Origin of the sequence: Streptomyces sp. NPDC005863 (assembly GCF_042871345.1) — a bacterium.
Taxonomy (GTDB): domain Bacteria; phylum Actinomycetota; class Actinomycetes; order Streptomycetales; family Streptomycetaceae; genus Streptomyces.
This window is the reverse complement of the sequence record NZ_JBIAII010000005.1, coordinates 519,045-576,715: the sequence shown is the minus strand read 5'-3', so window position 1 is coordinate 576,715 and position 57,671 is coordinate 519,045. Positions and strand designations below refer to the sequence as shown.

Genomic DNA, 57,671 nt, shown 5'->3' with positions numbered 1-57,671 from the left:
TGCCGGCGAGCAGCGGGACCGCGCCCGGCACGACCGTCAGGTCCTCGTGGACGGCCGGCATGCGGGCGGAGCCGTACCGTCCGGGGGCCGACTCGACCTGGACGCGGGCGAAGCGCTGGCGGGCGGAGGGCAGGCCCGTGGAGGCGCGGACCTCCAGTTCCGTCTCGTCGTCGGTGGCGAGGAGCAGGAAGGCCGCGTCGCCGTCGAGCATGTCGCGGGCCCGCTCGACGGTGCGCTGGAGCAGGCCGTCGAGGTCGTCGGGGGCGGGGGAGCCGATGAACACCTCGAAGGGGTCCGTGGCGTGCGGCTCGGTGCGCGAGCCCGGCTCGGGGGGCGCGCCGCGCAGCGGGGTCTGCAGCACCGCGCGTTCGTCGTCGCGTACGAGCAGGCAGACCGTGGAGGGTTCGCCGTCGGCGTCGCGGACGCGCAGGTGCGAGGCGTAGACCGGGATCACGCAGCCGTCGGCGCCGCGGACGCCGTAGCTGCCCTCCCAGCGGGAGAGCTGCAGGGCCTCGGCGATGCCGGTGCTGGTGCCCGGGGTGTGCGGCCAGGCCGCGAGGTCGCTGAGCGGCTTGCCCATGACCTGCTCGGAGCCGTAGCCGAAGAGTTCCTCGGCGTCTTCGTTCCAGGCGGAGATGGCGCCCGGGCGGTCGATCTGGATGACGGCGACGCGGACTCTGCCGTCGGCGATGGGCAGCAGCGCGGCCGGGAGCGAGGGGCCGGCGGAGCGGGTGCCCACGGGGCGGTGGGGGAGGTCGAGCTGGAACCAGACCTGCTTGTGGGTGGGCGTGTAGTCGACGCCCCAGCGGGATGCGAGGGCCGCGCAGAGCTGGAGGCCGCGGCCGCCCTCGCGGTCGGGGCTGCCCATGTTCACCGAGGACTGCTGAAGCGGGATCTCGCGCTCCGGATAGCGGTCGGAGACCTCGATGCGTACGGCGTCCTCGCTGCGCAGACACTCGACGTCGGCGGCCGTCCCGGCGTGCACCACGGCGTTGGTGACCAGCTCGCTGGTGAGGACCACGGCGTCGTCGACGATGTCCGAGAAACCCCAGCCCTGCAGGGTGTCGCGCACGAAGGAGCGGGCCGTCGCGACGGAACGTCCGACGGGGTCGAAGGTGGCAGCCGCGCGCGCGGTGATCACAGCACTCCTCGTACGAGTATCGACGACGTCGACAGTGGCGACTGTCTCGACGCCCAGTTCTCCCGAACCCATGGTGACGGCCGCCCCTCCGATGCCCGCTTGTTCGTGTACCACCGCCCTGGTTGGGCAGGACCGGGGTGGTTGGACAGCCGGATGCAAGGTTACTTACCTTCGCCGTCCATGCTGATGCCGGTCGTCAGTGTTTCCGCCCGGAGGGTGTGCGGACGGTGTGCGAAGCTGCCGAACTGTTATGGCCTGGTTCGGCCATGGTGAAACACTGGGCAAGCTTCATGGAGACAGCCCAGAAATACCCGAGCAGTACCGGTCGACCCTTGCGGGAGGGACACAGTGGAGTCTGGCGCAGCGACGCGGGGTTCTAAAACGCGCGCGAAAGACGGACAGTCCCTGAACAAACAGCGCAAACCGCGCAACGGGACGACGGCTTCAGTGGACGCTGCGGCTCTGAACAGGCTGCTCGCAGCCCTGGTGGCGATGCGGGACGGCAACTTCCGTAAGCGGCTCACGGTCTCCGGCGACGACGTGATGTCCGAGATCGCCGCCGTCTTCAACGAGGTGGCTGACCGAAATCTGCACCTCACCGGTGAGCTTTCGCGGGTGCGGCGCATGGTCGGACGTGAGGGAAAACTCACGGAACGACTTGAGGCCGGGGCGAGCGAGGGCTCGTGGGCGGCCGCGATCGACGCCTCGAACGCGCTCGTCGACGATCTCGTACGTCCCGTCTCCGAGGTCGGCCGGGTGCTGTCCGCGGTCGCGGAGGGCGACCTGGAGCAGCGCATGGAGCTGCGGGCCCAGGGGGTCGACGGGGCCGCGCATCCGCTGCGCGGCGAGTTCCTGAAGGTCGGGCGGACGGTCAACAACCTCGTCGACCAGCTCTCCACCTTCACGGACGAGGTCACGCGCGTGGCCAGCGAGGTCGGCACCGAGGGCAAGCTCGGCGGGCAGGCCAGGGTGCGCGGGATGTCCGGTTCGTGGAAGGACCTCACGGACTCCGTGAACACCATGGCGTACCGCCTGACCGCCCAGGTGCGGGACATCGCGCTGGTGACGACGGCCGTGGCGAAGGGTGATCTGTCCCGCAAGGTCACGGTTCATGTCGCGGGCGAGATGCTGGAGTTGAAGAACACCGTCAACACGATGGTGGACCAGCTCTCGTCGTTCTCCTCCGAGGTGACGCGGGTGGCCCGCGAGGTCGGTACGGAGGGCGAGCTCGGCGGCCAGGCGCAGGTGCCGGGTGTGGCGGGCGTGTGGAAGGACCTCACCGATTCGGTGAACCTGATGGCCGGCAACCTCACCGCCCAGGTGCGGGGGATCGCCCAGGTCACGACGGCGGTCGCGAACGGCGATCTGTCCCAGAAGGTGACGGTGAGCGCGCGCGGCGAGGTCGCCCAGCTCGCCGAGACGATCAACCAGATGACCGAGACGCTGCGGACGTTCGCGGACGAGGTCACCCGCGTGGCCAACGAGGTCGGCGCGGAGGGGCAGCTCGGCGGCCAGGCCAACGTGCCGGGCGCGGCCGGTACGTGGAAGGACCTGACCGACTCGGTCAACACGGTCTTCCGGAACCTCACGACGCAGGTGCGCGACATCGCGCAGGTGACGACGGCGGTCGCCAACGGTGACCTGTCGCAGAAGGTCACCGTGGACGTCGCGGGCGAGATGCTCGAATTGAAGAACACCACGAACACGATGGTCGACCAGCTCTCCGCCTTCGGCTCCGAAGTGACGCGCGTGGCGCGGGAGATCGGCGTCGAGGGCGAGCTCGGCGGTCAGGCGCAGGTGCAGGGCGCGGCCGGTACGTGGAAGGACCTCACCGACTCGGTGAACACCGCGTTCCGCAACCTCACGGGGCAGGTCCGCAACATCGCCCAGGTGACGACGGCGGTCGCCAACGGTGACCTGTCGCAGAAGGTCACCGTGGACGTCTCCGGCGAGATGCTCCAGCTGAAGAACACCGTGAACACGATGGTGGACCAGCTGTCGTCCTTCGCCGACCAGGTCACGCGGATGGCGCGGGACGTGGGCACCGAGGGCCGGCTCGGCGGCCAGGCGCGTGTGGACGGCGTGAGCGGTACGTGGAAGGACCTCACGGACTCCGTCAACTTCATGGCGGGCAACCTGACGTCGCAGGTCCGCCAGATCGCGCAGGTCACCACGGCGGTGGCGCGCGGCGACCTGTCGCAGAAGATCGAGGTCGACGCGCGGGGCGAGATCCTCGAACTCAAGAACACCATCAACACGATGGTCGACCAGCTGTCCGCCTTCGCGGACCAGGTGACCCGGGTGGCCCGCGAGGTGGGCACCGAGGGGCGCCTGGGCGGTCAGGCGCAGGTGCCCGGTGTGGCCGGCGTGTGGCGTGATCTGACGGACTCCGTGAACGGCATGGCCGGCAACCTCACCGCGCAGGTGCGCAACATCGCGCAGGTGGCGACGGCGGTGGCGCGCGGTGACCTGTCGCAGAAGATCGACGTGGACGCGCGCGGCGAGATCCTGGAGCTGAAGAACACCCTGAACACGATGGTGGACCAGCTGTCCGCCTTCGCCGAGCAGGTCACGCGGGTCTCCCGCGAGGTGGGTACGGACGGCATCCTGGGCGGCCAGGCCGAGGTGCAGGGTGTCTCCGGCACCTGGAAGGACCTCACGCAGTCCGTGAACGGCATGGCGAACAACCTCACCCTGCAGGTGCGCAACATCGCCGAGGTCACCACCGCCGTCGCCATGGGCGACCTCTCCAAGAAGATCACCGTCGACGCGAAGGGCGAGATCCTCGAACTCGTCACGACCGTCAACACCATGGTCGACCAGCTGTCGTCGTTCGCCGAGCAGGTGACCCGGGTGGCCCGCGAGGTGGGCACCGAGGGCCAGTTGGGCGGCCAGGCGCGGGTGCCGGGCGTCACCGGCATCTGGAAGGACCTGAGCGACAACGTCAACCTGATGGCCAACAATCTGACCAGCCAGGTGCGCAACATCTCCCAGGTCTCGGCGGCGGTCGCCAACGGCGACCTCACCAAGAAGGTGACGGTGGAGGCGCGCGGCGAGGTCGCGCAGCTCGCCGACACGGTCAACACCATGGTGACGACGCTGAGTTCGTTCGCCGACGAGGTCACGCGTGTGGCCCGTGAGGTGGGCACCGACGGCATCCTGGGCGGCCAGGCGCGGGTGCCGGGCGTCTCCGGTACGTGGAAGGACCTCACCGAGTCCGTGAACTCGATGGCGTCCAACCTGACCGGTCAGGTCCGCAACATCGCGATGGTCACCACGGCGATCGCCAAGGGTGATCTGACCAAGAAGATCGACATCGACGCCCGGGGCGAGATCCTGGAGCTGAAGACCACCATCAACACGATGGTCGACCAGCTGTCGTCCTTCGCCGAGCAGGTCACCCGGGTCGCCCGCGAGGTGGGTACGGAGGGCCAGCTGGGCGGTCAGGCACGCGTGCGTGACGTCGACGGCACGTGGCGGGACCTCACCGAGTCCGTGAACGAGATGGCCGGAAACCTCACCCGTCAGGTGCGCGCCATCGCCAAGGTCGCCACCGCGGTGACCCGGGGCGACCTCAACCTCAAGATCGAGGTCGACGCCGCCGGCGAGATCCAGGTGCTGCAGGACAACATCAACACGATGATCGCCAACCTGCGCGACACCACCCTCGCCAACAAGGAACAGGACTGGCTCAAGGGCAACCTGGCGCGGATCTCCGGTCTGATGCAGGGCCGCCGCGACCTGGACGACGTCGCCTCGCTGATCATGAGCGAGCTGACGCCGGTGGTCTCGGCGCAGCACGGCGCGTTCTTCCTCGCGATGCCGACGGACGACGCACAGGACCTCGGGGGCGACCACGAGGACGCGTACGAGCTGCGGATGCTCGGCAGTTACGGGTACTCCATGGGGTCCATGCCGACGTCCTTCCGGCCCGGCGAGACGCTCATCGGGACGGCCGCCAAGGAGCGGCGCACGATCCTCGTGGAGAACGCGCCGTCCGGCTATCTGCGGATCGCGTCCGGGCTCGGCGAGGCGCCGCCCGCGCAGGTCATCGTGCTCCCGGTGCTCTTCGAGGGGACGGTCCTCGGCGTGATCGAGCTGGCCTCCTTCCAGCCCTTCACGCAGATCCAGAAGGACTTCCTCAGCCAGATCGCCGAGATGATCGCGACGAGCGTCAACACCATCAGCGTCAACACCAAGACCGAGGTGCTGCTGAAGCAGTCGCAGGAGCTGACCGAGCAACTGCGGGAGCGTTCGGCCGAGTTGGAGAACCGGCAGAAGGCGCTTCAGGACTCCAACGCGGAGCTGGAGGAGAAGGCCGAGCTGCTCGCCCAGCAGAACCGTGACATCGAGGTCAAGAACACCGAGATCGAGGAGGCCAGGCAGGTCCTGGAGGAGCGGGCCGAGCAGCTCGCGGTCTCGATGCGCTACAAGTCCGAGTTCCTCGCGAACATGTCGCACGAGCTGCGCACGCCGCTCAACTCCCTGCTGATCCTGGCCAAGTTGCTCGCCGACAATGCCGACGCGAACCTCACGCCCAAGCAGGTCGAGTTCGCCGAGACGATCCACGGCGCGGGCTCGGACCTGCTGCAGCTGATCAACGACATCCTCGACCTGTCGAAGGTCGAGGCCGGCAAGATGGACGTCTCCCCGACGCGCATCGCGCTGGTCCAACTCGTCGACTACGTAGAGGCCACTTTCCGGCCGCTGACCGCGGAGAAGGGGCTCGACTTCTCCGTACGGGTCTCCCCGGAACTGCCCGCCACGCTGCACACGGACGAACAGCGCCTCCTCCAGGTGCTGCGCAACCTCTTGTCGAACGCGGTGAAGTTCACCGACTCCGGAGCGGTCGAGCTGGTGATCCGGCACGCCAACAACGACGTGCCCAACGCCATCCGCGAGCAGCTCCTGGAGGCGGGCTCGCTGCGCGACGCGGACGCCGACCTGATCGCCTTCTCGGTGACGGACACCGGCATCGGCATCGCGGCCAGCAAGATGCGGGTCATCTTCGAGGCGTTCAAGCAGGCCGACGGCACGACGAGCAGGAAGTACGGCGGCACCGGCCTCGGTCTCTCCATCAGCCGGGAGATCGCGCGGCTGCTCGGCGGCGAGATCCACGCGCAGAGCGAGCCGGGCCGCGGCTCGACGTTCACGCTCTATTTGCCGCTGCACCCGAGCGAACTGCCGCCCCAGGGCTACACGCAGCTGGCGCCCGCGCCCCAGCCGCGCGAACTGCCCGCCCTGGAGGAGGCCCCCTCGACCGAGGGCACGGCCCGGCCCGAGGCCGCCCCGGCGCGCCAGGAGGCGCCCACGGGCCCCGCGGCGCTCTTCCGCAGGCGGCGCCGTCCCGCGCCCGCGCAGGAGCCCTCGGCGCTGCCGGGGCAGTCGGCTCCCGGCGGACAGGAGCAGCGGCCCCAGGAGCAGCGCCCGCAGGATCAGTGGCCTTCGGTGCAGGAGACCCCGGCCCCTGCCGCGGCCCGGCCCGGCATCCACTTCGGCGGTGAGAAGGTCCTCATCGTCGACGACGACATCCGCAACGTCTTCGCGCTCACCAGCGTCCTGGAGCAGCACGGCCTCGCGGTGCTGTACGCGGAGAACGGCCGGGAGGGCATCGAAGTGCTGGAGCAGCACGACGATGTGGCGGTTGTTCTGATGGACATCATGATGCCCGAGATGGACGGGTACGCGACGACGACGGCGATCCGCAGGATGCCGCAGTTCGCGGGCCTCCCGATCATCGCGCTCACCGCCAAGGCGATGAAGGGCGACCGGGAGAAGGCCATCGACTCCGGAGCTTCCGATTACGTCACGAAGCCGGTCGACCCGGATCATCTGTTGTCGGTGATGGAGCAGTGGATGCGCGCTGAGTGACCGAGAACCGGCTTCGTCACACGCAGTTGCTGACAGAGTGTGGCGGAGGTCGTGTAGAACCGCGGTGTGCGGGGAACCTTCTGGTCTCCCACCGCGTTTCTGCTACGTGCACAGTGACATCGCGGTGACAGGGTGTGGCGACAGGCGGGGTGCGGCTACCATGACCGGCACAAGGACGGGCGGCGCAAGGGAGTCGTCCTCTGGGGCGGCGCCCGGTGTACCGCCGGGGCGAGGAGGGCGGGCCATGGTGCAGAAGGCCAAGATCCTCCTGGTCGATGACCGGCCGGAGAATCTGCTGGCGCTGGAGGCCATCCTCTCTGCGCTCGATCAGACACTGGTGCGGGCATCGTCCGGGGAGGAAGCGCTCAAAGCACTACTCACGGACGACTTCGCGGTCATTTTGCTGGACGTCCAGATGCCGGGAATGGACGGCTTCGAAACCGCCGCGCACATCAAACGGCGGGAGCGGACGCGGGACATCCCGATCATCTTCCTCACCGCCATCAACCACGGACCGCATCACACCTTCCGTGGCTATGCGGCGGGCGCGGTGGACTACATCTCCAAGCCGTTCGACCCGTGGGTGCTGCGCGCGAAGGTCTCGGTCTTCGTCGAGCTGTACATGAAGAACTGCCAACTGCGGGAGCAGGCGGCGCTGCTGCGGCTCCAGCTGGAGGGCAGCGGCAAGGCCGTGGCCGGCGACGCCAAGGAGCCCGCGGGGCTGCTCGCCGAGCTGTCGGCGCGGCTCGCCGCGGTCGAGGAGCAGGCCGAGGCGCTGTCCAAACAGCTGGACGACGAGTCGGCGGATGCCGCGGCGGTCGCCACCGCCGCCCATCTCGAACGCAAACTCACCGGCCTCCGCCGGGCGCTTGACGCCCTGGAGCCGGGCACCGGCAGCGGCGCGCCCTCGGTCCCCTCGCAGAACTGACGTGGCACGGAGCCTCCCTGACGAGGTTTCGTGCCGCGTGAGCGCGGTGAAGCGCCGTCAGTTCTCCGCCACCGCAAGGGCGACACAAACGGGTGAAGCAGTGGGCACACGTGTCCGCAGTGGTCGACACCGGTAACCTCACACCCATGGCCTCACGTCAGTCCGCAGCCAAGAAGACGCCCGCGAAGAAGGCGGCCGCGCCGACGAAGGCTCCGGCGAAGAAGGCCGCTGCCAGACCGCCCGCGAAGAAGATCGCGGCAAAGAAGGTGCCCGCCAGGAAGGCGCCGGCCAAGAAGGTCGCGGCGAAGAAGCCCGCGCCCAGGCCGGTGCCCAGCCCCACCGGGGGCGTGTACCGGCTGGCGCGCGCCGTCTGGCTGGGCATCGCGCACGGAGTCGGCGCCATGTTCCGCGGCATAGGGCGGGGCGCCAAGGGGCTCGATCCGGCGCACCGCAAGGACGGCCTCGCGCTGCTCCTGCTCGGCATCGCGCTGATCGTCGCCGCGGGCACCTGGTCGAACCTGCGCGGCCCGGTCGGCGACCTCGTGGAGGTCCTGGTGACCGGTGCGTTCGGCCGCCTCGACCTGCTGGTGCCGCTGCTGTTCGGCACCATCGCCGTACGCCTCATCCGGCACCCGGAGAAGCCCGAGGCCAACGGCCGCATCGTGATCGGCCTGTCCGCCCTGGTCATCGGCATCCTCGGGCAGGTCCACATCGCGTGCGGCTCGCCCGCGCGCAGCTCCGGGATGCAGGCGATAAGGGATGCCGGCGGTCTGATCGGCTGGGGCTCCTCCACGCCGCTGATCTTCACCATGGGCGAGATCCTCGCGGTGCCGCTCCTGGTGCTGCTCACCGTCTTCGGGCTGCTCGTCGTCACGGCGACGCCCGTCAACGCCATCCCGCAGCGGCTGCGGCTGCTCGGCACCAAGCTCGGCGTGGTCCAGCCCGAGCCGGAGGCCGAGGTCTACTTCGACGACGACGAGCGGTACGAGGACCAGTGGCGCGAGGCGCTGCCCGCCCGCCCCTCGCGCCGGCGCACCCCCGCCCCCGACGGGTACGACCCGGACGGCTACGGTCCCGACCGGGCCGAGGAGGACGCCCTCTCCAAGCGGCGCAGGCCGCGCAGGACCCCCGTACAGCCGGACATGGACCGGCCGATGGACGCCGTGGACGTGGCGGCCGCCGCTGCCGCCGCCCTGGACGGTGCCGTGCTGCACGGCATGCCGCCGTCGCCGTTGGTCGCCGATCTGACCCAGGGCGTCTCCGGGGAGCGGGAGGACCGCGAACACAGCGAGGAGCGGGAGCCCGCGGCCCCCGTGCCGACCGCGCGCGCCACCGACGCCCCGGTGCCCGGCAAGCTCAAGAAGAAGCCGCAGGCGCCCGCTCAGAGCGCCGTACAGGACCTCACCAAGCCCGCGCCCGAGCCCCCGCGCGAACTGCCGCCCCGCGCCGAGCAGCTCCAGCTGTCCGGCGACATCACCTACGCGCTGCCCTCGCTCGACCTCCTGGAGCGCGGCGGCCCCGGCAAGACCCGCAGCGCCGCCAACGACGCGGTCGTGGACTCGCTGACGAACGTCTTCACCGAGTTCAAGGTTGACGCGCGCGTCACCGGCTTCACGCGCGGGCCGACGGTCACGCGGTACGAGATCGAGCTGGGCCCCGCCGTGAAGGTCGAGAAGATCACGGCGCTGGCCAAGAACATCGCGTACGCGGTCGCCTCGCCCGACGTCCGGATCATCTCGCCGATCCCCGGCAAGTCCGCGGTCGGCATCGAGATCCCGAACACCGACCGCGAGATGGTCAACGTCGGCGACGTGCTGCGCCTGGCCGACGCGGCCGAGGACGACCACCCCATGCTCGTCGCGCTCGGCAAGGACGTCGAGGGCGGCTATGTGATGGCCAACATGGCGAAGATGCCGCACATCCTGGTGGCCGGTGCCACCGGCTCCGGCAAGTCGTCGTGCATCAACTGCCTGATCACTTCGATCATGATAAGAGCGACGCCCGAGGACGTCCGGATGGTCCTCGTCGACCCCAAGCGGGTCGAGCTCACCGCGTACGAGGGCATCCCGCACCTGATCACGCCGATCATCACCAACCCCAAGCGGGCCGCCGAGGCCCTCCAGTGGGTCGTGCGCGAGATGGACCTGCGCTACGACGACCTCGCCGCCTTCGGCTACCGGCACATCGACGACTTCAACCAGGCCGTGCGCGAGGGCAAGCTCAAGACGCCCGAGGGCAGCGAGCGGGAGCTCCAGGCGTACCCGTACCTCCTGGTGATCGTCGACGAGCTCGCCGACCTGATGATGGTCGCCCCGCGCGACGTCGAGGACTCGATCGTGCGCATCACCCAGCTCGCGCGCGCGGCCGGCATCCACCTGGTGCTCGCCACCCAGCGGCCCTCGGTCGACGTCGTGACCGGCCTGATCAAGGCGAACGTGCCCTCCCGCCTCGCCTTCGCGACCTCCTCGCTCGCCGACAGCCGCGTCATCCTCGACCAGCCCGGCGCGGAGAAGCTCATCGGCAAGGGCGACGGTCTCTTCCTGCCGATGGGCGCCAACAAGCCCACCCGTATGCAGGGCGCCTTCGTCACCGAGGACGAGATCCACGCGGTGGTCCAGCACTGCAAGGACCAGATGGCGCCGGTCTTCCGGGACGACGTCACCGTCGGCACCAAGCAGAAGAAGGAGATCGACGAGGACATCGGCGACGACCTCGATCTGCTCTGCCAGGCCGCCGAGCTGGTGGTCTCCACCCAGTTCGGGTCCACGTCCATGCTGCAGCGCAAGCTGCGCGTCGGCTTCGCGAAGGCCGGCCGGCTGATGGACCTGATGGAGTCGCGCTCCATCGTCGGGCCCAGCGAGGGATCCAAGGCACGTGACGTTCTTGTGAAACCTGACGAGCTGGACGGCGTGCTCGCGGTGATCCGCGGGGAGGCTAGCCCATAAGGCCGGGCCAGGCTCACCCGTAAGGGATCAGCAGGCAACCGTTTCCCTTCGGCGCACGTCAAGTTGAGGGAGATAAGAGCACGATGTCCCACCATCAGGATGTCCGGCCATTCTGATGGCGTACAAAGTCCGTCCGTCCGGTTGCCCCACCCTTTCAGGACCCGCCTAAACTGAACCTCCGGCAGGTGGCTACACGCTCGAAAGGCGCCCCCGTGTCCATCGGCAACTCCCCTGAAGACGACCGTCCTTCAGACGACCGCCTCGACCGCCCCGACCGCGCCGCAGACGAGAGCGCGGCAGACGGGACGCAGGCCGCCGACCGCCAGGCCGACGACCGGCTCCCGATCGGCCGTGTCCTGCGGCAGGCCCGTATCGACGCGGGTCTGACCGTCGACGAGATCAGCACCTCCACGCGCGTGCGCATCCCGATCGTGCACGCGATCGAACAGGACGACTTCTCCCGCTGCGGCGGCGACGTGTACGCCCGCGGCCACATCAGAACGCTGGCGCGCGCCGTCGGCGTCGACCCGGCCCCGCTGCTCGCCCAGTACGACGAGGGGCACGGCGGCCGCCCGCCCGCGCCCACCCCCGCGGCGCCCCTCTTCGAGGCCGAACGCATCCGCTCCGAGCCGCGCCGGCCGAACTGGACGGCCGCCATGGTCGCCGCGATCGTCGCGGTGATCGGCTTCGTCGGCTTCACCGCGTTCGGCGGCGGCGACGACAAGGACAGCTCGAAGTCGCTCGCCGAGGGCCCCACGCCCGCGGCCTCCCAGCCGGTGAAGAAGCCGAAGCCCGCCAAGCCCGCCGACCCCAAGCCCGACCCGTCGGACAGCGCCATCGCCGGTGTCCCGCGCGACAAGGTCACGGTGAAGGTCGTCGCCCCCGAGGGCCGCAGCTGGATCTCGGCCAAGGACCACAGCGGTCGGACCCTCTTCGACGGCGTCCTTGAGCAGGGTCAGGACAAGACCTTCCAGGACAAGCAGAAGATCGATCTCGTCCTCGGCGACGCGGGCGCGATCAAGCTGTACGTGAACGGCAAGCAGGTCGACAACGAATTCGAGCCCGGCCAGGTCGAGCGCCTCACGTACACCAAGGGCGACCCGCAGGCGGGCTGACCGCGGCCCGCGAGGGCGTCTGACCAGCGACGCTCCGCGGGGTGCGGGACCGGCCCGGTGGCGCGCCGCCGACCTGGGGCGGACCGGCGGGTAACCCTGGCGGGAGGTGCCGGGGCGGGGACGAAGTAGTCTTGAGACCATGCCCGAACGCCGCACCGTCGCCCTTGTCACTCTTGGCTGCGCCCGTAACGAGGTGGACTCGGAGGAGCTCGCAGGCCGCTTGGAGGCGGATGGCTGGCAGCTCGTCGAGGACGCCGAGGACGCGGACGTCGCCGTCGTCAACACCTGCGGCTTCGTCGAAGCCGCCAAGAAGGACTCCGTCGACGCCCTCCTCGAAGCCAATGATCTGAAGGGTCACGGCAAGACCCAGGCCGTCGTCGCGGTCGGCTGCATGGCCGAGCGGTACGGCAAGGAGCTCGCCGAGGCGCTGCCCGAGGCCGACGGGGTGCTCGGTTTCGACGACTACGCCGACATCTCCGGCCGGCTGCAGACCATCCTCAGCGGTGGCAGCGTCGAGGCCCACACCCCGCGCGACCGGCGCAAGCTCCTGCCGATCAGCCCCGCCGAGCGGCAGAACGCCCAGGGCGCCGTAGCGCTGCCGGGCCATGCGCCCGTCGAGCCCGCGCTGATCCCGCAGGACCTGCCCGAGGGCGTCGCGCCCGCCTCCGGCCCGCGCGCGCCGCTCCGCCGCCGCCTGGGCTCCAGCCCCGTCGCCTCCGTGAAGCTGGCCTCCGGCTGCGACCGGCGCTGCTCGTTCTGCGCCATCCCCTCCTTCCGCGGCTCGTTCATCTCGCGCCGCCCCTCCGACGTCCTCGGCGAGACCCGCTGGCTCGCCGAGCAGGGCGTCAAGGAGGTCATGCTCGTCTCCGAGAACAACACCTCGTACGGCAAGGACCTCGGCGACATCCGCCTCCTGGAGACGCTGCTCCCGGAGCTCGCCGCCGTCGACGGGATCGAGCGGGTGCGCGTCAGCTACCTGCAGCCCGCCGAGATGCGCCCCGGCCTCATCGACGTCCTCACCTCGACGGAGAAGGTCGCCCCCTACTTCGATCTGTCCTTCCAGCACTCCGCGCCCGGCGTGCTGCGCGCCATGCGGCGCTTCGGTGACACCGACCGCTTCCTGGAGCTCCTGGACACCATCCGCTCCAAGGCCCCGCAGGCCGGCGTGCGCTCCAACTTCATCGTGGGCTTCCCCGGCGAGAGCGAGGCGGATGTCGCTGAGCTCGAGCGGTTCCTGACCGGCGCCCGCCTGGACGCCATCGGCGTCTTCGGGTACTCCGACGAGGAGGGCACCGAGGCGGCCACGTACGACGAGAAGCTCGACCAGGACGTCGTCGACGAGCGGCTCGCCCGCATCGCGCGGCTTGCCGAGGAGCTCACCTCACAGCGCGCCGATGAGCGGCTCGGCGAGACCGTGGAGGTGCTCGTGGAGTCCCTCGACGAGGAAGAGGGCCCGCTCGGCCGTGCCGCGCACCAGGCTCCGGAGACGGACGGCCAGATCCGGCTGACCGGCACCACCGGTGCGGGCGGCCCCCAGGTCGGCCGTATGGTCGTGGCAAAGGTCGTCGGCACGGAGGGCGTGGACTTGGTGGCCGAGTGTCTGCAGGAGGCCGGCAGATGACAGGAGTCCCGGCACCCGCGGGTGGTTCCGGTGCGCCGGGCGCGCCGGGGACGAAGCCGGTCCGGGGCGGGAAGCTGGGCGCCGCGGCGGTCAATCAGGCCAGCCTGTGGAACGTCGCGAACCTGCTGACCATGGTCCGGCTGCTGCTCGTGCCCGGCTTCGTGATGCTGCTGCTCGGCAACGGCGGGTACGACCCGGCCTGGCGCTCGTTCGCCTGGGCCGCTTTCGCCGTCGCCATGATCACCGACCTCTTCGACGGCCACCTGGCCCGCACGTACAACCTGGTCACGGACTTCGGGAAGATCGCCGACCCGATCGCCGACAAGGCGATCATGGGCGCCGCGCTGATCTGTCTCTCCTGGCTCGGTGACCTGCCCTGGTGGGTGACCGGGGTGATTCTCGGGCGGGAGCTCGGGATCACGCTGCTGCGCTTCTGGGTGATCCGCTACGGCGTCATTCCGGCCAGCCGCGGCGGGAAGATGAAGACGCTCGCGCAGGGCACGGCGGTCGGGATGTACGTTCTGGCCCTGACCGGACCGCTCGCCACACTGCGGTTCTGGGTGATGGGGCTCGCCGTGGTGCTGACCGTGGTGACCGGACTCGACTATGTGAAGCAGGCCGTCGTGTTGCGCAGGCAGGGCAGGGCCGAGGCGCGTGCGGCGGCGGACGAAACCGCCCGGGAGGCGGCGAAGTGACATCCCCCGGGCACTCGGCGTCCGAGGCGCCGGCGCGCACGCTGCTGCGGCTCCTGGCCGCACGCGGCGAGACGCTGGCCGTCGCCGAGTCGCTGACCGGGGGCCTGGTGGCCGCCGAGATCACGTCGACGCCCGGGGCCTCGAAGGTCTTCCGCGGCTCCGTGACGGCGTACGCCACGGAGCTGAAGCGGGACGTGCTCGGCGTCGACGGCACTCTGCTGGACCAGCGCGGGGCGGTGGATCCGGAGGTCGCGCGGCAGATGGCGGCGGGCGTGCGGACGGCCCTCGGCGCGGACTGGGGGATCGCCACCACCGGGGTCGCGGGCCCCGAGGCGCAGGACGGACAGCCGGTCGGGACCGTGTACGTGGCGGTCGCCGCTCCGGCGCGGGACGCGGGCCGGGAAGCGGCTTCCGGTACGAAAACCGAGAACATGCGCGGTTACGCCGATGGCGGAGCCCAGGTAAAAGTGGCCGCCCTGCGGTTGAACGGGGGGCGTGCGGAAATCCGTAGGGAAAGCGTACGGAGCGTCCTCACGCTGCTCATCGAACAGCTGTCCGGCGAACCTCCGGGGAACGGGCGGGCACAGGATACGGAACAGAACGGGGGGAATTGATGTTTGCAGCCCTGAGTGAACACGACATCGCTCCCCGCACGGCCGCCGTGCAAGGCGGTACGGTGGGGCGTGAAGGATGCGGCTACGCGGTCCGAGGAGGGAGCCACCGATGATTCTGCTCCGTCGCCTGCTGGGTGACGTGCTGCGTCGGCAGCGCCAGCGCCAGGGCCGTACTCTGCGCGAAGTCTCCTCGTCCGCCCGAGTCTCGCTCGGCTATCTCTCCGAGGTGGAGCGGGGGCAGAAGGAGGCTTCCTCCGAGCTGCTTTCCGCGATCTGCGACGCGCTTGACGTACGGATGTCCGAGCTCATGCGTGAAGTGAGCGACGAGCTGTCGCTCGCCGAGCTGGCTGAGTCTGCAGCAGTCCCGGAGCCGGTGCGCGCACCGGTTCGTTCGATGCTGAATTCCGTCTCCGTGGCCGGCGTGCCACCGGAACGGGTCACGATCAAGGCACCTGCGGAGGCGGTCGACGTCGTCGCGGCGTGACGTTCCGAGAAGTGTGTGGAAGCCCCGGCCGGGTACCCGGTCGGGGCTTCTGTTTGTCCGAGGTGCACCCCACGTGACCTGGGATTCATGAATCGACCTATTTGGCGGTTTTATGACATGGTTGGTGGGGATTTACCTCATTCGATCGTGAGTTGGAGGAGACAGATGTACGTCGTGAAGAGCCCGCTGTCCGATGCGGATCTGAAGACGGTCTCGGAGGCCCTGCAGGGCGCGCTGGTGGACCTGGTCGACCTGTCCCTGGTGGCCAAGCAGATTCACTGGAATGTGGTCGGCCCGCGCTTCCGTTCCGTGCATCTGCAGCTGGACGAGGTCGTCGACACGGCCCGGCAGCACTCCGACACGGTGGCGGAGCGTGCCTCCACGCTCGGCGTCTCGCCCGACGGGCGCGCGGCCACGGTGGCGCAGAGCAGCGGCATCGGCAAGACGCCCGAGGGCTGGGTCAAGGACGTGGACGCCGTGGGCGCCCTCGTGGACGCGCTCGGCGCGGTGATCACCCGAATGCGGGAGCGGGTCGACGCGACGGGCGAGGCCGACCCGGTCAGCCAGGACATCTTCATCGGGATCACGGCGGACCTGGAGAAGCACCACTGGATGTTCCAGGCGGAGAACGGCTGAGCGCGCTGCGGCGGCTGATTCGCCGGGTGGCTGATGTAGGTGGGCGGTCCGGTCCCTTGGGGGGCCGGGCCGCTCTGGCGTTTCTGTGCCCGGCGGCCTCGGTCGGCGCTCCGGTCGGCTCCGGCTCGTGCGCCGGGGTGCGGGTGGGTGAGCGCCCCTGATCCTGGGGCGCTTTGACCGGGTCGGTGCCATCATCGGTTGCACCGTGGTTCTTTCCGGTGACGACGACGCGCCCTCTCGTGGGAGGTGGCTTCTGTGGCTGCGGTGAGCGGTGACGGAGCGGCGATATCCAGGCGCGCCGCGCGGTGGGTGCCTGCCCTCGCGTTCGGCGCGCTGTGGTGGTGGGGCGTGCTGAGGGTCGCTTTCGTGCCCGACGCGGGGGTGCTCGAAGGGGCCGTGGCGGCCGGCGGGTGGGGGCTGAGCGTGCTGCCGGTGCACTGTGTGTCCAAGGCGCGGGCGGCTGGTGTGGCGGACGGGGGCGGCGACGACGGTGGGGTTGAGGTCGAGGGTGAGGGATCTGCTCGGCGTTCTGGCGGCTTGCTGGTGCGGCTGAGGGGGCGGGCCCTGGGCGTGCGGGAGCGGGCAGGGGAGCGGGTGCGGGACGGGGTCACCAAGGCATGGCAACGCCGCCGTTCGGGCGGAGGATCTGGCCCGTCGTAAAGGACGCGGCGTCGGAGGCCAGGTGCAGTACGGCGTGCGCGATGTCCTCCGGTTCGCCGACGCGGCCCAGGGGTGACATGCGGGCCATGATCTTCTCGGTGTGGAGCGGGGGCTGGAGCTGGGACTGGGGCTGAGTCCGGGTTTGCGGCTGGGCTTGGGTCGGGGCCTCGGTGTCGTGCCGCGTCGTCATGGGGGTGCGGATCCAGCCCGGCGCGACGGCGTTGACGCGGATGCCGTGCGGGCCGACCTCCATGGCCAGGGTCTTGGTGAGCTGGACGACGGCCGCCTTGGCCGCGCCGTAGCAGAGAAGCCCGGGGCCGCCGGTGTCGACGGCGCCGGAGGCCATCGTGATGATGCTGCCGCCCGAACCCGAGTCGATCATCGTGCGGGCCGCTGCCTGGCACGCGTACAGGACGCCCTTGAAGTTGATGTTCAGGACCCGGTCGAGGTCCTCGTCACGGGTCTCCAGGACCGAGCTGCTGTGCATCACGCCGGCGATGGCGGCCATGATGTCGAGGCGGGGGGTGTCGCCGGGGGTGAGCGGGGCCGTGGCGGAGCCTGCGGGTGCGGGTGGGCCTGCGGGCGTGGTTGTGCCTGCGGGTGCGGCCGGGGTCGCCGGTGTGGTCGCGGCCGTCGTCACGGCTCGGTCCACGTGGGTGCGGTCCGCGACGTCGAGGACGTACGTGTACGGGGCGCCCCCGGCCGTCTTGATGAGGGCGGCGGTCTCGTGGAGCCCCTGCTCGTCGCGGTCGGCGCAGTGGACGGTGGCGCCCGCCTCCGCGAGGAGCAGCGCGGTGGCGCGGCCGATGCCGCTGGCGGCGCCGGTGACGAAGGCGGTGCGTCTGGTGAGGTCGTACGCCGTGACGGGCATGACGGGACGGTACGGCTATGCCTGACGGGGCGTCAACTGGTACGCAGGGGTGGCGGATTGCCGCTTCGGGGAGAGGGTGGCGGGCCAGGGATTACGGTGTCGGGCCCGACTGGCAGGTCGGGCACCAGTAGGTGGGGCGGCTGCGCGAACCGTCGCCCTGTTCGCCGACGCGGATCGCGGTGCGGCAGCGCATGCAGGGGCGCGGCGCACGTCCGTAGACGAAGAGGCGCTGGCCGTCGCGGTCACGGCCCGTGGTGGTGCGGGATGACCGGTCGCGGTTGGCTTCCAGGAGCTTCTTGCAGAGGGCGGGGAGGCGGGCGGACTTCTCCTTGGGGAGTTCGCCGATGGGGAGCCAGGGGGTGACGCCCAGGATGAAGCAGATCTCGCTCTTGAAGACGTTGCCAACGCCCGCGAGATTGCGCTGGTCCAGGAGGGCCTCGCCGAGGGGGCGGTCGGGCGCGGCGAGGAGGTTGCCCAGCGCGCGGTCCGGGTCCCAGTCGGGGCCGAGGAGGTCGGGGCCCAGATGGCCGACGGCCTTGTACTCGTCGGTGGTGCGGAGCAGTTCGAGGACGGGCAGGCGGTAGCCGACGGCCGTCCGTTCGGCGTTGCCGAGGATGGCCCGGATCTGGTGTCCGGGTCCGCCGCGCCAGCGCTCGTCCGGCGCGTACACCCGCCAGGAGCCGTCCATCCGCAGGTGGGAGTGGAGGGTGAGGCCGCCCTCGATGCGGGTGAGGAGATGCTTTCCGCGCGGGGTGACGTCCAGGACGGTGCGGCCGGTGAGGTCGACGGTGGCGAGCTTGGGCACGCGCAGGTCGGAGCGCGTCAGGGTGTGCCCGGCCAGGGCGGTGTGCAGACGCCGGGCCGCTTGGAGGACGGTGTCACCTTCGGGCATGAGATCAAGGGTGGCATGGCGGGGGCGGGGCGGGGCGGTTATGGGGTGCCCGTAGGGGGTGCCCGTCGCGCAGGCGTCCTGCCTTCGCCTACGGGCACGCCTCGCCTACGGACGGGCACGCCCTTCCTTTCGGGCACGCCACCGCCCACCGCCGCGTGCCGTCACGCTCGCAGGCGCAGCCCGCGCGGGGTGGCGTGGAAACCGGCTCCTTCCAGGAGGGGGGCGAACGGTGAGGTCAGGGCGGCCACGCCGTTGACCCGCTCCACGGTGACCGTGCCGAGGGATCCCGCCCGTGCCGCCCCGGCGAGCGCTTCGGCGGCCGCGTGCAGGCGCGGGTCGTCGCCGAGCGGGTCCTCCGGAGAGGCGGGCCAGGCCAGCAGCGTCTTGCCGCCCCGCTCCATGTAGAGCGTCAGCTCGCCGTCGACCAGGACGACGAGGGAGCCCGCCTTGCGGCCCGGCTTGTGGGTGGTGTCCTTCGGCGGCTCGGGCCAGGGGAGCGCGGCCCCGTACGCGTTGGCGGGGTCGGCCGCGGCGAGCACCACGGCGGCCTGGGCGTCGGAGGGGCGCGCACCGTCCGTACGCTCCCGCGCGTTCGCCGTGGCGCGCAGCCGGTCCACTGCTCCGTCCATCGCGAACTGTGCCGCGCCTAGCCCCTCGACCACGTAGCCACGGCGCGCCTGGCCGCTGTCCTCGAACGCCGACAGGACGCGGTACGTGGCGGAGAAGCCGCCCTCGACCCCCTCGGCCGCCACCGCGCCGCGGGTCACCACGCCGTGCCGGTCCAGCAGGGCGCGGGCCAGGGCGTGCGCGCGCAGGGTCGGGTCCGTCTCGCGGTCGGGGAGCAGCGACCAGCGGCCCGCGACCGTCGGCGGGCCGGTGCGTGAGGTGGGGCGGGCGGCCCCGGTCAGGCTGCCGTACCGCCCGCGCGGGACGTTGCGTTTGGCGCGGTGGGCGGTGGCTCCCGCGGTGCGGCCCGAACCGAGGAGCGAGCGCATCGGGCCGAGGGTGTCGTTGGTCAGCCGGCCCGACCAGGCCAGCTCCCAGATGGCGTCGGCCAGTTGGGGATCGAGCACTCCGGGGTGGGTGGTGGCGCGGACCTGGTCGGCGATCTGGCGGAAGAAGAGGCCGTACCCCCCGGAGAGGGTGTTCAGGACCGCCTCGTGCAGGGCGGTGAGCTCCAGTGGGTGCGGGGGAGGCAGGAGCAGGGGCGCGGTGTCGGCGAGGTACAGGGAGACCCAGCCGTCCTTGCCCGGCAGGGATCCGACGCCGGCCCAGATCACCTCGCCGGCCGCGGTCAGCTCGTCGAGCATGGCCGGGTTGTAGCCCGTGACGCGGGAGGGCAGGACGAGCTTCTCGAGGGCGGAGGCGGGGACGGTGGCCCCTTGCAGTTGCTCGACGGCGCGCACCAGGCCGTCGATGCCCCGCAGGCCGTGCCCGCCGAGGTTCTGCCACTGGGGCAGGAACTGGGCGAGCGCGGCCGGGGGAACCGGCTCCAACTCGTGCCGCAGGGCCGCGAGGGAGCGGCGGCGCAGGCGGCGCAGGACGGCGGCGTCGCACCACTCCTGGCCGATGCCCGCCGGATGGAACTCTCCCTGCACCACGCGGCCGTTCGCGGCGAGGCGTTGCAGCGCCCCGTCGGTGACCGCAGCTCCGAGGCCGAAGCGGGCGGCGGCGGTGGCGGACGTGAAGGGGCCGTGCGTACGCGCGAAACGGGCCAGGAGGTCGCCGAGCGGGTCCTTGACCGGCTCCATGAAGGCCTCGGGCACGCCGACCGGCAGGGCCGTGCCGAGGGCATCGCGCAGCCGGCCCGCGTCCTCGATCGCCGCCCAGTGCTCGGCGCCCGCGATGCGGACCCGGATCGCGCGGCGGGCGGACGCCAGCTCCTCGGGCCACTGCGGCTCGGCGCCGCGCTCCACCAACTCGGCCGTGGTGAGCGGTCCGAGGAGCCGCAGCAGGTCGGCGACGCCTTCGGAGTCCTTGATGCGGCGGTCCTCCGTACGCCACTGGAGCTCCTGCTCCAGCTCCGCCAGGACGTCGGCGTCGAGGAGCTCGCGCAGCTCCGCCTGGCCGAGCAGCTCGGCGAGCAGTCGCGAGTCCAGGGAGAGTGCTGCCGCGCGGCGTTCGGCCAGGGGGGAGTCGCCCTCGTACAGGAACTGGGCGACGTACCCGAACAGGAGGGAGCGGGCGAACGGGGAGGGTTCGTTCGTCGTGACCTCGACGAGGCGGACGCGGCGGGACTCGATGTCGCCCATCAGCTCGGTGAGCCCCGGCACGTCGAAGACGTCCTGGAGGCACTCCCTGATCGCCTCCAGGACGATGGGGAAGGACCCGAACTCGCTGGCCACCTGGAGCAGCTGGGAGGCGCGCTGACGCTGCTGCCACAGCGGGGTGCGCTTGCCGGGGCTGCGGCGCGGCAGCAGCAGCGCGCGGGCGGCACATTCGCGGAACCGTGAGGCGAACAGAGCCGAGCCGCCTACCTCGTCGGTGACGATCTGGTTGACCTCGCCCTTGTCGAAGACCACGTCACCGGCGCCGACCGGGGCCTTCTCGGCGTCGTACTCCACGGGGGGAGCGGTGGGCTCCTGGTCCAGCAGGTCGAGGCTCATCAGATCGGCGTCGGGCAGCCGCAGGACCAGGCCGTCGTCGGCGTGCATGACCTGGGCGTCCATGCCGTACCGCTCGGTGAGGCGGGCGCCGAGGGCGAGGGCCCAGGGGGCGTGCACCTGCGCTCCGAAGGGGGAGTGCACGACGACCCGCCAATCGCCCAGCTCGTCGCGGAACCGCTCGACCACGATCGTGCGGTCGTCCGGGATGTGCCCGCAGGCCTCGCGCTGTTCGGCGAGGTAGGACAGGACGTTGTCGGCGGCCCAGGCGTCCAGGCCGGTGGCGAGCAGGCGCCCGCGCGCGTCATCCCGCGAGAGCGCGCCGACCTCCCGGAGGAACGCGCCGAGCGCACGGCCCAGTTCGAGCGGCCGGCCCAGCTGGTCGCCCTTCCAGAAGGGGAGGCGGCCCGGGACGCCGGGCGCGGGGGAGACGAGGACGCGGTCGCGCGTGATGTCCTCGATGCGCCAGGAGCTGGTGCCCAGCGTGAAGACGTCACCCACCCGGGACTCGTACACCATCTCCTCGTCGAGCTCCCCGACGCGGCCGCCGCCCTTCTTGGGGTCGACGCCCGCGAGGAAGACACCGAAGAGGCCGCGGTCGGGAATCGTGCCCCCTGAAGTGACCGCAAGGCGCTGGGCGCCCGGCCGGCCCGTGACGGTGCCCGCGACGCGGTCCCAGACCACGCGCGGGCGCAGCTCCGCGAAGGCGTCGGAGGGATAGCGGCCGGCGAGCATGTCCAGGACGGCCGTGAACGCCGACTCCGGGAGGGAGGCGAAGGAGGCCGCCCGGCGGACCACCGTCAGGAGGTCGTCGACCTGCCAGGTGTCGAGGGCGACCATCGCCACCAGCTGCTGGGCCAGCACGTCCAGCGGGTTGGCCGGGATACGCAGCGACTCGATGGAGCCGGTCTGCATCCGCTCCGTGACGACGGCGGCCTGCACCAGGTCTCCCCGGTACTTCGGGAACACGACGCCCGTGGAGACGGCGCCCACCTGGTGGCCCGCGCGGCCCACGCGCTGCAGCCCGGAGGCCACGGACGGCGGCGACTCCACCTGCACCACCAGGTCGACCGCGCCCATGTCGATGCCCAGCTCCAGGCTGGACGTGGCGACGACGGCCGGCAGCCGGCCCGCCTTGAGGTCCTCCTCGACCTGCGCGCGCTGCTCCTTGGAGACCGAGCCGTGGTGGGCCCGGGCCAGCACCGGCGGAGCGCCCTTGGCGGCGCCCGACTCAGCCATCAGCTCCGCCGGGGAGTGGTCCTCGGGGAGGGGCTCACCGGTCGCTCTCTCGTACGCGATCTCGTTGAGGCGGTTGCACAGGCGCTCGGCGAGACGGCGTGAGTTGGCGAACACGATGGTGGAGCGGTGCGCCTGGACGAGGTCGGTGATGCGCTCCTCGACGTGCGGCCAGATCGAGGGACGCTCCGCCTCGGCGCCCGGACCGTCGGCCGCGTCGGTGGCCGGGGATCCGCCCAGCTCCCCGAGGTCCTCCACCGGGACGACCACGGACAGGTCGAACTCCTTGCCGGACGGCGGCTGGACGATCTCGACCTTGCGCTTGGGGGAGAGATAGCGCGCCACCTCGTCCACCGGGCGGACCGTCGCCGACAGGCCGATGCGGCGGGCGGGCTTCGGCAGCAGCTCGTCGAGGCGCTCCAGGGAGAGGGCGAGATGGGCGCCGCGCTTGGTGCTCGCGACGGCGTGCACCTCGTCGAGGATCACCGTCTCGATGCCGGTGAGCGCTTCCCGCGTCGCGGAGGTGAGCATCAGGAACAGCGATTCGGGGGTGGTGATCAGGATGTCCGGCGGGCGGGTCGACAGGGCCCGGCGCTCGGCGGCCGGTGTGTCACCCGACCGGATGCCGACCCGCACCTCCGGCTCGGGCAGGCCGAGGCGCACCGATTCCTGGCGGATGCCGGTCAGGGGGCTGCGCAGATTGCGCTCCACGTCTACCGCGAGCGCCTTCAGCGGGGACACGTACAGCACCCGGCAGCGCTTCTTCGGGTCGGCGGGCGGAGGCGTCGACGCCAGCTGGTCGAGGGCGGCGAGGAAGGCGGCCAGGGTCTTGCCGGAACCGGTGGGCGCGACGACCAGCACGTCGGACCCCTCCGAGATGGCCTGCCACGCCCCGGCCTGGGCGGAGGTGGGCGCGGAGAAGGCCCCCGTGAACCAGCCGCGGGTCGCGGGGGAGAATCCGTCAAGGGCGCTGCGGGCGCCGTCGGCACGGGACGCGGAGCTGACCATGCCCCCATCGTGCACCCCGCCACTGACAACGGCGCCGACCTGCGGATCAGAGGGTCGAACACGTCGCGCAGGTCGCGGTACGGGGCGCGGCCGACGGGGTGATCGAATGGGTCGTGCGCGAGAGCCTGACTCCGTCAGCCGATGGGCCGCCCGTACGCCCGGAGCGTGCGCAGCGCCTCGATGGTGACGATCGGGCGCGACTCCAGGGCCGTGCCCGGCGCCCACTGCCGCCAGCGGACGGGCCAGCCGCCGTCCTCCTGCTGCTCCCGGGCCAGGAAGTCGAGCGAACGTTCCATCTCCGCATCGGTGAACCATGAGCGGGCGAGCGATTCCGGGGTCCTCGCGAAGTCGTGCGGGAAGTGGTGCTCTCCCGGTGCGTAACCGGGCGCCACCGGGTACGCGTCCAGGTCCGCGGGGTCCAGCGCCGCGAGCCGCTGCCGTCGCACGAGGCGGCCGAGCCGGTCGGCGGCGGCCCGCGCGCGGGAGCGGTCGGGCACGCCGTCCAGGAAGGCGACCGCCGCGTGGATCTCGTACGGGTGTGACTTCTCGAGCGACTCGACGGCCGCCCAGCAGAAGTCCGTGGCCCGGAAGAGCCAGGCGTGCCACACGTCGTTGCGGTGCAGCAGACCCACCACCGGGCCGGTGGCGAGCAGCTCGCCGGGCGGGTCCTCCACGACGGGGACGAACGGCGCCGAGGGGTAGCCGCGCTGGCTGGGATGGATCGCGGGCAGGGCCCCCGCGGGCGTCGACACCGACGTGAGATACCGGCACACGCGCTCCACCCGCTGCCCGCCGCAGCGGTGGATCGAGTCCAGTACGCGCAGCGCGTGCCCGACGTGCAGGGGCTGGCCGACGGGGCCGCGCAGATCGGGTTCGAGCGCGTAGCCGTACCCGCCGTCAGCGGTGGCGTACGAGGTCAGAGCGGTCTCGACCGCGTCCGCGGCCGGGGCCCCGCCCGCGCCGTCGAGGAAGTGGTACGCGAACCTCCGCTGCTCGAGGACGCGCGCGGTGAGCCACACGAAGCGCTCGGCGCGGGCGACCGGGGAGGGCGCCGCGTCGGGGGAGTGCACTGCGTCGGGGGAAGCTCCGGTTTCGGCCATGTTCCGACGGTAGGGCGGAAAGCGTTCTCGGCAAGCCCCCTGTACCGGGCTGCACTCTCAGGGGCGCGATACTGGAGGCATGCGGTTGACGGTCTTCTGGCAGCGGATGGCTGCTCACTTCGGTGCGGGGTACGCCGACTCCTTCGCGCGCGATCACGTGATGTCGGAGCTGGGCGGCCGCACGGTCAACGAGGCGCTGGACGCGGGCTGGGAGGCCAAGGACGTCTGGCGCGCGGTGTGCACGGCGATGGGCGTGCCGGACGACAGGCGCTGACCTTGGTCGGCCGGAGCGCGGACGGGCTGCACGCGCGCGTGCGTCCGCCCAGCTCGTTCACGGAAGCGTCCCAAGATGTGAGGGTGGCGGTCGATTGTCGGCGGCGTGGGCGAGACTGGCTCCGTGGCACCGACAGATGAGACCGCGCAGGTCACCAAGGACACCGCTCCCCTCGGCACGACGCCGCCCGCAGAGCCCCCCGCCGGGGCCGGGGCCGAGGCAGGGCCGGCCGCCCGCATGCCGCGGTGGCTGCCGCGCGCCATGGTGCTCGCCCTCGCGCTCATCGCCTGTTTCCAGCTGGGCAGTTGGGCGTTCCATCAGCTGACCGGGCTGCTGATCAACATTCTGATCGCGTTCTTCCTCGCGCTGGCGGTCGAGCCCGCGGTGAGCTGGATGGCCGCGCGCGGGCTGCGCAGAGGCTTCGCCACCTTCCTGGTCTTCTTGAGCGTCGTGATCGCCGGTGCGGGCTTCATCACGTTGATGGGGTCCATGCTCGCGGGCCAGATCGTCGACATGGTGGAGGATTTCCCGGACTACCTCGACAAGGTCATCAGCTGGATCAACCAGACCTTCCACACGGACCTCTCCCGCGTCGAGGTGCAGGACAGCCTGGTCCACTCCGACTGGCTCCAGAAGTACGTGCAGAACAGCGCCAGCGGCGTCCTGGACGTCTCCGCGCAGGTCCTTGGCGGGCTGTTCCAGCTCCTGACGATCCTGCTGTTCTCGTTCTACTTCGCGGCCGACGGCCCGCGGCTGCGGCGCGCGCTGTGCTCGGTGCTGCCGCCCGCGCGGCAGGCCGAGGTGCTGCGCGCCTGGGAGATCGCGGTCGACAAGACCGGCGGCTACCTCTACTCGCGCGGCCTGATGGCGCTGATCTCCGGGATCGCGCACTACGTCCTGCTGCAGGTGCTCAGCGTCCCCTACGCGCCCGTGCTCGGCGTGTGGGTGGGCCTCGTGTCCCAGTTCATCCCGACCATCGGCACGTACCTGGCGGGCGCACTGCCGATGCTGATCGCCTTCACGGTCGATCCCTGGTACGCGCTCTGGGTGCTGGTCTTCGTGGTCGTCTACCAGCAGTTCGAGAACTACGTGCTGCAGCCCAAGCTGACCGCCAAGAGCGTGGACATCCACCCCGCGGTCGCCTTCGGCTCGGTCATCGCCGGCACCGCGCTCCTCGGCGCGGTCGGTGCGCTCATCGCCATCCCCGCGGTCGCGACGCTGCAGGCCTTCCTGGGGGCGTACGTAAAGAGGTACGACGTCACGGACGACCCCCGGGTGCACGGCCACCGGGGCCGGGTGGGAGCGCCGCTCCTCGCCGGCGTGCGGCGCGGACTGCGCGGGCCGAACCATCCGGAGGCGCCCCCCGCCTCCGCCGAGGAGCAGCCGAAGCCGGACCCGGGGGAGTAGGAGAACGCCTCCCGGGGCCGGGCCGGCCGGCGCCCATACGGAACCGTCCCGGGGGATCTCCGTACCGCCCCTGACAACGCCGCCGGCTGCGGCGTGCCACGCTTGACACTGAAATCGAACATCCATTCTTATGGGGTGTCCGGCGGCGATTTTCCGGGGCTGAGCGGAGGTTTCCCGGGACGCTCCAGAGGATGTGACGAGGAGCCGGCCAGGGGCCGGAGCCTCGAGTTATCCACAGGCTGGACGGGCGTCGGGGCGGATTGTCAGTGGCAGGCGTTAGCGTCTTTGACGTGAAGCGATCGACTCAAGCAAATCGGGTGGAACCCATGGCAGGAACCGACCGCGAGAAGGCGCTCGACGCCGCGCTCGCACAGATTGAACGGCAATTCGGCAAGGGCGCAGTGATGCGCATGGGCGAGCGGCCGAACGAGCCCATCGAGGTCATCCCCACCGGGTCGACCGCGCTCGACGTCGCGCTCGGCGTCGGCGGCATCCCGCGCGGCCGTGTGGTGGAGGTGTACGGACCGGAGTCCTCCGGTAAGACGACGCTGACGCTGCACGCAGTCGCGAACGCGCAGAAGGCCGGCGGCTCGGTGGCCTTCATCGACGCCGAGCACGCCCTCGACCCCGAGTACGCGAAGAAGCTCGGCGTCGACATCGACAACCTCATCCTGTCCCAGCCGGACAACGGCGAGCAGGCCCTCGAGATCGTCGACATGCTGGTCCGCTCCGGCGCCCTCGACCTGATCGTCATCGACTCCGTCGCCGCCCTGGTGCCGCGCGCGGAGATCGAGGGCGAGATGGGCGACTCGCACGTGGGCCTCCAGGCCCGTCTGATGAGCCAGGCGCTCCGGAAGATCACCAGCGCGCTCAACCAGTCCAAGACCACCGCGATCTTCATCAACCAGCTCCGCGAGAAGATCGGCGTGATGTTCGGCTCGCCCGAGACCACGACCGGTGGCCGCGCGCTGAAGTTCTACGCCTCGGTGCGCATGGACATCCGCCGCATCGAGACCCTCAAGGACGGCACGGACGCGGTCGGCAACCGCACCCGCGTCAAGGTCGTCAAGAACAAGGTCGCGCCGCCCTTCAAGCAGGCCGAGTTCGACATCCTCTACGGCCAGGGCATCAGCCGCGAGGGCGGCCTGATCGACATGGGCGTGGAGCACGGCTTCGTCCGCAAGGCCGGCGCCTGGTACACGTACGAGGGCGACCAGCTCGGCCAGGGCAAGGAGAACGCCCGCAACTTCCTCAAGGACAACCCCGACCTCGCCAACGAGATCGAGCGGAAGATCAAGGAGAAGCTGGGCGTCGGTGTGAAGCCCGAGGCCCCTGCCGCCGAGGAGCCGGTGGTGGACGCGGCGGCACCCGCTGCCGTGGCCGACGACGCCAAGACGGTGCCCGCGCCAGCGGTCAAGGCCACCAAGAAGACCGCGGCGGCCAAGAGCTAGCCCGTGACGCGACGAACCGACTGGGCGGACCACACCGCCCCCGAGAAACGCCCCGGCCCCGCCGGGCGGGGCCACGGGGACGGTGCGGAGCAGGACGGCACGGGCTGGCCCGGCAGCCGGCGCGGCGGCTCGGAAGCCATCGGGGGTGACGCCATCGGGGGTGACGCCCTCGGTGGTGACGACTTCGGCGGCGGCTTCGGCGGTGACGGCCTCCGGGAGGACGGCCGTCGGGACGGTGACGGCCGGGGGCGCGGACGCCGCCGGCGGCGCGGTGGCTCCGACGGCCATCAGGACGGCGGGCCCCCTTCCTCGTCGAGGGCCGAGAAGGGGGAGCCGCAGGATCCGGCCGAGCGGGCGCGGGCGATCTGTCTGCGCCTGCTCACCGGCACGGCGCGGACGCGCAAGCAGCTCGCGGACGCGTTGCGCAAGCGGGAGATCCCCGACGAGGTGGCGGAGGAAGTCCTCTCCCGCTTCGAAGAGGTCGGTCTGATCAACGACAGTGCCTTCGCGGACGCGTGGGTGGAGTCCCGCCACCACGGCCGGGGCCTGGCCCGCCGCGCGCTCGCGCGGGAGCTGCGCACCAAGGGCGTGGACTCCACGCTGATCGACGAAGCCGTGGGGCAGCTCGACCCGGAGCAGGAGGAGGCCACCGCGCGCGAGCTGGTCGCCCGCAAGCTCCGCTCCACGCGCGGCCTCGACCGGGACAAGCGCCTGCGCCGCCTCGCGGGCATGCTCGCCCGTAAGGGTTACGGGGAGGGCATGGCGCTCAGAGTGGTCCGCCAGGCCCTGGAGGAAGAGGGCGAGGAGACGGACGACTTGGGGTACGGGGCGTTCTGAGCGGGCCGCTCCCACGGGGGTGGGGCGGCAGCCGGAACGACTCCCGCGTCGTGGGCAGGACGTACGTCGGTCCGACGTGAGGGCGGGTGCCCCTTACCGAGCCATAGGTCACCAGAGGCTCGGTGAGCGGCACCCACGCGTGCGTACTCACGCTTCGGCGGTGACCACCGGAAGCCCCGCCGCCCGCCATGCCTGGAAGCCGCCGACCAGGTCGGTGGCGTGCCGCAGCCCCAACTGCCGCAAGGAGGCGGCCGCGAGACTGGACGCGTAGCCCTCGTTGCAGACCACCACGACGCGCAGGTCGTGACCGGTGGCCTCCGGCGCGCGGTGGCTGCCCCGCGGATCGAGGCGCCACTCCAGCTCGTTGCGCTCGACGACGAGCGCGCCGGGGATCAGGCCGTCGCGCTCGCGCAGCGCCGCATAGCGGATGTCGACCAGCAGGCCGCCGCCTTCGGCGGTCTCGTACGCCTCCTGAGGGGTGAGCCGGTCGAGGTCGAGCCGGACGCGCTCCAGCAACTCGTCGATGCCGGGCGGCTGTTCATCGACGGGAACGCGGTCGCTCGCTGCTCGTCCTCCCGTCACTGCCAGTCCTCCGGGCGCTCCACGGACTCCAGGCGGAGCACGTCACCGGTGCGGCTGTAGCGGCGGATCCGGGGGAGGGGCGGGTAGTAGGCGTGCACGGAGACGGCGTGCTCGGTCGCGGACTCGTTCAGGACCTCGTGCACGTGGTTGGTGCCGAAGGCGCGGCCCTCGCCGGTCGTCAACTCCCGTCGGCGGTCGACGTCGTCGGAGAGTTCGAGGGTCTTCCAGCCGTCGGTGGGCAGGCGCGCGGCGAGCGAGTTCTCCTTGAGGGTGCCCGCCGCGGTGAGGAAGGCGCCGACCGACTCAGCGTGGTCGTGCCAGCCGGTGCCGGTGCCGGGCGGCCAGCCGATCAGCCAGGCCTCGCTGCCGCCGGGGCCCTGCAGCCGCACCCAGGTGCGGCCCTCGGGGTCGAGCGGCAGGGAGGCGATGAGTTGGGCGTCGGCCGCGGTGCGGCGGACGAAGGCGAGGAGCTCGGCCGCCGTGGGCGCCGACGAAGACGTGGCAGGGGCGGCCGAGGGTGCGGCGGAGGAAGGGGCGACAGACACAGGTACCGTCCTGGAGGTTCGCGGAAGAGCGCGCGAGACGGCCCCTGGGGGGCGCTCAGCGCGCGAGGAGATCAGGCGAATTCAGCAGGACGGGTGACACACGCAGCCTGCATAGCGGACGAGGTCCATGTGGACCCTCCGCCACAGGCGAACATCGGTGTCGGTCACGATCCGGAGTAGAACACGGGGGTGGAAACCGGTCAACCCTGACTCAGCATGCGGTCGTCAGCCCTCGGGGGATGGTGGCGGGGCCCTGGGCGGAGGCGCCCTGGGCCGAGACGTGGGCTTCGTCCTCACGGCCGACGAGCAGCCCCCGCCTCTCCGCTCCTCCCCGCCTACGCCCTCGGCCGTACACCCCCGGCCGCCCTTGCCGTACTCTCCGCCCCCGCCGTCCTTTCCGCCTCGCCCTCCCGATCGGCACGGGCGGCCGTCTCCGCCCCTGCCTCCGTCCCTGCCTCTGACTCTGTCCCCGCCTCCGCCTTCCGGCCAGCCCGTGCCGGGCCGCCCAGTGCCGCCTCGGCCGCCGCGTACAGCTCGGCGGGGCGTACCCCGGAGAACGCGGTGACCAGGTGGCCGTCCGGGCGGATGAGGAGGACCGCGTGGGCGGCGGCCCCGGGGTAGCTCTCCGCGACGAGCAGCTCGGCCGGGTGCGGCAGCGCCGTCACGGCGGCGGCGAGCCGCGGCATGAGCCCGGCCGTCACCCAGTGCCGCCGCTCCCACACCCCGGTGCCCGGCGCGACCAGCAGGACGATCAGCTGCCCGAACCCGAGCCGGTCGCGCAGGTGGACGAAGGACCCGTCGGGCGCCGTGACCCGTACGTCCGCGACCGGCGCACCCGGCTCCGTGCCCACCGGAAGGACGGACTCCGAGGGGGCGGGTGCCAGCGGCGACTCGGCGTACGACGAGGGCGCGCCGAGCGTCCCGCGCCCCACATGACCGTCCGTGAGGAGCGTGTCGTGTCCGCGCGCGCTGCCGGGCACGTACGAACGCAGTCCCTTGCCGCCGCGCAGCACCGGCAGCGACTGGTCGGCGGCGCGCAGGCGTGCGGCCACGCCGGCCCGCCGCTCGACCTGGTAGCTGTCGAGCAGCGCCTCGTGCCCGCCGTGGTGCCAGGCGAGCGCCAGCTTCCAGGCGAGGTTGTCGGCATCCCGCAGCCCCTCGTCGAGCCCCTGGGTACCGAGCGCGCCGAGCAGGTGCGCGGCGTCCCCGGCGAGGAAGGCGCGGCCGACCCGCCACCGTCGGGCGAGCCGGTGGTGGACCGTGTGCACGCCCGTGTCGAGCAGTTCGTACGGCGGTGTGGAGCCGCCGCACCAGCCGGCCAGGGTCTCGCGGATGCGGGTGACGAGGGCGTCGGGCGTCACCAGCTCGCCGCGGGGCGGGAGCAGCCAGTCGAGCCGCCACACCCCGTCGGCGAGCGGGCGGCCCGTCACTTCGGCGCCCCCGCCGCGCCACGGGGGCATCCGATGCAACAACGCCTGGCCCGGCCAGGGAAGTTCCGTGCGCAGCGAGGCGACGGCGTGTCGTTCGACGGCGGTGCGGCCGGGGAAGCGCACGTCGAGGAGTTTGCGCACCGTGGAGCGTGCGCCGTCGCAGCCCACCAGGTAACTGCCCCGCCACCATGTGCCCTTGGGCCCGCGCGTGTGGGCGGTCAGCCCTGCGGGGTCCTGTTCCAGGGAGTCGAGCTTGTTGTCCACCGCGATCTTGACGAGTCGTTCGTCGGCGATGGCCTCGCGCAGCGCGGCGGTCAGTGTGTGCTGCGGCAGGTGGAGCGGGGAGGGGGTCTCGTCGTCGAAGTGGAGCTCGCGCATCAGCTGTTTGCGCCGTACGGAGCGCCAGCCGGCCCACCGCGCGCCCGTTTCCGTATCTCCGAACGAATGGCCGGCGAGCCGCTCCACGAACGCCGCGGTGTCCTCGCGGAGCACGACGGTCCGCGCCGGCCGCTGCTCGTCCTTGCCCGGGCCTTCGTCGAGGACGACGGTGGGCACCGAGTGGCGGGCGAGGGCGAGGGCGAGCGCGAGTCCGACCGGGCCCGCGCCGACGACGATCACCGGGTCCACGGCGCACGTCCTCCGCCCCGCTGGGCTCCGAGGGTCCGGGCTGTCCGGAAGCGCTGGACGTACGTACGAGAACTGGCAGTTGGAGCCCGGTGCACGATCACAGAACGTATGCAACCCACTGCTTGTGCCCGCGTCAAGCGACGGCGGTGCTGACACGACCCCAGCCGTCACGGCCTTGTCCGATCGTCTCATCGATCGGGTGTTCGCCGTGGCGGGCGCCCCGGCGGCCGTGTCTACGGGGAGCAGTACGCACCCGGTGAACGGAGAACAGGGGAGGCGGTAGCCGTCGGGCCACCGCCTCCCCTGTCACCACAGGTCAATTCCTGACGCGTGATCAGTTGCCCTTGGCGGGCGGCTCGTGGTCCGGGCCGTCGTCACGTGCCGTGTCGGTCTTCGGCTCGGCCAGGAGCGTGTCGGTCGACTGCGCGGCGTCCGACGTGGGGCCGAGCGGTTCGGACGGGTCGAGCACCCCGGGGGCCTCGGCCGGTTCGGCCGCCGCCGCCACGACGATGCCCGTCTTGGTGCGCCGCCCGCGCTTCTCGACCCAGGTGGCGAGCGCGGAGAGGGCCATGCACATCGCCACGTAGATCGTGCCGACCACCATGATCACCGGGACGTAGATGTACTGGCCGTTGACGAGCGTGGTGTTGGCCAGCTGGCGCCCCGCGTACAGCAGCTCCGCGTACGTGATGATGTAGCCGAGCGAGGTGTCCTTGAGCGTGACCACCAGCTGGCTGATGATCGTCGGCAGCATGGACCTGATCGCCTGCGGGATCAGCAGCATCGTCATGACCTGGGACTTGCGCAGCCCCAGCGCGTAGGCCGCCTCCACCTGACCGCGCGGCACGGCGTTGAAGCCGGCTCGCAGCACCTCCGCCTGCACCGCGCCGTTGTAGATGGCCAGGCCGATGACGAGGGCCCAGAAGCCGTTGTTCGTCCCGATGGAGCCCAGGTCGCCCTTGTAGGTGAGGAAGAGCACCCACAGCGCGTAGATCGTGATCAGCAGCGGGATGGCACGGAAGAGCTCGATGAATCCGGTGGCCAGCCAGCGGACCGGGCGGTGGTCCGACGCGCGGGCCACCGCGAGCAGCGCACCGAGCACCAGGGACAGCGCACCGGCGAGGACGAAGACCTTCAGCGTGGTGACGATGCCGTCGCGGATGGTGGTCCGCACATTGGAGTAGTTGAAGGTGTTCCAGACCTCGGACGCGAAGTGTCCGCGGTCCGCGAGGCGCATGATCACGAAGACGACGAGGCCGATGATGGCGGCCGTGCCGACGACGGAGTAGATGCGGTTGCGCATCCGGGCCTTGGGGCCCGGAGCGTCGTACAGGACGCTGGAGCTCATCGTGCGACCTCCATGCTCCGCTCCAGCAGCCGGAACAGACCGCTGATGGTGAATGTGATCACGAGGTAGCCGAGCGCCACCCAGAGGAAGAGCCAGGCGATGGCGAAGCCCTGGTCACTGAGGAACTTCTGCCAGCCGAACAGCTCCGTGACGCTGAACGCGCCCGCGATGGCGGAGTTCTTCGTCAGTGCGATGAAGATGCTGCTCAGCGGCGGCAGCACGGTGCGCACGGCCTGGGGAAGGACGATCGTGCCGAGGGTCTGGAAGAACGTCATGCCGAGCGATCGGGCGGCCTCCGCCTGCCCCAGGGGCACGGTGTTGATGCCGGACCTGACGGCCTCGCAGACGAACGACGAGGTGTAGACGCTGAGCACGATCAGCGCCTTGGTCCACGGGTCGAAGCCGAAGTCGAAGACCTGCGGCACCGCGAACCAGATGGTGAGGAAGAGCAGCGTCAGCGGCGTGTTCCGGAACAGGGTGACCCAGGCGGTGCCGAAGAACCGCAGCGGTGGTACCGGCGAGACCCGGAAACCGGCGAGCACGATGCCGAGGAGCAGCGCGAGCGCGCCACTGGCGACGGTCAGCCAGACGGTGCCTATGAATCCCTCGCGGAATTCCGCCAAATGGTCGAGCAGTACATTCACGGGGATGTCCTCGTGGGCGGCAGTGGTCGGGCAGGGGGAGCCGGCCCCGTACGCACCGTTCTCGATGCGTACGGGAGGCCGGTCAGCTCACTGCCGGGGAGTGGAGCGGGTGAGCGACTGCGTCAGTAGCGCTCGAGGGCCGGCGGCTCGGTGAACTTGGCGCCCGAGAGGCCGAGCGTCGCGTCGTACGCCTTCTTGTAGTCGCCGTTCTTCTGGTGGGCCTCGACGGCGTCCGCGACCGCGTTGCGCAGCGCCTTGTCGTTCTTGTTCATGCCGATGCCGTACGGCTCCTTGGTGAACGGCTTCTCGACCACCTTCAGCGCCTTCGGCTGCTGCGCCGCGTAGCCCTTGAGGATCGCGTCGTCAGTGGTGACGGCGTCGACCTCCTTGTTGATGAGCTGCTGCACGCACTCCGAGTACTTGGCCAGCTCGACGGTCTTGGCGCCGTACTTCGCCTTCTTGATCTCCTGGAGCGGGGTGGAGCCGACGATCGAGCAGACCTTCTTGCCCTTCACGGAGTCCGGCCCTGTGATGCTCTTCTCGTCCTGGCGGACGAGGAGGTCGGCGCCGGCCATGAAGTAGGGACCGGCGAAGCCGACCTGCTTCTTGCGCTCGTCGTTGATCGTGTACGTGCCTACGTAGAGGTCGACGTCGCCCTTGGAGATGGTGGTCTCACGGACGCCGGAGTCGATCGTCTTGAACTCGATCTGGTCGGGCTTGAAGCCGAGGTCGGCCGCGACCATCTTGGCGATCTCGATGTCGAAGCCGGAGCGCTTGCCTGCGCTGTCCTTGAAGCCCAGGTACGGCTGGTCGTCCTTGGCGCCGATGACGATCTTGCCGGCCTTCTGGGCCTTCTTCAGGACGTCGGAGTCGACCTTGACGCCGGACTTCACGTCGTACGTCGGCAGCTTGGGCGCGTTCTTGCCGCCGGTCGGGTCCTTCGGCTTGTCGCCGGCGGTTCCCTCCTCGCCGCCGCAGGCGGTGGCGGTGAGGGCGAGGGCGGCGACGACCGCCGCGGCAGCTGCGGACTTGCGGAGCTTCATGGTGAACATCCTCTTGGTTCGACTGGTGTGGAGACGGCGTGGAAGCCTCAGTGCTTAAGGATCTTCGAGAGGAAGTCCTTGGCCCGGTCGCTGCGCGGGTTGCTGAAGAACTGGTCCGGCGTGGCCTCTTCGACGATCCGGCCGTCGGCCATGAAGACGACGCGGTTGGCCGCGGAGCGGGCGAAGCCCATCTCGTGCGTGACGACGATCATCGTCATGCCGTCCCGGGCGAGTTGCTGCATCACCTCGAGGACCTCGTTGATCATCTCCGGGTCGAGCGCCGACGTGGGCTCGTCGAAGAGCATCACCTTGGGGTCCATCGCCAACGCGCGCGCGATGGCGACGCGTTGCTGCTGTCCACCGGAGAGCTGCGCGGGGTACTTGTCGGCCTGGGAGGCGACGCCCACGCGGTCCAGCAGGCCGCGCGCCTTCGTCTCCGCCTCCGCCTTGCCGATCTTGCGCACCTTGGTCTGGCCCAGCGTCACGTTCTCGAGCACGGTCTTGTGCGCGAAAAGGTTGAACGACTGGAAGACCATGCCCACGTCCGCGCGGAGCCTGGCGAGCTCCTTGCCCTCCTGAGGCAGCGGCTTGCCGTCGATCGAGATGTCTCCCGAATCGACCGTCTCCAGGCGGTTGATGGTGCGGCACAGGGTCGACTTGCCGGACCCGGAGGGGCCGATCACGACGACGACCTCGCCGCGGGCGATGGTCAGGTCGATGTCCTGGAGGACGTGCAGAGCGCCGAAGTGCTTGTTGACGTTCTTCAGCACGACCAGGTCGTCGGCCCCAGACGGTATGGCGTCCTTGGTCACCGATACTTCGGTCACGGCTTGTTGCTCCATCCTCCTCGGTTGGGAGGACAGTAATAACCCAGTGCGACCAGCGTCATTACATCTGAGGGGAAATTGAGCATAACGATCCGGCCGCAACCGGACACACCGTGTGAAGAGGGTCCACGGAGTGCGTACCGGGTGGGTAACGGAACGTGCCGACGACCCGGGCCCTCTTGACGCGGTCCTTATCCATCGGCGTGGATGCCTTGTGCGCCCGCGAGCGAGGGGCGCCACTACCTGCGACGACGGAACGACCGATGAACTGGAGGGGGCCCCTATGCGACTGCTTCTCGTCGAGGACGACGATCATGTGGCCGCCGCCCTGTCCGCGGTCCTGGCCCGGCACGGCTTCGACGTCGTGCACGCGCGCAGTGGCGAGGAAGCCCTGCAGGCGCTGCTGCCCGCCCAGGCGCCCCCCTTCGGAGTGGTGCTCCTCGACCTCGGACTGCCCGACCAAGACGGCTACGAGGTGTGCGGAAAGATCCGCAAGCGCGGCTCGACGCCGGTGATCATGGTGACGGCCCGCTCGGACGTACGCTCCCGGATCCACGGCCTCAACCTCGGAGCCGACGACTACGTGGTGAAGCCGTACGACACCGGGGAGCTCATCGCCCGTATCCACGCGGTCATCCGGCGCCCCACGGCGGACGGCGCGGTGACGGGCGGCGACAGCGACGTGCGGCTCGGCTCCGTACGGATCGAATTGCCCACCCGGCAGGTCAGTGTGGACGGCTCGGTCGTGCAACTGACCCGCAAGGAGTTCGACTTGCTCGCCCTCCTCGCGCAGCGCCCCGGCGTGGTGTTCCGCCGGGAACAGATCATCAGCGAGGTCTGGCGGACCAGTTGGGAGGGGACCGGCCGCACCCTGGAGGTGCACGTCGCGTCCCTGCGCTCCAAGCTGCACATGCCGGCCCTGATCGAGACCGTGCGCGGCGTCGGCTACCGGCTCGTCGCACCGGCCGCCTAGTCCCGGCGAGGACAGGTGCGCTCTCGGCTCCTCCCGCTGCTGATCATCCTGATGGCGGGCGTCCTGCTCGCCCTCGGCTTTCCGCTCGCGGTCAGCGTCGCGGCGGCCCAGCAGCAGAAGGTGGTCGTCGACCGGATCGACGACACCGCGCGCTTCGCGTCGCTCGCGCAGTTCGTCACCAAACGTCCCGCGGGGTCGCGGGTCGTGGGGAGCAAGGACGAGCGCCGCGACACGCTGCAGAAGGAACTCGACGACTACTACGACGTGTACGGCATCCGCGCGGGCGTCTTCTACCGCGACGACGGCCCCATGGCGAACGCGCCGAGCGACTGGTTCCTGCCCCGGCACGGAGACGTGCGGGACGCCTTCGAGGAGGCGCTCCGGTCGCGCGGCAGCCACGACCCCGAACAGGTGTGGCCCTGGCAGCGGGGGCGGCTGGCCGTCGCGTCCCCGGTGATCAAGGACGGCGACGTCATCGCGGTCGTCGTCACGGACTCGCCGACCGGCCGCATGCGGTCGCAGACGCTGCGCGGCTGGCTCCTGATCGTCGCCGGTGAGTTCGCCGCCATGCTGCTGGCCGTCGGCGCGGCCCTGCGGCTCACCGGCTGGGTGCTGCGGCCGGTCCGCGTCCTGGACGCGACCACGCACGACATAGCGACCGGACGCCTCAAGTCCCGGGTCGCGGCGGCGGGCGGCCCGCCGGAACTCAGACGCCTGGCCCGGTCGTTCAACGAGATGGCCGACAACGTCGAGGACGTCCTGGAGCAGCAGCGCGCCTTCGTCGCCGACGCCTCGCACCAGCTGCGCAACCCCCTCTCGGCGTTGCTGCTGCGCATCGAGCTCCTCGCCCTCGAACTGCCCGAGGGCAACGAGGAGATCGCTTCCGTGCGCACCGAGGGCAAGCGGCTGACGCAGGTCCTCGACGACCTGCTCGACCTGGCCCTCGCCGAGCACGCGGCGGCCGACCTGAGCCTCACCGACATCGGCGAGCTGGCCGCCGAACGCGTCGCCTCCTGGCGGCCGCTCGCCGACGAGCGGGGCGTGCGCCTGACGGGCGACTGCCCGGCCACCACCGGCTGGGCCGACCCGGTCGCCCTCTCCAGCGCGCTGGACGCGGTGATCGACAACGCCCTGAAGTTCACCCCGGAGGGCGGCCCGGTCCACGTGTCGGTCTCCTCCAGCGAGGCGACGACGACCGTCGTGGTCACCGACGGCGGACCTGGCCTCACCGAGGACGAGCTGGCCCGCGTCGGCGACCGCTTCTGGCGCAGCAACCGCCACCAGAACGTGAAGGGTTCGGGGCTCGGCCTGTCCATCTCGCGGGCCCTGCTCGCCGCGGGCGGCGGCTCCATCGCGTACGCCCCGCACACACCGCACGGGCTGAAGGTGACGGTCAGCGTTCCGCGGAGCGAGCCGTCGACGCGCTGAGGGAGGCCGAAGCCGCCCAGGAGGCCCCACAGGGCGACGGGAAGCCGCTCAGGGCGCCCCGGGAGCCTTGGCCCCTCTCAAGACGCCTGAGAGCCTCTCAGGGCTTGACCGAGCGGTAGTAGCGGCGCGCGCCCTCGTGCAGCGGGAGCGGGTCCGTGAACAATGCCGTGCGCAGATCCACCAGTTGCGCCGCGTGCACCTGGTCGCCGATGTGGTCCCGGCTGTCGATGACGGTACGGGTCAGCCCCTCGGTCAGCCGAGGATCGGCGCGGTCCGTGGTGACCAGGAGGTTCGCCACCGCCAGCGTCGGCACGGCGGAGCCCTGCTGTGCCTTGGGGTAGGCGTCGGCCGGCATCGTCGCGGCCCGGTAGTAGCGCGAGCCGCCCCCTTGCTTGTGCAGCGCGTCGACCAGGTACCCGAGCTGCACGAGTGAGATGTCCATCTCCTCGGAGAGCTCCCGCACGGACGTGGTCGGCAGCCCGCCCGACCAGAAGAAGGCGTCGATGGAGCCGTTCTTCAGAAGGGCGGGCATGGTGTCGATGCCGGCGGCCACCGGCTCGATGTCCGCGACCGGATCAAGGCCCGCCGCGCTGAGCACCCGGTCGGCTATCAGCCGCACCCCCGAGTGCTTCTGCCCCACGGCCACCCGCTTGTTCCGCAGGTCCTCGACGGAGTCGATGTGCGCGGACCTCGGCACCACCAGCTGGACGTAGTCGTCGTACAGCCGCGTACAGCCCCGCAGCCGGTGCCAGCCGGGGGCGCCGTCCAGGCGGTACGTCTCCACGGCGTCGGCGGCCGCGATGGTGAAGTCGGACTTCCCGGTGGCCACCCGCGCGACGTTCTCCTGCGACCCCTCGCTGTTGAGGAGCTTCACGTCGACGTCCGGCATGTCCTGGGAGATCGCCGTCCGCAGCAGCTTGCCGTACCGCTCGTACACGCCCTTCTGCACGCCCGTGCTGAACGTCATCCGGCCGCTCGGTGCGTCCTCGTCCACTGGCAGCAGCCACCACAGCAGCAGCCCGAGGACCACGAGCGCCGCGACCGAACCCTGCAGGGCGCGGCGTCTGCCGATGTGGGGGAGTGCCTTGAGCATGCGCGCGATCCTGCCAGCCCTCCACCGTGCTGACCAGGGGTGGGATCACGGGACGCCGTCCCCGTAGGCGTCCCCCGGCACCGTGGTCGTCATCCGCCGCCACGCGCGCGTGGCGACCCCGTACCCTGGGGGACGAGATGAGCGCGAAGACTTACGAGGTGCGCACCTACGGGTGCCAGATGAACGTCCATGACTCCGAGCGGCTCTCCGGCCTGCTGGAGGACGCCGGTTACGAGCGTGCGCCCGAAGGGGCGGACGGCGATGCCGACGTCGTCGTCTTCAACACGTGCGCCGTGCGCGAGAACGCCGACAACCGCTTGTACGGCAATCTCGGCCGCCTGGCGCCGATGAAGACCAAGCGTCCGGGGATGCAGATCGCCGTCGGCGGCTGCCTGGCCCAGAAGGACCGCGACACCATCGTCAAGAAGGCGCCCTGGGTGGACGTCGTCTTCGGCACGCACAACATCGGCAAGCTGCCGGTCCTCCTGGAGCGCGCCCGCATCCAGGAAGAGGCGCAGGTCGAGATCGCCGAGTCGCTCGAGGCCTTCCCTTCGACGCTGCCGACCCGCCGCGAGAGCGCGTACGCGGCGTGGGTGTCGATCTCCGTCGGCTGCAACAACACCTGCACCTTCTGCATCGTGCCCGCACTGCGCGGCAAGGAGAAGGACCGCAGGACCGGCGACATCCTCGCGGAGATCGAGGCGCTCGTCGGCGAGGGCGTCAGCGAGATCACCCTCCTTGGGCAGAACGTGAACGCGTACGGCTCGGACATCGGCGACCGCGAGGCCTTCAGCAAGCTGCTGCGCGCCTGCGGGACGATCGACGGCCTGGAGCGCGTGCGCTTCACCTCGCCGCACCCGCGCGACTTCACCGACGACGTGATCGCCGCCATGGCCGAGACGCCCAACGTGATGCCGCAGCTGCACATGCCGCTGCAGTCCGGCTCCGACCCGATCCTCAAGGCGATGCGCCGCTCGTACCGGCAGGATCGTTTCCTGGGGATCATCGAGAAGGTCCGCGCCGCCATGCCGGACGCGGCGATCTCCACCGACATCATCGTGGGCTTCCCCGGCGAGACCGAGGAGGACTTCGAGCAGACGATGCACGTGGTCCGCGAGGCCCGCTTCGGGAGCGCCTTCACCTTCCAGTACTCCAAGCGCCCCGGCACCCCGGCGGCGACCATGGAGGACCAGATCCCCAAGGAGGTCGTCCAGTCGCGTTACGAGCGTCTGGTGGCCCTCCAGGAGGAGATCTCCTGGGAGGAGAACAAGAAGCAGGTCGGCCGCACCCTGGACCTGATGGTCGCCGAGGGCGAGGGCCGCAAGGACGGCGCCACGCACCGCCTCTCCGGCCGCGCCCCCGACAACCGCCTGGTCCACTTCACCAAGCCGGACACCGAGGTGCGCCCCGGCGACGTGGTGACCGTCGAGATCACCTACGCGGCGCCGCACCACCTGCTCGCCGAGGGCGCCGTGCTGAACGTGCGTCCCACGCGCGCGGGCGACGCCTGGGAGAAGCGGAACGCCGAGGCGGCCGCGAAGCCCGCCGGCGTCATGCTGGGCCTGCCGAAGATCGGCGTCCCGGAAGCGCTTCCGGTCGCCACGGGCAGCGGCTGCGGCTGCGACTGAACGTCCCTGGGCGCGCGTCGAGGCCGTACGCGCGCGCCCTGACGGGACGTGGCGGTGATCGTTCCGACGAAGGCCGCAGCGGCCGCCCCAGTGGCGGGCGTTACTCTGCGGACCATGCTTGTCGCCGCAGCCGTCTGCCCCTCTCCGCCGCTGCTCGTCCCCGAGGTCGCCGCGGGTGCCGCCCCTGAAATGGACGCCGCGCGTGCGGCCTGTTCCGACGCCGTCGCGGTGCTCGCCGCGGCGCGGCCCGACCTCCTCGTGGTGGTCGGCCCCGCCGAGCAGAGCGGTCGCGGGCCGCACTCCCAGGGCGCGCGGGGCTCGTTCCAGGGGTTCGGCGTGGACCTCGACGTACGCCTCGGTCCCGCGCCGGCGCCGGGCGCCTCCGCGTCCACCACCTCACCGGAAACGCAGCGTCTCTTGCCGCCGTCGCTCGCCGTGGCCGGCTGGCTGCTCGCGCACGCGCGCTGGTCGTCCGCTCCGGTGGAGGGTCTCGGCGTGGGGGAACCTCTCGCCCCCGAGCGGTGCATCCAGGTCGGAGGGGAGATCGGGAAGCGGGCCGACCGGGTGGCACTGCTGGTGATGGGTGACTCCAGTGCCTGCCGCACGCTCAAGGCGCCGGGGTATCTGGACGAGCGGGCGGCCGGTTTCGACGCGGAGGTGGGACGGGCCCTGGGCGCGGCCGACGTGGCGGCACTGAAGGCGCTGGACGAGGAGCTCGCGTACGAGCTGAAGGCCGCGGGACGCGCTCCGTGGCAGGTGCTCGCGGGGGCGGCGGACGGCGCGGGCCTGAGCGGCGAGCTGCTCTACGAGGACGCGCCGTACGGCGTGGGGTACGTGGTGGCCACCTGGTCGTAGCCGACGGGCCCGCCCGGACCCGAGGTAAAGACATCTGGCCCGAGGCAGAGACATCCGGCCGAGGTAGACACGTCCGGCCGAGGCAACAGACGGTGGCGGCCGCGGAGCGAGGTGCTCCGCGGCCGTCCGCCGCTGCGGTTCAGGAAGCCGGAGGGGGCGGCGGGGGTGACGGAGGGGTGGTCCCGCCACCCGCGTTCCTGCCCTCGTCCGCCCCGGCGAGACGGTCGACGGCGTCCTTCGCCTTCCCCGTACCCGCCTGGATCTTGTCGCTGTACTTGCCCTTGGTCTTCTCGTCGACGACCTTCGCGGCCTTCTCCAGACCCTGGTCGATCTTGTCCCCGTGCTGCTGTGCGAGGTCCGAGACCTTGCCCCTGGCCGGGGCGAGCTTGGCCTTCAGCTGGTCCAGAAAGCTCATAGGTACACCTTCCCTCGCCGGGGAGCTACTTGCGGGCGCCCTCACCGGCCTCGTTGTCGGCAGCCGCCTGAGCGGACTGCTGCTTCGGGATCTCCACACCATCCGCGTCGGCCGCACCATCCGCATCGGCAGCACCATCGGTGCCGGCCGATCCGGTCGGCTCGGCCGCGGCCGTGGCGTCCGCCGTGACGTCCGCCGCTGCGGGCTCCGTGGACTCCTCATCGGCCGTGCCCTCGGCGTCCGCCCCGGGCTCGGCAGAGGTCTTGGCATCCGTATCGGTGGCGGCCTCGGGGGAGCCCTCCGCCGCCTTCTCGGCTGTCTCCGTATCGGTTGTCTTCGTATCGGTGGCCGCCTCCGTGGCCGCCGCCTCTTCGCTGTCCTTGCTCTTCCGGCGGAACCGTGCAAAAACGCCCATATCTACTCCATACGTTACTCGTGTGGGCGAAATCCCGCCCCGCCCGGTGCGTCTCATTGCGGCGCCCGGGTGATCGGTCCTCGAAACCGGCGGCCGGAACCTCGCAACAGGCAACGACCCCGAAGCCGTGCCGTCACGTAGCTCGTTCGGGAAGCGGGCGGCGAGTTTGCGAGACTGGGGCGGTGAGTAGTGCAACCCCCGCCCCGCGGGTCATCGCCGTCGTCGGTCCGACCGCGGCAGGAAAGTCCGATCTGGGCGTTTTCCTCGCCCAGCGTCTCGGCGGCGAGATCGTCAACGCCGACTCCATGCAGCTCTACCGGGGGATGGACATCGGCACCGCCAAGCTGACGCCCGAGGAGCGGGGCGGCATCCCCCATCACCTCCTCGACATCTGGGACGTCACGGAGGCCGCCAGCGTCGCCGAGTACCAGAAGCTGGCCCGCGCAGAGATCGACCGTCTCCTCGCCGAGGGGCGCTGGCCCATCCTGGTCGGCGGCTCGGGGCTCTACGTGCGGGGGGCCGTGGACCACCTGGAGTTCCCCGGCACCGACCCCGCCGTCCGGGCCCGCCTGGAGGACGAGCTCACCCGCGACGGCTCCGGGGCGCTGCACGCCCGCCTCGCCGCCGCCGACCCCGGGGCGGCCCAGGCGATCCTGCCCAGCAACGGCCGCCGGATCGTCCGCGCCCTGGAGGTCATCGAGATCACCGGCAAGCCCTTCACGGCCAACCTCCCCGGCCACGACTCGGTGTACGACACCCTGCAGATCGGCGTCGACGTGGCCCGCCCCGAACTCGACGAACGCATCGCCACGCGCGTGGACCGCATGTGGGAGGGCGGCCTGGTCGACGAGGTGCGCGAGCTGGAGGCGCGGGGACTGCGCGAAGGACGGACCGCGTCCCGCGCGCTCGGCTACCAGCAGGTGCTGACCGCGCTCGCGGGGGAGCGCACGCTGGAGGATGCGCGCGTCGAGACCGTGCGCGCCACCAAACGCTTCGCGCGCCGTCAGGACTCGTGGTTCCGCCGCGATCCCCGGGTGCACTGGCTCAGCGGTGCCGCGGCCGACCGGGCGGAACTCCCGGCACGCGCACTGGCGTTGGTCGAACGACCGGTCACAGCCTGATCACGTGATGGCATCGGGACGCTCCGGCGGTCATCCCGGCACCTGACACCGTGCCATCATCGACCTTCGATCGACCGGTGGAGTCCGAAGTAGGAGGGCGCGTGGCGATGGAGGCCGGCCCTCGTGACACCGCACATGACGGCGAAGAGCAGCTCAGTCCGGATGGTCCCGACGAGACCCCGGGCGGCGTGACGGACGACGGTCCCGGCGCCGACGAGATGTCGGCGGAGGCCGAGGTCGAGGTGGTCGAGCTGCGCCCGCAGCGCCGCCTGCGCATCTGGCAGCTCGCGCCCATCGTGGTCCTGGCCGCGGTCGGCTCCCTGATGTTCGCGTTCCCGCTCGCCTTCGAGTTCGGCGACGGCGGCGCGGTGGTCGCCATGCTGGGTCTGCTGATCAGCTGCTGCGCCGCCGGCTGGGGCATGATGGCCGCCCGTCGCGTCGGGCACACCTGGCCCGGTCTGCCCGAGCGCGGCTCGGGCCGCCGTCCGGACTGGCGGGTCGTCTCCGCGTACTCGCTGCTGTTCCTGGGCGCCGTGGCCCTCGCCGTGTGGCGTGTGGCCAGGCTCCGCTGAGGACGCGCGGGAGGCCGCGGGCCGGGGCGGAAGCCCTGGGTGGCCCGCGCCCGCCGCACCGCCTGGGCCGTCTGTCGTAGCCACCCCGTACGATCGAGGAATGAGCACGCGGATCGCCTTCCTCAAGGGGCACGGGACCGAGAACGACTTCGTGATCATCCCCGACCCCGACAACACCGTCGAGCTGCCCCCGGCCGCGGTGGCCGCCCTGTGCGACCGCCGTGCGGGCATCGGTGGCGACGGCCTTCTGCACGTCGTCCGGTCCGCCGCCCACCCCGAGGCGCGCCACCTCGCGGACCGCGCCGAGTGGTTCATGGACTACCGCAACGGCGACGGCTCGATCGCCGAGATGTGCGGCAACGGAGTGCGCGTCTTCGCCAGATACCTGCAGCGCGCGGGGTACGCCGCCGAGGGCGATCTGGCGGTGGCAACCCGCGGCGGCGTGAAGACCGTGCACATCGCCAAGGAGGAGTCCGGCGGCGACATCACCGTCGGGATGGGCAAGGCCTCGCTCCCCGAAGGGAACGTCACCGTAGCGGTGGGCGACCACCGCTGGCCCGCGCGGAACGTGAACATGGGCAACCCGCACGCCGTCGCCTTCGTCGACGACCTCTCCGAAGCGGGCAGCCTCTACGACCCGCCGCCCTTCAGCCCCGCCTCCGCCTACCCGGACGGGGTGAACGTCGAATTCGTCGCCCCCCGCGGCCCGCAGCACGTCGCCATGCGCGTGCACGAGCGCGGCGCCGGCGAGACCCGCTCCTGCGGCACGGGCGCCTGCGCCGTCGCCGTGGCCGCGGCCCGCAAGGACGGCGTGGACCCGGCCGTGACCGGGACCCCCGCCACGTACACCGTCGACCTGCCCGGCGGCCGCCTGGTGATCACCGAGCGGCCCGACGGCGAGATCGAGATGACCGGGGGCGCGGTGATCGTCGCGGAAGGCGAGATCGCGTCCGAATGGCTCGAAACGGTACTCCCATGAACTGTCGCTCGAATGGGTGATCCGTTTCACGCTCGGCGAGAGGCGGTCAGCACCGCGTGATGGGCTCGGTAGCATCAAGCACCGGCCCGGACGGAGTATGCCGCCGTCCGTTCACCGCCGGTCGAAGCAGCCGGAGGTGCTCATGAGTGCGGAGGCCACGAACCCGGCCACGCCCGGCCCCGTGCCGCCCGGGGCCCAGCGCAGGCGCGGCCGCGCCCGTCTCGACCTGCGCAGGCTCGGCCGCGCGGCCCTGCTCGGCCCCGGCACCCGGGACCGCCTTCCGGACGCGATCGGCCATGTGGCGGAGGCCCACCGGGCCCACTACCCGGACGCGGACCTGGAGCCCCTGCGCCGCGCCTACGTCCTCGCCGAGTCCTCGCACCGCGGCCAGATGCGCAAGAGCGGCGAGCCGTACATCACCCACCCCCTCGCGGTGACCCTGATCCTCGCCCAGCTCGGCGCGGAGACCACCACCCTGACCGCCTCGCTGCTCCACGACACCGTCGAGGACACCGACGTCACGCTCGACCAGGTGCGCACCGAGTTCGGGGACGACGTCTGCTACCTGGTCGACGGCGTCACCAAGCTGGAGAAGGTCGATTACGGGGCGGCGGCGGAGCCCGAGACCTTCCGGAAGATGCTCGTCGCCACCGGCAACGACGTCCGCGTCATGTCGATCAAGCTCGCCGACCGGCTGCACAACATGCGCACCCTCGGCGTCATGCGCCCCGAGAAGCAGGCCCGTATCGCCAAGGTGACCCGGGACGTACTCATTCCGCTCGCCGAGCGCCTCGGTGTGCAGGCGCTCAAGACCGAGCTGGAAGACCTCGTCTTCGCGATCCTCCACCCGGAGGAGTGCGCCCAGGTGAAGGCCATGATCGCCGCCAACGACGCGAGCGAGGGCGACCCGCTCGGGGACATCGCGGGCGAGGTCCGCGGTGTGCTGCGCGACGCGGGCATCACCGCCGAGGTGCTGATCAGGCCGCGGCACTCCGTCTCCGTCCACCGCGTGCACCGCAAACGCGGTGAGCTGCGCGCCTCCGACTTCGGCCGCCTCCTGGTGCTCGTCAACGAGGACGCGGACTGCTACGGAGTCCTGGGCGAGCTGCACACCTGCTTCACGCCGGTCGTCTCGGAGTTCAAGGACTTCATCGCCGTACCGAAGTTCAACCTCTACCAATCGCTGCACACGGCGGTCACCCGCTCCGACGGCGAGGTCGCCGAAGTCCTCATCCGCACGCATCAGATGCACCAGGTCGCCGAGGCGGGCGTGGTCGCGCTGCGCAATCCCTACGCCCCGCCCGCGGAAGAGCCCGCCGACAGCGTCGACGACGAGCGGATCGACCCGACACGGCCCGGCTGGCTCTCCCGCCTCCTCGACTGGCAGGAGGCCGCCCCCGACCCGGACACCTTCTGGTCCACGCTCCGGGAGGACCTCGCCCAGGACCGCGAGATCGCCGTCTTCCGGCCCGACGGCGGCACGCTCGGCCTGCCCGCGGGCGCCAGCTGCGTGGACGCCGCGTACGCCCAGTACGGCGAGGACGCGCACGCCTGCATCGGCGCCCGCGTCAACGGCCGCCTCGCGACGCTCAGTACGGTCCTGCACGACGGCGACACGGTCCAGCTGCTCATGGGCCAGGACCTCACATCGGGCCCCTCGCGCGAGTGGCTGGCCCACGCCCGTACGCCCGCCGCGCGGATCGCGATCCGGCGCTGGCTGACCACCCACCCCGCGCCCGCGCCGACCGCGCCCGCCCCCTCCGTGCAGCGGCCGCCCCAGCAGGCGCCCGCGGGCGTCTCCAGGGCGGAGGCCCCCGGAGCCGGACGGCCCGCCTCCGCGAACGCCGTCGTGGACCGCGAGGGCGCCACCGTGCGCCTGGCCGGCTGCTGTACGCCGGTGCCGCCGGACGACGTCACCGCCTTCGCCGTCCGCGGGGGCGTGGTGACCGTCCACCGGGTCGGCTGTCCGGCCGTGGAGCGGATGAAAGAAGTGGGGCGTCCGGAGGTCGGCGTGCGCTGGGGGGACACCGCCGAGTGCCGGGTCACCTTGATCGCCGAATCGTTCGGCCGCGCCCATCTGCTCGCCGACCTCACCGAGGCCATCGCCCTCGAAGGCGTCGCGATCATCTCCGCCACCGTGGAACCGCCGACCCAGCAGCGCGTGCGCCACACGTACACGCTGCAACTCCCCGACGCGGCGCACCTGCCGGGCCTGATGCGCGCCATGCGCGCCGTCCCCGGGGTGTACGACGTGAACCGCGCCCAGCACCCGGCTGCCGCCGCCCACTGAACGACGGCGACTCGTTCGGGTGGCTCGGAGCGCGCCCTCACACGGCGGGAAGACGCGCGCTGATAGCGGTAGTTCATGCTGCTCACCCCTCGGACCCCGGCCCGTCGGCCGAAGGCCCTTCGCACCCACCGCATCGCCGTCGCCTTGCTCGCGGCGACCGCGTCCGCCGCCCTCGTCGCGGCGAGCGCCCCGGCCCCCGTCGCCCCGCTCGGCATCGGCGACCCGCTCTTCCCGCACCTGGGCAACCCCGGCTACGACGTGGCGTCGTACGACATCGCCTTCACCTACGGCGGTGACAACCGCAAGCCACTGCAGACCGTCACCAAGATCGAGGCCTGGGCGACCGAGCCCCTGGAACACGTGAACCTCGACTTCGCACACGGCAAGGCCCGTTCCGTCGAGGTGAACGGCGAACGAGCGCGCTTCGAAAGCAGCGGCGAGGACCTGGTCGTCACCCCGACCGCACCGATCGGGCGCGGCGACCGGCTGCGGATCACCGTGCGGCACACCAGCGACCCCCTCCCCACGAAGGACGCCGGGGGCGGCTGGCTGCGCACCTCCGACGGACTCGCCATGGCCAATCAGGCCGACGCCGCCCATCTGGTCTTCCCGTGCAACGACCACCCCGCGGACAAGGCGGAATTCACCTTCCGGATCACCGCACCCAAGGGGCTCACGGCCGTAGCCAACGGGCTGCCGGTCGGCAGGACCCGGCAGGGCGGCGCCACCACCAGCGTGTACCGCACCCAGCACCCGATGGCGACCGAGCTGGCCCAGGTGTCCATCGGCCGCTCCACCGTGGTGCACCGGGAGGGTCCGAACGGCCTTCCCGTACGCGATGTGGTGCCCACCAAGGACCGCAAGGTCGTGGAGCGCTGGCTGAAGAAGACGCCCGACCAGATCGACTGGATGCAGCGGAAGGTCGGCCGCTACCCCTTCGAGACCTACGGCGTGCTGATCGCCCACGCCCAGACCGGCTTCGAGCTGGAGACGCAGACGCTCTCTCTCTTCGAGAGAGAGATCTTCACGCGTCCCGAGTACCCGGCGTGGTACATCGAATCGATCATGGTGCACGAGCTCGCCCACCAGTGGTTCGGCGACAGCGTCAGCCCGCGGAACTGGTCGGACCTGTGGCTCAACGAAGGCCACGCCACCTGGTACGAGGCCCTCTACACGGAGGAGAACGCGGAGAACTCCGAGGACCGCGCGAAGAAAACCCTCACGGCCCGGATGCGGAACGCCTACCGCCTCTCGGACGGCTGGCGCACCGCCGGCGGCCCGCCCGCCAGGCCCAAGGCGCCCGCACCGGGGAAGAAGATCAGCATCTTCCGTCCCGTCGTCTACGACGGCAGCGCGCTGGTGCTCTACGCCCTGCGCCAGGAGATCGGGCAGCGGGCCTTCGAGCGCGTGGAGCGGGAGTGGGTGCGCATCCACCGCGACGGCAACGCCTCGACCGCGGACTTCGTACGGCTCGCCTCCATGGCCGCCGGGCGTGACCTGGGCGGATTCTTCGACGCCTGGCTGTACGGGAAGAAGACACCGCCGATGCCGGGGCACCCGGACTGGAAGTCCGGCGCATAACCCGGATGACGAGACGGGCCGTGTCGTGCAACCATCTTCAGGTCGACGGCGCGGTCCGTCCGGGACATCCCCTCGGGGACATCTCAGGGCAGGACCGGGACGGCTCCGGGAATCTCCGGACCCCCTCGGGCGTTGTCGACTGTGACGGATCCCGCATCCGTCGCTTTCCCCTCGACGGATCGACGTAAGGACCCAATGACCTCCTCTTCTTCCCCTTCCCAGGACGCACAGAGCTTCGCGCAGAACTACCCCGAAGGTCTTCGGGCCGATGCCCTGATGGAAGAGGACGTCGCCTGGAGCCACGAGATCGACGGAGACCGGGACGGCGACCAGTTCGACCGCTCCGAGCGTGCGGCCCTGCGCCGCGTCGCGGGCCTCTCCACCGAGCTCGAGGACGTCACCGAAGTCGAGTACCGACAGCTCCGCCTGGAGCGGGTGGTGCTCGTCGGCGTATGGACGTCGGGGACGGTGCAGGACGCGGACAACTCCCTCGCCGAGCTGGCCGCCCTCGCCGAGACGGCGGGTGCGCTCGTGCTCGACGGCGTCGTCCAGCGCCGCGACAAGCCCGACCCCGCGACGTACATCGGCTCGGGCAAGGCCCTGGAGCTGCGCGACATCGTGCTCGAGACCGGAGCCGACACCGTCGTGTGCGACGGTGAGCTCAGCCCCGGCCAGCTGATCCACCTGGAAGACGTCGTCAAGGTCAAGGTGGTCGACCGGACCGCCCTGATCCTCGACATCTTCGCCCAGCACGCCAAGTCCCGGGAGGGCAAGGCGCAGGTCGCCCTCGCGCAGATGCAGTACATGCTGCCGAGGCTCCGTGGCTGGGGTCAGTCGCTCTCCCGTCAGATGGGTGGCGGCGGCGGTGGCGGTATGGCCACCCGTGGTCCCGGTGAGACCAAGATCGAGACGGACCGGCGACGGATCCGCGAGAAGATGGCGAAGATGCGCCGGGAGATCGCGGAGATGAAGACGGGCCGCGACATCAAGCGGCAGGAGCGCCGGCGGAACAAGGTGCCGTCGGTCGCGATCGCCGGGTATACGAACGCGGGCAAGTCCTCCCTGCTCAACCGGCTCACGGGCGCCGGCGTCCTGGTGGAGAACGCCCTGTTCGCCACCCTCGACCCGACCGTGCGCCGGGCCGAGACGCCGAGCGGCCGCGTCTACACCCTGGCCGACACCGTCGGGTTCGTGCGGCACCTGCCGCACCACCTCGTCGAGGCGTTCCGCTCCACGATGGAAGAGGTCGGCGACTCCGACCTGATCCTGCACGTGGTGGACGGTTCGCACCCGGTGCCGGAGGAGCAGCTCGCCGCCGTGCGCGAGGTGATCCGCGACGTGGGCGCGACCGACGTGCCCGAGATCGTGGTGATCAACAAGGCGGACGCGGCGGACCCCCTGGTCCTCCAGCGCTTGCTGCGCAACGAGAAGCACGCGATCGCGGTCTCGGCGCGCACCGGCGCCGGCATCGCCGAGCTGCTCACGCTGATCGACACCGAGCTGCCCAGGCCCGAGGTCGACATCGAGGCCCTGGTGCCGTACACGCACGGCCAGCTCGTCTCCCGCGCGCACGCCGAGGGTGAGGTGCTCTCCGAGGAGCACACCGCCGAGGGCACCCTGCTCAAGGCGCAGGTGCACGAGGAACTCGCCGCGGAGCTCGCTCCGTACGTGCCGGCCGCGCACTGATCGTCGGCCCACCGACCGTCAGCCCGCACGGCGAAGGCCCGCCCCCTCTCGTAGGGGGCGGGCCTTCGCCATGGAATCAGTGCTCGCTCGTGAGCGGCTACCGGGAGCCCTACTGCGAGCCGTACTTCTTGCTCATCATGTCGTAGAGCTGCTCGGCGCCCCGGCCCAGCTGCGGTCCGGCCAGCCAGGTGTTCTCGGCCGGGCCGATCGAGGTGTTCGACACGAGCTTCGTCTTGCCGCCCACCACGCGGAACCAGCCGCCGCCGGACGAACCGCCGGTCATGGTGCAGCCGATGCGGTACATCGTCGGCAGGGACGGCGACAGCGAGAGGCGGCCCGGCTTGTCGACGCACTTGTGCATCATCAGGCCGTTGTACGGCGGGGCGGCGGGGTAGCCCCAGGCGCCCATCGAGCTCACGCTCTGCGTGGCCGGGGTGGAGAAGTCGACGTCGAGCGCGTTGCCGACGGTCTCCTCCAGCGACTTGCTGCCCTGCTCGGGCTTCACGTGCAGCACGGCGTAGTCGTACGTCGCGCCCGAACCGCCGGTCGGACCGCCGCCGTTGATCCACTCGTTGGAGGTCGAGATCCAGTCCGCCCAGTACTGGCCGTAGGGGGCGATCTCCTGCGGGGCCGCGTTGCGCAGCGCGGCCTCGGACTTGCCGAGGTCGTTGTACGCGGGCACGAAGGCGATGTTGCGGTACCAGCCGCCGTTCTTGCCGGCGTGCACGCAGTGGCCCGCGGTCCACACAAGGTTGGACTTGCCGGGGTTGCGCGGGTCCTTCACGACGGTGCCGGAGCAGACCATCGAACCCTTGGGGGAGTCGAAGAAGATCTTGCCGACGGGGGCCGCGTTCTCGTGGTACGGCGTCTTCTCGGGCTTGGCCCGGACCGGCGTCGGCTCGGGATCGGTCGCGCCCTGGTCGGCGGCCGCGTCCTTCGAGGCGATCGTCTTGTTCGGGTCCTTGGCCTTCTTCATCCGCTCGGGCTTCCAGAGCCCTTCGATGACCGGGTTGGCGAAGTCCTTCGCCTCCCGGACCCAGTCGTCCTTGTCCCAGTTCTTCCAGGCACCCTTCTTCCAGTCGTCCAGGTCGATGCCCTTCTCCTTGAGCTTGTCGGCGAGGCCGGCAGGCAGCTTGGAGTCGGAGTCGGTGCCGGAGCTGGAACCGTCGGAGCCCTGGGACGTGGTGGATTCGGGCTTGTCGCTCGCCTTGTCGTCGCTCGGGCCGCAGGCCGTCGCGGTGAGCGCCAGGGTCGCCGCGAGGCCGGTGGCGGCGAGCGCGACCCGCCGTCCGCGACTGCGCGCGAAGGGCGCACGAGTGGAACGCATGGTGCAGTTACCCCCGTTGGAAAAGATGTGCCATGTACGTGTCATGCATGAGTGCGGAGTTCCGTGCGGATCCGCGCCGACGCAACACCTCACTATGCCCGTGAGGTTGGGGACGAACGGCGGCGGGGTCGTGAAGGTTTACGGTGCCCCGCCGCCACGCTGTCCTGCCGGTTCCGGCAGCTCTGCCGCGCTACTGCCCTACGGCACTACCGCCTTGCGGCACCGCCGTCCTGCGGCACCACCGATCTACTGCCCGGCGAACTTCTTGCTGACCGCGTTGTAGATGCCCTTGGCTTCCTTGCCGAAGCGCGGACCGGCCAGCCACCCGGCCGTCACCGGGCCGATGGAGGTGTTGGAGACCAGGGCGGGCTTGCCGTCCTGCCCCTGCGCGACCCAGCCACCGCCGGACGAACCGCCGGTCATGGTGCAGCCGATGCGGTACATCGTCGGGTCGGGCTTGCTGAGCGAGAGGCGTCCCGGCTTGTCGGAGCACTGGAACAGCTTCTGCCCGTCGTACGGCGGAGCGGCGGGGTAGCCGGTCGCCGTCATGTCCTTGATCTGCGGTACGGCCGGGGCGTTGAAGTCCACCGGGAGCGCCGAACCGACGGTCTCCTCCAGGGACTTGCCCTCGCTGCCCTTCTCGGGCTTCACGTGCATCACCGCGAAGTCGTACGGCGCGCCCTTGCCGCCCGTCGGACCGCCCTGCTCGATCCACTGGTCGGAGGTCTGCGCCCAGTCGCCCCACCAGACGCCGTACGGAGCGACCTCTTCCTTCGGGGCGTTGCGCAGTTCCTCGACCGACTTGCCGCTGTCGTTGTACGAGGGCACGAAGACCATGTTGCGGTACCAGCCGCCCTTGGCGCCGTCGTGCACACAGTGGCCCGCGGTCCACACCATGTTGGACTTGCCGGGGTGGGCCGGGTCCTTCACGACCGTGGCGGAGCAGACCATCGAACCCTTGGGGCTGTCGAAGAACAGCTTGCCCGACGCGGGCTCCTGGCCGTGGTACGGCGACTGCACGGCGGCTGCCTTGACGGGCCGCGGGGTGGGGTCGGTGACGCCCTGGTCACCGGAGATGTCGTTCTCGTCGACTTCCCGGTCCGGGTTCTTGTCGGCGTCCCGCATCCGGTCGGAGTCCCACAGGCCCTTGATGATCGGGTTGACGAAGTCGCCCGCCTCGCGCAGCCAGTCGTCCCTGTTCCAGTTCTTCCAGGCGCCGTTCTTCCACTTGTCCAGGTCGAACCCGTGGTCCTTGAGCTTGTCCTTGAGGTCGTCCGGGATCCTGAGCGGGTCGTCGCCGTTGCTGTCGCCGGGCTGGGAAGCGGACGAGTCGCCACCGGCGTTGTCGTCGCTCGGGCCGCAGGCGGTGGCGGTCAGCGCGAGGGTGGCGCCGAGCGCCACGGCGGCCGCCACGGGGGACGTTCTGGTGCGCGCGCTCCTCCTATTGCGAACGGTGAAGAGCGGACGTATGGGTCGCATGGTGAGAATCCCCCTGGGCCTCGAAATCGTTCCAAAGTGCTGGACATCCGGGTGAGCGGCACCCGTTGCCACCGGTGCTGCACCCCTTCGCTGGATTTGCTCCGGTTTGCTCGGGGGAGCGGTGCACCTGTCGCTGATGAACGGCCCCCACACTATGCCGATGCCGTTGGGGACGGCCGACGGAAGGGCAACGGTTCCGTCACGGCAAGGATCTTCCGTTGACCCGTGATCCTCCGGCTCCCTCGTCGTTGGTACGTACGGGGGAGCCGCGGCCTGCGTTCATCCCCCTGCCAACTCGCCCGCGCGACCGCCCACATGGAGCTCCCCAGGAGCCGCACCGGACGGACGCGCTCGCCCCCAGGGGGAGGACCAACAGTCGTGGCCGTGACCGAGCCCGCGCCCGCGGCGGTGTCCGCAGGACGTCCCGTGACAGAGACCGCACAGATCGCACCGCACCCCGTGCCGCACCCGGCACCGCAGCCCGTACCGCAGCCGACGAGGGACGATCAGCCGGGGGCCGCGCACACTCAAGAGGCCGCGCACGCTCAAGAGGCGATCCTGCGGCGCCAGTCGGCACGCGAGTCCGCGGCGCGCACCTACGCGCGAGCCCTGCCGATCGTGCCGGTCCGCGCGCGCGGTCTGACGATCGAGGGCGCCGACGGAAGCCGCTACCTCGACTGTCTCTCGGGCGCCGGGACCCTCGCCCTCGGGCACAACCACCCCGTGGTGCTGGAAGCGATCCGGAAGGTCCTCGACTCCGGGGCCCCGCTCCACGTCCTCGATCTGGCGACGCCCGTCAAGGACGCCTTCACCACCGAGCTCTTCCGCATGCTGCCGCGCGGCCTCGCGGAGCACGCGCGGATCCAGTTCTGCGGACCCGCGGGCACGGACGCGGTGGAGGCGGCGCTGAAACTGGTCCGCACGGCCACCGGCCGCGACGGCATGCTCGCCTTCACCGGCGCCTACCACGGCATGACGGCCGGCGCGCTCGCAGTGTCCGGCGGCGCACGCGACGTACGGGTCGCGCGCTTGCCCTACCCGCAGGACTACCGCTGCCCCTTCGGGCTCGGCGGCGCTCGCGGTGCGGAGCTGTCCGCCCGCTGGACGGAAAGCCTCCTCGACGACACCAAGTCGGGCGTCCCGGCGCCCGCCGGCATGATCCTCGAACCGGTCCAGGGCGAGGGCGGCGTCTTCCCCGCCCCGGACGCCTGGCTGCGCCGGATGCGCGAGATCACCGCCGCGCGCGGCATCCCGCTCATCGCGGACGAGGTGCAGACGGGCGTCGGCCGCACCGGCGCCTTCTGGGCCGTCGAGCACAGCGGCGTCGTCCCGGACGTGATGGTGCTCTCGAAGGCAATCGGCGGCAGCCTCCCCCTGGCCGTCGTGGTCTACCGCGACGACCTCGACGTCTGGCCGCCCGGCGCGCACGCGGGCACCTTCCGCGGCAACCAACTCGCCATGGCCGCGGGGGCGGCCACCCTCGCCTACGTCCGTGAGAACGGCCTCGCCCAACGCGCGGCCACCCTCGGCGCCCGTATGCTCGCCGAACTGCGCTCCCTGGCCGCGGAACACCCGTGCATCGGCGAAGTCCGCGGCCGAGGGCTGATGATCGGAGTGGAACTGGTGAACCCCGCGGGGGAGGAGTCAGGACCGGGCGAGTCGGGGCCCGTCACCTCGGTAGTGGATGCGCCGGGACCTGATGTGTCGGTGCTGGATGCGCCGGGACCTGACAGCCCGGTACTGCGTGCGGCGGGACTCGACACCTCGGTACTCGGTGACCTGGCCGCCACCGCCCGGCCTCATCCGCCGGCGCCCCAACTCGCCGCGGCCGTCCAGCGCGAGTGCCTGCGCCGGGGGTTGATCGTCGAACTCGGCGGCCGGCACTCCAGCGTCGTACGACTCCTTCCTCCGCTGACCATCACCGACGAACAGGCTGCCGCGGTCCTCGACCGCCTGGCCGACGCGCTGGCGACCGCGGCGCGTACCCACCACGGATGACCGAGACGGAACCCGGCCCTTCGACGCGGAGGAACTGACCGCCGAAGCGCACCGGACCCGCCGCCACACGGAGACCCGGACAACCTCACAAGGAAGCCCTCTTGAACGCCACCCCCGCATCCGAAGGCCGCCCCCAGCCCCACGCCCCAGACGCGTGCGGCGCGTGCACCTCAGTGGTGGCGGAGTCCGAGACGGTCCCGCGGCAGAAGGGTGGCGGCCAGGAGGCCGAGCGCCTGCGCGGCACGTCCGCCGACCTCCTCGAACACCCCGACCCGTACACCGCGGCCCAGGCGGCGGCCGTCGAGAACCTCCTGCGCTGCTGGGTCAGGGAGAACGGCCTCCCCGCCCCGGACCGCGGAGTCCTGCGCATTCCCCTGGAGGCCAGCGGAACGGCGCTGCTCGTCCCCGTGCAGTACTGGTCGGCCACCGGATGGCACCGCTTCAGCCTCCCGTACCTCGAAGACGGGCCCACGAGCGCCCCGGCCGTGGACGCCGTCACCGTCGCCGCCCTGCTCAGCCGGGAGACCGCCCGCCACGCGACGGAACCCCCGACGGGGTCGGCCGGCCCGGACAACGCCACCGATTCGGCCGACGCACTCAGAGCCGCCGAGGCGTCACGCGCATCCGAGCCAGCCGAATCCGCCGAGTCCGCCGAGTCCGTCGACGGCGCTGATTTGGTCGGCCGGGTCGCCGACTCGGTCCGGCGCACCGCCGAGTTCATCGCCGACCGTCGCAAGCGGCCGGACGACGAGCCCGATCCCTTCCTCGCCGCCGAACAGTCCCTGCTCCTCGGACACCCCCTGCATCCGACCCCCAAAAGCCGCGAGGGTCTCTCCGACGCCGAATCCCACCTGTACTCACCGGAGTTGCGCGGCGCGTTCGCCCTGCACTGGCTGGCCGTCGACCGCTCCGTGCTCGCCTGCGACTCGGCCTGGACCGAACGCGGACGCACCGTCCCCGCCGACCAGCTGACCGCGCGCCTCGCAGGCCCCGACCTGCCGCTCCCGGACGGCCGCGTCGCCCTGCCCGTACACCCCTGGCAGATCCGCGAACTCCGGCACCGCCCCACCGCCGCCGCCCTGCTCGACGCCGGGCTGCTCCAGGATCTCGGCCCGCACGGCGCCCCCTGGCACCCCACCTCCTCCGTCCGTACCCTCTACCGCTCCGGCGCGGCCGCCATGCTGAAGCTCTCGCTCGGCCTGCGCATCACCAACTCCCGTCGTGAGAACCTCCGTAAGGAACTCCGTCGCGGCGTCGAGGTCCACCGGCTGCTCCGCAGCGGGCTCGCCGAACAGTGGCAGTCGGTCCACCCCTGCTTCGACGTGGTCCGCGACCCCGCCTGGCTCGGCGTCACCGGCCCGGACGGCGCGCCCGTCCCCGGACTCGACGTCATGATCCGGCACAACCCCTTCGGACTCGGCGACAACGCCACCTGCCTCGCCGGACTCGTCTCGCCCCGGCCGTCGACGCTCCCCGCCGGCCAGGAACGCCCCGTGATGCGCTCCCGGCTCGGCGAGACCGTCACCCGCCTCGCGGGCCGAACAGGCCGCCCACGAGGCGCGGTTGCCGCCGAGTGGTTCCTTCGCTACCTCGAATCGGTCGTACGTCCCGTGCTCTGGCTGGACGGCGAGGCGGGCGTCGCTTTGGAAGCGCACCAGCAGAACACCCTGCTGCTGCTCGACCCCGAGGGCTGGCCCGTGGGCGGCCGGTACCGCGACAACCAGGGCTACTACTTCCGCGAGTCGAGGCGCGCCGAACTCGAACGACGACTCCCCGGCATCGGACGCGACAGCGACACGTTCGTCTCCGACGAGGTGACGGACGAGCGATTCGCCTACTACCTCGGCATCAACAACGTCTTCGGCCTCATCGGAGCCCTCGGCGCCGAACGGCTCGCGGACGAGCGGCTGTTGCTCGCCGCCTTCCGCCGCTTCCTCGGCGATGTCGCGACGGGCCCCGACCGGCTGCACACGCCGCTGCCCGCGACCCTGCTCGACTCACCCGTACTCCGCTGCAAGGCCAACCTGCTGACCCGGCTGCACGGCCTCGACGAACTCGTCGGCCCGGTCGACACCCAGTCCGTCTACGTCACCATCCCCAACCCCCTCCACTCCTGAGGACATGCCTCACCTCTCCTGAGCCCCACCCTCCTGAGCCCCACCTCTTCTGACAGGAGCGACTCCGTGACTCCCACCGACGCGAGCACCGACGCCGGGACCGGATCCGCCCCGGCGGGCGCCGACTGTGCGGACACCCTCGACCTGCGCCTGCCCGAGGAGCTCGTCGCCCTGCTGGCCGAGGGCGACGGGCGGGACGCCGAGGCGCGGGACGATCTCCTGGGCGGCGTCGGGAGGTGGGGGCGCACCCCCACCGAAGCCGGTGCCTTCCGCCTCGTA

At 71.2% G+C, this 57,671-nt stretch carries 44 protein-coding genes (2 of these 44 cut by a window edge); 26 read left to right on the top strand and 18 right to left on the bottom strand.

Translation table 11 applies throughout. The features are described from left to right. Positions 1 to 1,141 carry the 5' portion of a SpoIIE family protein phosphatase gene (locus ACFYO9_RS21505; RefSeq protein WP_358777077.1) on the bottom strand. It extends 1,481 nt beyond the left edge of the window, so only the first 1,141 of its 2,622 coding nucleotides appear in the window; its start codon is at positions 1,139 to 1,141; its stop codon lies beyond the left edge, outside the window. A gap of 348 nt (positions 1,142 to 1,489) precedes the next feature. Here ACFYO9_RS21505 and ACFYO9_RS21500 point away from each other — a divergent pair, with 348 nt between their 5' ends. From ACFYO9_RS21500 to ACFYO9_RS21460, 9 genes are all read left to right on the top strand, one after another. Then, positions 1,490 to 7,012, top strand: coding sequence for a HAMP domain-containing protein (locus ACFYO9_RS21500; protein ID WP_358777078.1), 5,523 nt, complete (start codon positions 1,490 to 1,492; stop codon positions 7,010 to 7,012). Positions 7,013 to 7,256: 244 nt separating this feature from the next. Then, entirely contained in the window at positions 7,257 to 7,940 is a 684-nt protein-coding gene (locus tag ACFYO9_RS21495) for a response regulator (protein WP_355804268.1), read from the top strand. A 146-nt stretch (positions 7,941 to 8,086) separates the two neighbouring features. After that, positions 8,087 to 10,885, top strand: coding sequence for a DNA translocase FtsK (locus ACFYO9_RS21490; RefSeq protein ID WP_358777079.1), 2,799 nt, complete (start codon positions 8,087 to 8,089; stop codon positions 10,883 to 10,885). A gap of 212 nt (positions 10,886 to 11,097) precedes the next feature. Further along, positions 11,098 to 12,000, top strand: a complete 903-nt coding sequence (locus tag ACFYO9_RS21485) for a helix-turn-helix domain-containing protein (RefSeq protein WP_358777080.1) — start codon at positions 11,098 to 11,100, stop codon at positions 11,998 to 12,000. A gap of 139 nt (positions 12,001 to 12,139) precedes the next feature. Further along, entirely contained in the window at positions 12,140 to 13,621 is a 1,482-nt protein-coding gene (gene rimO / locus ACFYO9_RS21480; protein ID WP_358777081.1) for a 30S ribosomal protein S12 methylthiotransferase RimO, read from the top strand. Next, positions 13,618 to 14,316, top strand: a complete 699-nt coding sequence (gene pgsA, locus ACFYO9_RS21475; RefSeq protein ID WP_358777082.1) for a CDP-diacylglycerol--glycerol-3-phosphate 3-phosphatidyltransferase — start codon at positions 13,618 to 13,620, stop codon at positions 14,314 to 14,316. Before rimO ends, pgsA begins: the two co-directional genes overlap by 4 nt. Continuing rightward, on the top strand, positions 14,313 to 14,930 hold the full coding sequence (locus ACFYO9_RS21470) for a CinA family protein (protein WP_388666488.1): 618 nt from the start codon (positions 14,313 to 14,315) through the stop codon (positions 14,928 to 14,930). Before pgsA ends, ACFYO9_RS21470 begins: the two co-directional genes overlap by 4 nt. A 109-nt stretch (positions 14,931 to 15,039) precedes the next feature. Continuing rightward, the gene (locus ACFYO9_RS21465) at positions 15,040 to 15,414 is read left to right on the top strand and encodes a helix-turn-helix domain-containing protein (RefSeq protein ID WP_055564110.1); all 375 of its coding nucleotides are present in this window, start codon (positions 15,040 to 15,042) and stop codon (positions 15,412 to 15,414) included. A gap of 165 nt (positions 15,415 to 15,579) precedes the next feature. Beyond that, positions 15,580 to 16,050: a DNA starvation/stationary phase protection protein gene (locus ACFYO9_RS21460; RefSeq protein ID WP_358777083.1), complete on the top strand. Its 471-nt coding sequence runs from the start codon at positions 15,580 to 15,582 to the stop codon at positions 16,048 to 16,050. Between the two features lie 607 nt (positions 16,051 to 16,657). Here ACFYO9_RS21460 and ACFYO9_RS21455 read toward each other — a convergent pair. The 4 genes from ACFYO9_RS21455 to ACFYO9_RS21440 form a co-directional block, all read right to left on the bottom strand. Then, on the bottom strand, positions 16,658 to 17,581 hold the full coding sequence (locus ACFYO9_RS21455; protein ID WP_358777084.1) for an SDR family NAD(P)-dependent oxidoreductase: 924 nt from the start codon (positions 17,579 to 17,581) through the stop codon (positions 16,658 to 16,660). 91 nt (positions 17,582 to 17,672) lie between these two features. Next, positions 17,673 to 18,473, bottom strand: coding sequence for a DNA-formamidopyrimidine glycosylase family protein (locus ACFYO9_RS21450; protein WP_358777085.1), 801 nt, complete (start codon positions 18,471 to 18,473; stop codon positions 17,673 to 17,675). A 161-nt stretch (positions 18,474 to 18,634) separates the two neighbouring features. Then, positions 18,635 to 23,320, bottom strand: coding sequence for an ATP-dependent helicase (locus ACFYO9_RS21445; protein WP_358777086.1), 4,686 nt, complete (start codon positions 23,318 to 23,320; stop codon positions 18,635 to 18,637). A gap of 134 nt (positions 23,321 to 23,454) precedes the next feature. Then, positions 23,455 to 24,420, bottom strand: a complete 966-nt coding sequence (locus tag ACFYO9_RS21440; RefSeq protein ID WP_355804285.1) for a hypothetical protein — start codon at positions 24,418 to 24,420, stop codon at positions 23,455 to 23,457. A gap of 79 nt (positions 24,421 to 24,499) precedes the next feature. Here ACFYO9_RS21440 and ACFYO9_RS21435 point away from each other — a divergent pair, with 79 nt between their 5' ends. From ACFYO9_RS21435 to recX, 4 genes are all read left to right on the top strand, one after another. Further along, the gene (locus tag ACFYO9_RS21435) at positions 24,500 to 24,694 is read left to right on the top strand and encodes a DUF3046 domain-containing protein (protein ID WP_355804287.1); all 195 of its coding nucleotides are present in this window, start codon (positions 24,500 to 24,502) and stop codon (positions 24,692 to 24,694) included. A 123-nt stretch (positions 24,695 to 24,817) separates the two neighbouring features. Further along, entirely contained in the window at positions 24,818 to 26,101 is a 1,284-nt protein-coding gene (locus tag ACFYO9_RS21430; RefSeq protein ID WP_358777087.1) for an AI-2E family transporter, read from the top strand. Positions 26,102 to 26,427: 326 nt separating this feature from the next. Next, a complete protein-coding gene (recA, locus tag ACFYO9_RS21425) occupies positions 26,428 to 27,552 on the top strand; it encodes a recombinase RecA (RefSeq protein WP_355804291.1) in 1,125 nt (374 codons plus the stop codon). Positions 27,553 to 27,555: 3 nt separating this feature from the next. Then, a complete protein-coding gene (gene recX, locus ACFYO9_RS21420; RefSeq protein WP_358777088.1) occupies positions 27,556 to 28,389 on the top strand; it encodes a recombination regulator RecX in 834 nt (277 codons plus the stop codon). A 147-nt stretch (positions 28,390 to 28,536) separates the two neighbouring features. Here recX and ACFYO9_RS21415 read toward each other — a convergent pair whose 3' ends face one another. The 8 genes from ACFYO9_RS21415 to ACFYO9_RS21380 all read right to left on the bottom strand — a co-directional run bounded on the left by ACFYO9_RS21415 (position 28,537) and on the right by ACFYO9_RS21380 (position 35,435). Then, entirely contained in the window at positions 28,537 to 28,971 is a 435-nt protein-coding gene (locus ACFYO9_RS21415; RefSeq protein ID WP_355804295.1) for a rhodanese-like domain-containing protein, read from the bottom strand. Then, positions 28,968 to 29,516: a cysteine dioxygenase gene (locus ACFYO9_RS21410; RefSeq protein ID WP_358777089.1), complete on the bottom strand. Its 549-nt coding sequence runs from the start codon at positions 29,514 to 29,516 to the stop codon at positions 28,968 to 28,970. Before ACFYO9_RS21410 ends, ACFYO9_RS21415 begins: the two co-directional genes overlap by 4 nt. 81 nt (positions 29,517 to 29,597) lie before the next feature. Continuing rightward, complete coding sequence (locus ACFYO9_RS21405; protein WP_336621184.1) at positions 29,598 to 29,684, bottom strand: putative leader peptide; 87 nt, start codon at positions 29,682 to 29,684, stop codon at positions 29,598 to 29,600. 167 nt (positions 29,685 to 29,851) lie between these two features. Then, positions 29,852 to 31,573: an FAD-dependent monooxygenase gene (locus ACFYO9_RS21400; RefSeq protein ID WP_358777090.1), complete on the bottom strand. Its 1,722-nt coding sequence runs from the start codon at positions 31,571 to 31,573 to the stop codon at positions 29,852 to 29,854. A 334-nt stretch (positions 31,574 to 31,907) separates the two neighbouring features. Next, on the bottom strand, positions 31,908 to 32,921 hold the full coding sequence (locus tag ACFYO9_RS21395; protein WP_358777091.1) for an amino acid ABC transporter permease: 1,014 nt from the start codon (positions 32,919 to 32,921) through the stop codon (positions 31,908 to 31,910). Beyond that, positions 32,918 to 33,565, bottom strand: coding sequence for an amino acid ABC transporter permease (locus ACFYO9_RS21390; RefSeq protein ID WP_355804303.1), 648 nt, complete (start codon positions 33,563 to 33,565; stop codon positions 32,918 to 32,920). The genes ACFYO9_RS21395 and ACFYO9_RS21390 overlap by 4 nt, the downstream gene beginning before the upstream one ends. 122 nt (positions 33,566 to 33,687) lie before the next feature. After that, positions 33,688 to 34,608 (bottom strand): glutamate ABC transporter substrate-binding protein, encoded by a 921-nt coding sequence (locus tag ACFYO9_RS21385; protein ID WP_355804305.1) that lies wholly within the window; start codon positions 34,606 to 34,608, stop codon positions 33,688 to 33,690. 47 nt (positions 34,609 to 34,655) lie between these two features. After that, positions 34,656 to 35,435, bottom strand: a complete 780-nt coding sequence (locus tag ACFYO9_RS21380) for an amino acid ABC transporter ATP-binding protein (RefSeq protein WP_355804307.1) — start codon at positions 35,433 to 35,435, stop codon at positions 34,656 to 34,658. 283 nt (positions 35,436 to 35,718) lie between these two features. Here ACFYO9_RS21380 and ACFYO9_RS21375 point away from each other — a divergent pair, with 283 nt between their 5' ends. Further along, complete coding sequence (locus ACFYO9_RS21375; RefSeq protein WP_358777092.1) at positions 35,719 to 36,408, top strand: response regulator transcription factor; 690 nt, start codon at positions 35,719 to 35,721, stop codon at positions 36,406 to 36,408. Positions 36,409 to 36,423: 15 nt separating this feature from the next. Continuing rightward, complete coding sequence (locus ACFYO9_RS21370; protein WP_358777093.1) at positions 36,424 to 37,836, top strand: HAMP domain-containing sensor histidine kinase; 1,413 nt, start codon at positions 36,424 to 36,426, stop codon at positions 37,834 to 37,836. 97 nt (positions 37,837 to 37,933) lie between these two features. On the opposite strand, the gene ACFYO9_RS21365 is transcribed toward ACFYO9_RS21370, so the two are convergent. Continuing rightward, positions 37,934 to 38,929: a TAXI family TRAP transporter solute-binding subunit gene (locus tag ACFYO9_RS21365; RefSeq protein WP_358777094.1), complete on the bottom strand. Its 996-nt coding sequence runs from the start codon at positions 38,927 to 38,929 to the stop codon at positions 37,934 to 37,936. A gap of 137 nt (positions 38,930 to 39,066) precedes the next feature. On the opposite strand from ACFYO9_RS21365, the gene miaB reads away from it, so the two are divergent. Further along, the gene (miaB, locus tag ACFYO9_RS21360) at positions 39,067 to 40,557 is read left to right on the top strand and encodes a tRNA (N6-isopentenyl adenosine(37)-C2)-methylthiotransferase MiaB (RefSeq protein WP_358777095.1); all 1,491 of its coding nucleotides are present in this window, start codon (positions 39,067 to 39,069) and stop codon (positions 40,555 to 40,557) included. A gap of 114 nt (positions 40,558 to 40,671) precedes the next feature. Further along, on the top strand, positions 40,672 to 41,412 hold the full coding sequence (locus ACFYO9_RS21355; protein ID WP_358777096.1) for a class III extradiol dioxygenase subunit B-like domain-containing protein: 741 nt from the start codon (positions 40,672 to 40,674) through the stop codon (positions 41,410 to 41,412). Positions 41,413 to 41,551: 139 nt separating this feature from the next. Here ACFYO9_RS21355 and ACFYO9_RS21350 read toward each other — a convergent pair whose 3' ends face one another. Together ACFYO9_RS21350 and ACFYO9_RS21345 are read right to left on the bottom strand one after the other, a co-directional pair. Beyond that, positions 41,552 to 41,827 carry an antitoxin gene (locus ACFYO9_RS21350; RefSeq protein WP_358777097.1) on the bottom strand — a complete coding sequence of 92 codons (276 nt, stop codon included), beginning with the start codon at positions 41,825 to 41,827 and terminating at the stop codon, positions 41,552 to 41,554. 25 nt (positions 41,828 to 41,852) lie between these two features. Next, a complete protein-coding gene (locus tag ACFYO9_RS21345) occupies positions 41,853 to 42,242 on the bottom strand; it encodes a hypothetical protein (RefSeq protein WP_355804321.1) in 390 nt (129 codons plus the stop codon). 182 nt (positions 42,243 to 42,424) lie between these two features. Between ACFYO9_RS21345 and miaA the strand changes: the two genes are divergently transcribed. The 6 genes from miaA to hflX all read left to right on the top strand — a co-directional run bounded on the left by miaA (position 42,425) and on the right by hflX (position 50,471). Then, on the top strand, positions 42,425 to 43,363 hold the full coding sequence (miaA, locus tag ACFYO9_RS21340; RefSeq protein WP_355804323.1) for a tRNA (adenosine(37)-N6)-dimethylallyltransferase MiaA: 939 nt from the start codon (positions 42,425 to 42,427) through the stop codon (positions 43,361 to 43,363). Between the two features lie 107 nt (positions 43,364 to 43,470). Further along, positions 43,471 to 43,935 (top strand): hypothetical protein, encoded by a 465-nt coding sequence (locus tag ACFYO9_RS21335; protein ID WP_355806204.1) that lies wholly within the window; start codon positions 43,471 to 43,473, stop codon positions 43,933 to 43,935. 100 nt (positions 43,936 to 44,035) lie between these two features. Further along, positions 44,036 to 44,914 (top strand): diaminopimelate epimerase, encoded by an 879-nt coding sequence (gene dapF, locus ACFYO9_RS21330; protein WP_355804325.1) that lies wholly within the window; start codon positions 44,036 to 44,038, stop codon positions 44,912 to 44,914. A 142-nt stretch (positions 44,915 to 45,056) separates the two neighbouring features. After that, positions 45,057 to 47,204 carry an HD domain-containing protein gene (locus ACFYO9_RS21325; RefSeq protein WP_358777098.1) on the top strand — a complete coding sequence of 716 codons (2,148 nt, stop codon included), beginning with the start codon at positions 45,057 to 45,059 and terminating at the stop codon, positions 47,202 to 47,204. 75 nt (positions 47,205 to 47,279) lie between these two features. Then, positions 47,280 to 48,785: a M1 family metallopeptidase gene (locus ACFYO9_RS21320; RefSeq protein WP_358777099.1), complete on the top strand. Its 1,506-nt coding sequence runs from the start codon at positions 47,280 to 47,282 to the stop codon at positions 48,783 to 48,785. 195 nt (positions 48,786 to 48,980) lie between these two features. Beyond that, positions 48,981 to 50,471: a GTPase HflX gene (gene hflX, locus ACFYO9_RS21315; protein WP_355804331.1), complete on the top strand. Its 1,491-nt coding sequence runs from the start codon at positions 48,981 to 48,983 to the stop codon at positions 50,469 to 50,471. Positions 50,472 to 50,580: 109 nt separating this feature from the next. Here the strand turns inward: hflX and ACFYO9_RS21310 are convergent, their stop codons facing one another. Both ACFYO9_RS21310 and ACFYO9_RS21305 read right to left on the bottom strand, forming a co-directional pair. Next, positions 50,581 to 51,798, bottom strand: coding sequence for a hypothetical protein (locus tag ACFYO9_RS21310; RefSeq protein WP_355804333.1), 1,218 nt, complete (start codon positions 51,796 to 51,798; stop codon positions 50,581 to 50,583). 246 nt (positions 51,799 to 52,044) lie between these two features. Then, complete coding sequence (locus tag ACFYO9_RS21305) at positions 52,045 to 53,277, bottom strand: hypothetical protein (RefSeq protein WP_355804335.1); 1,233 nt, start codon at positions 53,275 to 53,277, stop codon at positions 52,045 to 52,047. Positions 53,278 to 53,592: 315 nt separating this feature from the next. On the opposite strand from ACFYO9_RS21305, the gene ACFYO9_RS21300 reads away from it, so the two are divergent. The 3 genes from ACFYO9_RS21300 to ACFYO9_RS21290 form a co-directional block, all read left to right on the top strand. After that, positions 53,593 to 55,275, top strand: coding sequence for a diaminobutyrate--2-oxoglutarate transaminase family protein (locus ACFYO9_RS21300; RefSeq protein ID WP_388666485.1), 1,683 nt, complete (start codon positions 53,593 to 53,595; stop codon positions 55,273 to 55,275). 101 nt (positions 55,276 to 55,376) lie between these two features. Further along, positions 55,377 to 57,392: an IucA/IucC family protein gene (locus ACFYO9_RS21295; RefSeq protein WP_388666482.1), complete on the top strand. Its 2,016-nt coding sequence runs from the start codon at positions 55,377 to 55,379 to the stop codon at positions 57,390 to 57,392. Positions 57,393 to 57,458: 66 nt separating this feature from the next. After that, positions 57,459 to 57,671: the 5' portion of a GNAT family N-acetyltransferase gene (locus ACFYO9_RS21290; RefSeq protein ID WP_358777100.1), read on the top strand. It continues 504 nt past the right edge of the window; the window shows 213 of its 717 coding nt (coding positions 1-213); its start codon is at positions 57,459 to 57,461; its stop codon lies beyond the right edge, outside the window.

Excerpts from the sequence above, each read along its gene's own strand:
- ACFYO9_RS21455 (WP_358777084.1), bottom strand. The coding sequence starts at position 17,581 with ATGCCCGTCACGGCGTACGACCTCACCAGACGCACCGCCTTCGTCACC.
- pgsA (WP_358777082.1), top strand. The coding sequence starts at position 13,618 with ATGACAGGAGTCCCGGCACCCGCGGGTGGTTCCGGTGCGCCGGGCGCG.
- ACFYO9_RS21350 (WP_358777097.1), bottom strand. The coding sequence starts at position 41,827 with ATGAGCTTTCTGGACCAGCTGAAGGCCAAGCTCGCCCCGGCCAGGGGC.
- rimO (WP_358777081.1), top strand. The coding sequence starts at position 12,140 with ATGCCCGAACGCCGCACCGTCGCCCTTGTCACTCTTGGCTGCGCCCGT.
- ACFYO9_RS21375 (WP_358777092.1), top strand. The coding sequence starts at position 35,719 with ATGCGACTGCTTCTCGTCGAGGACGACGATCATGTGGCCGCCGCCCTG.
- ACFYO9_RS21435 (WP_355804287.1), top strand. The coding sequence starts at position 24,500 with ATGCGGTTGACGGTCTTCTGGCAGCGGATGGCTGCTCACTTCGGTGCG.
- ACFYO9_RS21490 (WP_358777079.1), top strand. The coding sequence starts at position 8,087 with ATGGCCTCACGTCAGTCCGCAGCCAAGAAGACGCCCGCGAAGAAGGCG.
- ACFYO9_RS21325 (WP_358777098.1), top strand. The coding sequence starts at position 45,057 with ATGAGTGCGGAGGCCACGAACCCGGCCACGCCCGGCCCCGTGCCGCCC.
- ACFYO9_RS21460 (WP_358777083.1), top strand. The coding sequence starts at position 15,580 with ATGTACGTCGTGAAGAGCCCGCTGTCCGATGCGGATCTGAAGACGGTC.
- ACFYO9_RS21440 (WP_355804285.1), bottom strand. The coding sequence starts at position 24,420 with ATGGCCGAAACCGGAGCTTCCCCCGACGCAGTGCACTCCCCCGACGCG.
- ACFYO9_RS21300 (WP_388666485.1), top strand. The coding sequence starts at position 53,593 with ATGGAGCTCCCCAGGAGCCGCACCGGACGGACGCGCTCGCCCCCAGGG.
- ACFYO9_RS21335 (WP_355806204.1), top strand. The coding sequence starts at position 43,471 with ATGGAGGCCGGCCCTCGTGACACCGCACATGACGGCGAAGAGCAGCTC.
- ACFYO9_RS21465 (WP_055564110.1), top strand. The coding sequence starts at position 15,040 with ATGATTCTGCTCCGTCGCCTGCTGGGTGACGTGCTGCGTCGGCAGCGC.
- ACFYO9_RS21320 (WP_358777099.1), top strand. The coding sequence starts at position 47,280 with ATGCTGCTCACCCCTCGGACCCCGGCCCGTCGGCCGAAGGCCCTTCGC.
- dapF (WP_355804325.1), top strand. The coding sequence starts at position 44,036 with ATGAGCACGCGGATCGCCTTCCTCAAGGGGCACGGGACCGAGAACGAC.
- ACFYO9_RS21345 (WP_355804321.1), bottom strand. The coding sequence starts at position 42,242 with ATGGGCGTTTTTGCACGGTTCCGCCGGAAGAGCAAGGACAGCGAAGAG.
- ACFYO9_RS21355 (WP_358777096.1), top strand. The coding sequence starts at position 40,672 with ATGCTTGTCGCCGCAGCCGTCTGCCCCTCTCCGCCGCTGCTCGTCCCC.
- ACFYO9_RS21395 (WP_358777091.1), bottom strand. The coding sequence starts at position 32,921 with ATGAGCTCCAGCGTCCTGTACGACGCTCCGGGCCCCAAGGCCCGGATG.
- ACFYO9_RS21445 (WP_358777086.1), bottom strand. The coding sequence starts at position 23,320 with ATGGTCAGCTCCGCGTCCCGTGCCGACGGCGCCCGCAGCGCCCTTGAC.
- ACFYO9_RS21385 (WP_355804305.1), bottom strand. The coding sequence starts at position 34,608 with ATGAAGCTCCGCAAGTCCGCAGCTGCCGCGGCGGTCGTCGCCGCCCTC.
- ACFYO9_RS21305 (WP_355804335.1), bottom strand. The coding sequence starts at position 53,277 with ATGCGACCCATACGTCCGCTCTTCACCGTTCGCAATAGGAGGAGCGCG.
- ACFYO9_RS21310 (WP_355804333.1), bottom strand. The coding sequence starts at position 51,798 with ATGCGTTCCACTCGTGCGCCCTTCGCGCGCAGTCGCGGACGGCGGGTC.
- hflX (WP_355804331.1), top strand. The coding sequence starts at position 48,981 with ATGACCTCCTCTTCTTCCCCTTCCCAGGACGCACAGAGCTTCGCGCAG.
- ACFYO9_RS21450 (WP_358777085.1), bottom strand. The coding sequence starts at position 18,473 with ATGCCCGAAGGTGACACCGTCCTCCAAGCGGCCCGGCGTCTGCACACC.
- ACFYO9_RS21495 (WP_355804268.1), top strand. The coding sequence starts at position 7,257 with ATGGTGCAGAAGGCCAAGATCCTCCTGGTCGATGACCGGCCGGAGAAT.
- recA (WP_355804291.1), top strand. The coding sequence starts at position 26,428 with ATGGCAGGAACCGACCGCGAGAAGGCGCTCGACGCCGCGCTCGCACAG.
- miaB (WP_358777095.1), top strand. The coding sequence starts at position 39,067 with ATGAGCGCGAAGACTTACGAGGTGCGCACCTACGGGTGCCAGATGAAC.
- ACFYO9_RS21365 (WP_358777094.1), bottom strand. The coding sequence starts at position 38,929 with ATGCTCAAGGCACTCCCCCACATCGGCAGACGCCGCGCCCTGCAGGGT.